Source organism: Paracoccus litorisediminis (assembly GCF_009711205.1).
Taxonomy (GTDB): Bacteria; Pseudomonadota; Alphaproteobacteria; order Rhodobacterales; family Rhodobacteraceae; genus Paracoccus; species Paracoccus litorisediminis.
Genome location: NZ_WMIG01000005.1, coordinates 172,195 through 228,955, shown reverse-complemented (window position 1 = coordinate 228,955; position 56,761 = coordinate 172,195). Strand labels below are relative to the sequence as shown.

Genomic DNA, 56,761 nt, shown 5'->3' with positions numbered 1-56,761 from the left:
ATCAGCGTCACGCAGTCCTTCAACACGACGACGTCGATGGGCCGATTGACACTTAACATATTACTTTCATTTGCGCAATTTGAACGCGAAGTTACCGCCGAGAGAATTCGCGATAAGGTTGCGGCCAGTCGCAAGCGCGGCATTTGGATGGGCGGCTCGGTACCATTTGGCTATCGCGTCGAAAATCGAAAACTCGTGATCGACGATAATCAGGCGGTCGAGATACGCTGGATATTCGAGCGTTTTGCCGAATTGGGTTCGGCGACCGAATTGGCACGTGAAGCCGTGCAGCGAGGACTCCGCACCTCGCGCGGACATGCGATGGATAAAAAATTTATCTATCGCGTTTTGAGTAATCGCGTTTTTATCGGTGAGGCCGTACACAGGGGGCAGGTCTATCCCGGCGAGCATGCCGCGATCATCAGCCGGGAGGCGTGGGACCGGGTCCACGCCATCCTGCAGGTAAGCCCCCGCAAACGGGCGGCGCGGACGCGGGCCCAGACACCGGCTCTGTTGAAAGGTTTGCTCTTCGGCCCGGACGGCGCGGCCTTCTCGCCCAGCCATACCCGCAAGGGGTCGCGGTTATATAACTATTATGTAAGCCAAAGCGTGTTGAAGCATGGGGCAGGGGCCTGCCCGGTCGGCCGGGTCCCGGCGGGTGAGATCGAGGCAGCGGTCGTCGGGCGGCTACGCATGGTGTTCCGTCAGCCCGAGATCGTGGCAGGGACCTTCAAGGCCCTGCGCGATCAGGACGCGGGCATCACCGAGGCCGAGGTCGTCGACGCACTGCAACGTTTTGATCAGCTTTGGGTTGAGCTTTTTCCGACCGAACAGGCCCGGATCATCGCATTGCTCGTCGAGCGGGTCGATATCGGCACCGAGGGCCTGAAGGTTCACCTCCGTGTCGATGGCCTGCCCGGTCTTGCCCGTGAGATGCAGGCCGGCGGGATGGAGCAGGCAGCATGAGACGCGACATGTCCGTTTCCGAGACCCTCGTGCTGCAGGTCCCGTTCCGGCTGGTCAAGCGCGGCGGCAGGAAGGAAATGCATCTGCCGCCCGACGCGCATCTGCGCCGCGACGCCGACGATGCGCTGGTCCGGGCGCTGGCTCGGGCCTTCCGCTGGAAACGGCTGCTGGACCGGGGCGAGTTTGCCACCGTCTCTGATCTTGCAGGTCACGAGAAGATCGCTCTCAGCTATGTCGCCCGCATCCTGCGGCTGACGCAGCTTGCACCCGATATCGTGGAGGCGATCCTCGATGGACGGCACGGCCCGGAGCTCAGCCTCGCTCGCCTCCAAGAGGGGTTCCCGGATGAGTGGGGCGCTCAGCGCGCCTTGCTCGGCTTTGCGACGATGACGGTGCACTGAAGCTGACCATCCGATTGGCTGGGGTCACGACCTGTCCCCGCCACCAATCATTCAAAAAAATCCGATGAGGGACAAACTGATGCCGGATGAGTTAAAAGCCCCGCGCGGCGCGGATCCGCAAGATCAGGTCGCGGAGGCTGTGGCGAAAGCCACCCGCGATCGGGCCGAGGCCGAGCGCGCCCGCCGCATTGCCGATGAGGCGCGAGAGGCCGCAGAGAAAGCCGAGAAGGCCGCGATCGCCGCCGAGGTCGAGGCCCGGGCTGCACGAGAGCGCGCGGGCAAGGCACCGCCGCCGCGCCCCGAGCGGCGTACCGACCAGATCTCGATCCGCACCCGGCCCAGCACGCGCGTGAAGATCGAAAGCCTTGCCAAGGCTGAGGGCATTTCCCTGGCCGAATTGGTCGAGCGGGCAATCAAGGCTTACGCACCCTCCTTTGACGGTGAGGAAGACCAGTAGACGCGTATGTGTCGCCCTTGCTTATCCGCGCGACGTGCCAGGGTACCCCAGACGCCGCGGCTTGAAAGAACCCTCCCGGCGCGAATAGATTGCCGGGAGGGTTATGTTTTGTAAAACATGGAAATTGGGCGGGCCACGGCTTCTTGATAGCCCTCCCGGCTCTGCGGTCGTTCATCCCTTGGCGCTCAGTTGGAAAATTTCGCCGTCAGCGCAGCGGTAATGCAATCCCGCACCCGTTGGACCCTGCGCAGGGCTAGCGCCTGCTCATGCACCAGAAGCCAGAGATCAGGCGCAAACGACGGCAGATCTGTCAGTCCCGGCACGAACCCTGCGGGACCGGCGATGAAATCGGGCAGCACGGCCCAGCCTGCGTTCCCCCTGACCGCCTCGACCTGCGCTGCAAATGAGGTCAGGCGCAATGAGGGTCTTACTCCCGGGCAGTGGCTCGCCAGCCAGCGGGCCATGGTCAGGAAGCCCAAATCCTCTGTCCAGCCGATCATCCGGTGCCCGAGCAACTCATCAGGACTTTGCGGCGTGCCGTGCTTCCGGACGTACTCGGGTGATGCGTAAGGACCGAAGAGGATCGTGCCGACTTTGCGGATGCGATAATTGCCCTGGCTTGGCCGCACCAGGCGGATGACGATATCGGCCTCCTCCGCGGCAAGGCGCACAGGCTGAAAAGCGCCGCGCAACTCGATCCGGATACCGGGACAGGTCGCCATAAAGCCGATCAGGGCAGGTAGCAGGATCTCTTGTCCCAGCAGCTCCGGGGCCTCGATGCGCACAGCGCCGGCCAAGTCATCGCCCGTCTCGCGGGCGTTGCGTTCGAAAACCTGCATCTGCACGCCGGCTCGCTCAGCCTCGGGCACAAGGCCCTGTCCCGCTTCGGTCAGATCATAACCATCCCGATGCGGTCGAAATAGCTGCACCTGCAGTGCCTGTTCCAGCGCCTCGATCCGGCGCGAGACTGTAGACGGACTGACGCCCAGCGTCAGGGCCGCAGCGGAAAGCGATTTCCCCTGTGCGAGCGCCAGAAAGAACTTCAGATCATTCCAATCCATGATGCCTTGCATTTGCGCAAAGCCTATCTCCGAAAACAAGGATCGACTGCGGTGCTGGATGGCGCAATCTGAGGAAAAGCAGAGGAAGCCGCGCCATGACCCAGACCACCACCGCAATCCGATTTTCCGAATTTGGCGGGCCCGAGGTTTTATCCTATGTGGAAATGCCTCTCGCCGCGCCGGGCAAGGACGAGATCCAGATCCGTCAGATCGCCATCGGCTTCAATTACATCGATGTCTATCATCGTAAGGGCGTGTTCGGTCCGAAGCTGCCTCTGCCCGCCACGCCTGGGGTAGAGGGCGTGGGTGAGGTGACGGCCATCGGCGCCGAGATCATGGGCTTTGCCATCGGTGACCGTGTTGCCTATGTCGGCGGCCCTCCGGGCGGCTATGCGCGCCATCGCAACCTGCCCGCCGCCCGGGCGCTGCATGTGCCGGGCGATCTGGATAGCACCATTATTGCGGCAAGCCTGTTCAAGGGGCTGACCGCAGAATACCTGACCCATCGCTGCGTCAGCTTGCAGCCCGGCGATACGGTCCTGTTGCATGCCGCGGCTGGTGGTGTCGGCACATATGCCAGCCAATGGCTGAAGGCACTTGGCGTCACCGTCATCGGAACAGCAAGCACCGAAGAAAAGGCGCAACGTGCCCGTGCCCGGGGCTGCGCCGATGTCATCCTTTATAGCCGCAATGATTTCAGGGACGAGGTCAAGCGCCTGACCGGTGGCAAGGGTGTGAGGGTCGTCTATGACTCGGTCGGGGCCGATACCTTCGAACGTTCGCTCGACTGCCTGCAACCGCGCGGAACCCTCGTCAGCTTCGGGGAAAGTTCGGGGCCGATTGATCCTTTGCAGATCGGCACTCTTGGCGCGAAGGGATCGCTCTACCTCACGCGCCCGTCAATCGCGCATTACACCGCAGATCGCGGTGAGTTCGAAACGGCGGCGGAGCGGTTGTTCGGAGCTATCCGGGATGGTGTTCTGCTTGTCGACGAACCGCGGACGTATCCGCTTGCGGATGCCGCGCGGGCACATTCGGATGTGGAAAGCCGTAGGACAATGGGTGCGGTTGTGTTGTTACCCTAAGTAACGGATCATCCGCTTCGGGCTCAAAACATCGGCCCCGACCTTCCCGGTGATCTATCGATGATCGCATAAGCTGTTCGATGTGGGACGGCCCATTGCCGCAAATCGAGCCCGCTCTATGCTGCGTGGCTGCATCGCCCTAGAGACCAGTCCGGCAGGGCGCAAAAAAGCCGCTGCAGCAGGTTGGGGAGACCCATGGCGGAATGTCGCACCCAAATTCCGGTGCGACGTCGAGATTGGTAAGCGCCGCTCAAAATGCACGGCGAGACCCTGAACGTCATTGGCCCCGCGCCCGACGCAGCGACCATTGATCCATGTCACGCGTCTGTGCTTTGGATCCATGGCAGCTCTATCGGTGTAACCCATGACAGCATCCGCTTCCGCCCAGATCCACACGGCCCCCAAGCGCCCCCACATTCCGGCAACCGTTTGGATGCTCGGCATCGTCAGCCTGCTGATGGATGTTTCCTCCGAGATGATCAACGCCCTTTTGCCGCTGTATCTTGCGGGCGGATTGGGGGCCTCCGCCCTCGCGATCGGCTTCATCGAGGGTCTTTCGGTCGCGATTGCGACAGCGACGAAGTTCCTGTCTGGGATCCTGTCTGACCTCAGCGGGCGGGCAAAACCACTTGCGGTGCTAGGCTATGGTCTGGGAGCGCTGTCACGGCTGGTCTTTCCTTGGGCGGTGAGCTTGGACCAGATCGTGCTGGCCAAAGCGATGGATCGGGTCGGAAAGGGCATCCGGAGCGCACCCCGGGATGCCATCGTGGCCGCTGTAAGCCCGCCCGAGATCCGAGGGGCGAGTTTCGGTCTGCGCAAGTCGCTCGATACTGTCGGTGGGTTCATCGGTCCATTGGTCGCGGTCGCCGCGATGATCCTTCTGGCCGGCGATATCCAGACGGTGTTCTGGATTGCCGCGATCCCTGCCGGCCTCTGCATGATCGTGCTGGTCTTCTTTGTGCGAGAACCTGCTGGTGAATGCTCGATGAAACGCCATGGCTTCCGCCTTGCCGATGCGTTCAGACTCAATCGCGCGATATGGGTGGTGATTGGGGTGGCCTCTCCTATCATGCTCGCGCGTTTCAGCGAGGCATTTGTCTTGCTGAAGGCGCTGGAGGCGGGGTTCACCCCGGCATGGGTTCCGCTGTCTCTGGTCATCATGCACGCCGCCTATGGTCTGACGGCCTTTCCCGTCGGCAAGCTGTCGGACCGGGTGGGCACCTCTGGTTTGCTGCTCTGGAGCCTCGGCTTCCTGATTGCCGCTCATCTCACGCTCGCCTTTGCCGCGACGCCATGGGTTTATGTCCTCGGCACGGTGCTCTGGGGGCTTCACATGGGGTTCTCGCAAGGGCTGCTTGGCGCGATGATCGCCGCCGTGACGCCCGAGCATCTGAGGGGCAGTGCCTTCGGCACCTTCAATCTGGTGACCGGCGTGGTCGTGCTGGCGGGGAACACCCTTGCCGGATGGCTCTGGCACAGCGTGGGGTCCGCGACGCCGTTTCTCACCGGTGCAGGCCTGTCGCTTGTTGCCATGCTATTCATCGCATCAGGACAGTACCGCGCCAAGCAAGGCTGATCGGCTGCAATGGGGTCGGAAATGATGGTGCGGTCCTCTCGGTGATGCGTCGCCGATCTTACGAGTCTATGATCTGGGACGGCCCTTTGCCGCCGTTCGAGCTTCGATAATGCCGCATCGCCGCATGCGTCGAGGCGGTCCATCAGTCATACCGCAGCGAAATCCTCGACTCGCCGGCCGCAGCACGGACGAAGGGGTCGGTCGCTGTCATTCTTCGCCGAACCCCTGATCTCGCATGCGGTTCAGGGCCTCGAGCGCATGGCGTGACTGCAAGTCGGACGGAAGCCGACGTGGCATGGATGCGCACACATCAAGTATCTGCTGATCCTTCGGTGTCAGGCGCTTCCGGTCGCGTCCCCAGGTGAGGGCCTGTTTCCAGAAGTCAGCCCCGAGCATGACAACCTCCGACTGGGCGTTGATGCCATCGGTCATCGCCTTCTTCGCCTTTTCGTCGCGTTTTGTTGTGCGAGCGCTTTCAGCAAGAGTCAGGCAGGTTTCGAAGTCCTCATCGTAGCTCAGCGTGCGCCCCTTAATGCCGTTCCAGCACGCCTGCTGTTTCGCCCATTCCGACATGTTGCGAATGCCGGTCGGAGGATGGGTAATGACGTCGTGGGCTTCAGCAGCAGCAAGAAGAAGTGCGCGCTGGAGTGCATCCGGGACAGACTGACGCCGCCAGATCGTATCCAAATCCAGCACCTGTTTTTCACCATTGGCATCGTGAAAAACCTTCGCCATGGCGTAGGTGACGATGTTGGCCCGATAGCCACCCTCGTACCAAGGCTGCTTCGGAACCTCCGTCTCGATCCAGCGAAACACAATTGCCTTGGAAATGAGGCGTTTGTACCAGAGCTCATCGTACTTCGCGTCGCTCTTCGACCAGGCATCGCCGATGTCTTTTGCGAATTCGGCGAAGTTCTTCTGAGCGCCCCGCGACACGAGGTGCGGCTGACCAGCGGCAGAGAATTCGAATTTCGCAAGATCGGTTTTGCTGAAGAGTTGGGTTTTCGGAAATTCGAAGTCGAAGCTCGCCTGGTCCTTGCCCTTAATCTTCGGCCTTGCGTTGATGAACTGTCCGCGCGAGCGCTCATAATACCACTTGCTGTCATGGCGTTCGCCCTCACGTGCCGTGAAGATGATATTACGTGAAAACTGTTCGATCCGGATGTGGAAAGGATGGTTAGAGAAAAAGTCGGCCGCGTTCACCTTGTTCTGGGTGTTGGCGTACTCCGAAATCTTCGGCACGATGTCCTCAGATCGGTCAGGTGGCACTACCGTCAGTTTCATCTGTACGAAGACCTGTGGCAGCTGTTCCTTTGCCGATTTCAGCGCCGCATGGATTGATCCCGTGGTCTGCGCCCCATTGACGATCTGAAGATTGCTGATCGACGAAATCGCAAGCCCGTCATCGTTTCGCACGCAGGTGACGGCGTCGGCGGTTGCTGAAAGTCCGTTATTGTAAGGGAAGAAAAGGTCCGGTTCGTCCTTGATCGTCTTCTGGATGCCCTTGTTGGTCTTTGCTCTGGCCTGAAGGAATGACCGGACATTGCCCTCGAGCAGTTTTTCACCCCAGCGATCATATACAGCGGCCAACTGGGGGCCCGGAATGATCATCAGATAGCTTTCCAGCGCCGCGCCCGTCTGTGAACCCTTGAGGGCTGGAACTGGGCCTCCGAAATCCTGCACAAGATCGATCTCGAGGTCCTCATTCCCTTTGACTTCGAAACGCGCGAACCTGGCGAGATCCCAGACTGACCAGGTGACTGGCACGTCGTCGAGTTCCTGGAGTTTCACGGCGTCATCACGACTGTTGTACCTCCGGTTCGAAACGAGGATCAGTCTGACCTTGGTGACGTGCGGCCAAGTCGTGATGATCAGGTCGGAGACTTGGAAGGCAGGGTTCGCCTCGTTGAGCGAGTCGCGAAACTCTTCGGTTCTGGCCTTCTTCAGGAAGCGGATCAAAGGGTTGAGAATTGTGGGGACGTCTTTCTTCTCGAAAGCCTGTACTTCTTCGCTGTCGACGAAATCACAGACGATCAAGCCCAGAACGCCTTCGCTGTCGCGCGGATCGCCCGCGTAACCGTCGATCCGTAGCCTTTGCCCGCCCTCACCATTCTGGAAATAGGCACGGTCGGCCACTTCCAGTTCGCCCGCCCCTGTCAGCCGCTCCGTCATCCTGTCGAAAAACGCCTCAACCATGATCACGCCGCTGGCGTCCGCCTCGCGGCGGATGTCGGCCATCAGGTTCTGGTGATACTCGTCAAGTTCGCTCACGGCTGGACCTCTTCGATCAACTGTGCCTGTACGTCACCCCAGTCTGTCCGGAATGGCGTGCAGGCAGACAATGCAAGGGAATAGGAGACCGAAGACAAACCGAGGGGCACCGGAGCGGCGATCCGAGGGAAGCCCTCGGTGACGGCATGAAAATCAGGGGCCGAGACGATCCATCGCCATGCCGAATAATCGTGCAGCACGTCGTAACCCACATCTGCCAGATGCATATCCCAGTCCATGATGGCCGACGGCTCTGTCCGCTCGAGATGCTCGGTCACTTCGGACACATATTCTGTCAGCATCATGCCGTGGGGTGGCTGCACCTGGTCGACGGCAAGGACCGCCAGCCAAAGGCGGCGATCGGGCACATCGGCAAGCTGGTGTTCGTTCGTGATCTTCACGAAAGGCTGCGACGCCCCGCGTCGGGCCTTGACCTCGATGCAGTCGGTCTTGAGTTCGAAATCCTTCGGCGCCCCGGATGGCCCGGTCCACGCGGCAAGGGCCGGCTTCGCGCCGATGGTCGCGATGAGCAGCTTCAGAACCTCGATCTCGCCGACCAGGCCTTTTTGGGCCTCTTCCGACAGTACTTCCAGCTTCCCGCCGCGCAGCAGGTAATGCCACCGGAAGGTCCGCCCGATGGCACGTTCCAATGCCTCGGCCTCAGTTTCGGCTAGCTCGCCGGCCCCCATCACGTCGCGGCAAAGGGTCTCGAACAGTTCGAGCTGCGCGTTGTCCTTCAACCGGATGTAGAGGATCGGCCCACCCGGCAACGTCTGGAATCGGATCTCCAGATTACGGAGTTTGGGCAGGTCGGGCGTCGGTTTCGGCAGATCCCCCAGTTGAAGCACGAGGGCAACGTCGGCGCGCGGCATTACCGCCCAGAACCAGTTCCACCGCGCAGATGCAGAAACTCGCCGCGTGTCGACTTTCCCAGCCTCCAGACCGGACCATGGCGTGTCATTCGGCATCACCAAGCGCCTCCTCTTCGATCTCCTCTTCGCCGAACATTTCACGCATGCGGATCGTGTTGACGATGTATTCGACGGTGCCGCCGCCGATCTGACTTGACGGGAATGATAGTCCCCATGCGAGAACGCCGTGGAGGGCGTCTCCGGTTGATCTAGTTGCTTCGAGCTTCGGTTTGACGAGACGCAGGATCAGCAGCGGACGCCTCCCGGAAACCTGCCTGTAGATCCTCGGATTGACGGTCTTGGGCAGCTTCTGGTCATCCCGCGACAAACGAAATGTTTCTCGCGCATCAGCGATCTGCTTGTCAGTTAGCCCTTCACTCTCGTCCTCGGACGAGCCGATCCTGCGACTGGCACCGCTAAATGCCAGGATGCCGCTCTTGGCTAGGTCTGTATCTACAGACAGTTCGTACGGCACGACATCCAGTCCTGCAAATGTTAGTGATTTCATGTCGCGGCGGGTGGAACTGGCGACAAAGATGTCCCACTTCTCAAGTTCACTTCCTGCACGCGCATCAATGTAGTCGTTGATCAATTTCGGGTCCGTCAGGGGATTGACGGGCCGTGCACCCGGCTCGGTGCGATACTCCCGTAGGAAGTCCATTATCAAATCCACTCCAACGCCCTGAAACAGGTTTCCCCTTGAACGTTCCACCGCGCAAACGCCGGATTTGACGGCGGCTGCCAGCAGACTCTCGCCGGCGCGGATGTTGGCCCTGAGCTGCGGGCCATCCAGCACGATCCTGGTCGTCTCGATCAGGTTCTCGGCGAGTCCAACCTTGACCGGCAGTTCTTTCCCGGTCCCCATCTTGTTTCGGGCGGTCACGATCAGCGATTCCGGATGGCTGCGAACGGCCAATCCGAACTGTTCTGGCGTTGCCTTTGCCAGTTCCATCCGCTTGAGCTGGGTCTGAAGATCGTCCATCGCCTCATGGATATGTGCATACCAGCCCACACCGTCGGCGGGGATCCACACCCGACACAGATCCTCATAACCCGGCCGATATCCGAACCAGCGCCCCATCTGCATGAGCGTGTCGTACATGATGGAATTCCGGAGGAAATAGCTGACGGTCAGCCCTTCCAGCGTCAGCCCGCGTGAAAGGGAGAAACCGCCGATGGCGATGACCGTAACGCCATGCTCGCCACCCTGATCATAATCGAGTGCCTGTGACCGCTTGGACGCGTTGACCTCAACCACGCGGGCGGCGACCAGAACTTCGTGCAGCCGGGCCTGAATTGCGGACCAATCGGCACCTTCGGCATTGGCGTATTGCTCCTCCCAGACCGCATGCAGTGCTGCAATTTCGGGATTATGCAACGCGGCGCGCCCCTTGCCACCCTCCACGGCAACGGCATCGCGGATGCGGCCCACGACATCGGCGATCCTGGATCGGAGCCGCCCCTGAACATCTGTGAAGCGTGACGCGTTGACCAGCATGGACGCATGCGCCGCCTGCTGACCCCGCGCATTGCGGATCGCACGAGCGACGATGAATGCACGCACCGCCTTGAGGAGACTCCCGGGCAGCACATCGACCGGATGGTCGATCTTGTGCTTCATCGGCAGGACATCTTCGTTGTCGTCGATCAGCCTGACATGCTGATCGCGAGCGTCGAGAAAAACCTTCTGCGCTCCAAAGTAGTTCGATGGCGCGTCCAGCCCGATGATGAAATGGCGGGGGAAAAGATCCTGCTTCAACGCCTCGTCATCCGTGTCCGGGTCGATGAAGATATTGGCGAAGGGCGTAGCCGTATAACCGACATAGCAACTGCGGTGGAAGAGCGAGAGCAGTTCGCGGATCTGGCCGTTGATGCGTGTGACCTCGTCGCGGGCATAGGCGGTGTTGATCGAGGCATTGTCGGCCTCATCGTCGATCAGCAGCATCGGCTGGCTGACCATCTGGGTGCCCTGATGGACGGAATGCTCCTTCAGCCATTCCAGCAGGTTCTTCAGCGTGCTGGAGTTTTTCTTGATCACTAGGACGACAGGGACATTGTATTGCCCGATCTGGCTGGTGTTCGTGGTGGCCGTTGCCTTGTTGAAATCGCGCAGGGTATTGGTCAGTGAAACCGGAAACTCGCGCTGGTCGAACTGACCCACGCCAATGATCTTCTGGCGCTGTGCCTTGTTGGCATGGGCCAGCCGTCCGGTGTCACGACCGATGAACCCCTCGTCGATCCGAGCCTGGGTCTGGTTCCGCAGGTTGTTGTGGATGCCTGCGATGACAACGATCAGGCGATAGCCCGCGTCGGCAGCCTTGCAGATCAACCCCGTGTAATTCTGCGTCTTGCCGCTCTGGACGTGACCGACAACCATACCGCGACGGCTCCAACGGCTCAGGTCCCGAGGATTTCCTATACGATCCAATACTTTATCGGTGACGGTATCCGTAGCTTCGATAACTGATTTCGGCAGGCCCTTCTTGAAGAGCAGTTGTCTGTAACGCCCCCAATAGAAGTCGCCCACGTCGCCGTTGATCTTGGCATCGTTCAGCCAAGGTACGAAATCCTTGGCATCCACAATCGCGCCAAGGCCCATGCTGATGCCGTGCTTTTCCTCAAGGAGGCGCGCAACCTGCTCAGCCTCATCTGCACTGACTTTTCCGCTAAATGTTTGATTTTTCAGCTGCTCGGCTATCGCTGCTCGGATCTTTTCAGCTGTCAGTGGTTTGGGCAGCAACCCGATGTCAATTTGCACGATACCTTCTAGCGCGCGGAGAAGTGGGTTCATTCTTTTTCCTTCGTCTCGATCGTCGCCGCGATGATGCGTTGGGTGTCCTCCCAGGCCGACCGGAACGGATCGACATCCTTCATCAGCGACATGATTTCCTTGATGTCCTTGCGGGCGCCCATGAGCACTGACAGCGTCGCCTGCACTGCCTGAGCCAGGGTGTCCTCGTCCACGCGGTCGGGCACGATTTGTTCGGCCGTCCCAGCCATGTCGGCATGAAGGGATTCGATGGGCAGCGATGCCCCGACGAGTGCGATGCAGTTGAAGAAACCGCGCCGCAGGTCCGGAGGCAGGCTTTCGGCAAAATCGGCAAAGGCTGGATGCTCGACATTTGGGCGATATCGGATCTGCCCGTCGGCCTGAATCCGATGCCACAACGGCAGGCGCTCGTGATCGACAAGCTTCTGGCCGCGCTTGCTGTAGGTACGCTTGGACCCGGCAAGGATACGTTCGATCACCTTCTTCAGGCGGTCACGAACCACGGGTGGCAACTGTGCCGAGGATTTCTTGACGTCAATCTTCCAGTCGGCGTCCATGCTGTTCGGGATGTCGATCCTGACCCGGGACAGCTTCGTAATCTCGGACTGACGGCACAGGCCGAACCAGGTGCCGTGCAGGATCAGGCGTTTGCCCCGATAGAGATAGAAACCCTGAGATTTCAGGTGACCTTCTGGTCCGCCGATATCGTCCCATTCCGTTTTGCCCACCTGCTTGTGATGCGGAAGGGTGAAGCTCTGGATTTCCACATCGCCCCTGATCAGGGTCAGTGTCTCTCTAGGATCTGTGATGGTGGCGGGGTTCTTGCGGGCAAAGGGATCGAGCGGTCGCAGCAGTCGTTCGTTCAAGAGGATGCGCAGCGGCTTGGAAACTTCCATGAACCGATGGAACACGAGGCGCAGGTGCCGTTCGGTTTCTGCAATCCTCTGGTTGATGACTTCCGCGCGCTTTGCCGCATTGTGGGAATAGCCGCCGGTCAGACGATCCAGCTTTTGCCAGAGGACCAGCGTGCCCTTTGGACCGAGCTGTTCGACAGCCGGAATTCCGGTGACACCGTCGGGCAACTGTACAGCCCATTCGTTCCGTTGGGCCACGTCATCAAGATCCCAGATCGCTGCGCTGGTCTGACCTGATTTTCTCGAGACAACCGTCAACCGTCGGCATTGCGAAAAGCTGGCGCTCTTGAGGCCCAAACCGAAACGCCCGAGGTCCGGTTCATCTCGTGTGTCCAGCGGATTCCGACTCCCGGGCCGCATCGCGGCAACGAGTTCGTCTTCGGTCATGCCGTCGCCATCGTCGATGATCGCGATATACGGTTCTTCAGAATAGGCTTCGGTGTTGATCTTGATGCGATGCGCGCCCGCGGTAATCGAATTGTCGATGACGTCGGAAATGGCAGTTTCCAGGGAATAACCGATATCCCGCAGGCCCTCGATCAGGGCCGCAGCGTGTGGAGTAGCATCCGCCCGTCTTGAAACAGAAATTTCCTGCATGCAAAACCTTGTAGAACGAATACGATCCACTCTGGCGCTAACGGATCGACGTTACAAGGCGCGCAATGGGGTCAGGATGACACTCAAGCGCCCTGGGTGTCAGCTTTTGTCAGAGACGCTTGAACCAGCGCTGCGATCTGGCGAGCCAGGTAAGGCGGGACGGCATTCCCGACCTGTACGTACTGCTGGGTCCGGTTGCCGAGGAACAGATAGTCGTCGGGGAAGGTCTGCAACCGGGCGGCCTCGCGCACGGTCAGGCTCCGGCATTGCAGCGGATCGGGATGGATGAAGTAGTGTCCGTCCTTGGAGATGTGGCTGGTAACCGTTGTCGAAGCTTCCTTTGCCAACTGAACCCTGAATCGGTCGTTGAACACACCGCTGTGCCAGTTCTTGTGGTCAGGGCTGAGGGCCAGCGGGAAGTCCGCTGCCTTTGGGCTGTAGCCGCGTTCTGCACCAAACGCTGCCGCGAAGAGGTATCGGCCAAGATCCGATGTCATGTGCCCCCTGGTTTCGTGCTGGGCGAGGGCACGAAGCTCCGGTCTTTCCAGCCAGCGCATCAGCGGGTTATCGGACGTCCCATAGCCTGCGGGCAGGAGTGAGGCCGCGCGCTGTGTCGGTCCACCTTCCTTCAGATGCTTTGCCACGGAAAGGAACGCAGTTCGGAGCGTGTCGTCCCCATTGTGCTTGTGAATGTCTGCGAGCAGTTTGGCGGCACCAGCAACCTCCTGCTTCCAGATGGGCGCGCTGTCTGCGCCGCGACTGATGCCGCTGCGCAGGGCTGGCATCGTGCCGATGATCTCGCCGACCGTTCGGGTAGCGCCCGAAATCGTGATGTTGGCCCCGGTCGCGCGTCGTGCCAGATCAGAACGAATGCCGACGATGATCACACGATGACGACGCTGCGGGACGCCGAACGCCTCAGCGCGCACGACGAAGTCGGAAGGCTTTACGGCTTCCTGCAGTGAGGCCTGGCCGTCCGCGATTCGGATCGCTCGAAGTTCATACTGATGGCCTTGCGCAGTCCCGAGGGACGCAAGGTCTTCCATGAGCATTTCGAAGACCAGCCGGCTTTCGACTGTTGACGACAGCATGCCCTTCACGTTCTCCATCACGAAAGCTGCGGGGCGCAATCGGTCAAGCACACCGATGTATTCGCGAAAGAGGTAGTGCCGTAGATCGTCTTCGGGAACATAGCCCACCTTGCCTCTGGCCCGGGCGCGCCCGACCAGGGAGTAGGCCTGACAGGGAGGGCCACCGATCAAGATGGTGTCGTCAAAGGTCTGTTTGAGCCCTGCGATGGCCTCGTCGATCGCTGCCGCCGCTGGCTCTGTGCCCAGCTCGAGGCAGCGCGCCTCGGCTGTGGCGCGCTCCCATGCCACGGCATCGATCGTTGCCCAATCCGGCTCTTCGTGGAGGCCAGCGTGGAAATCGACATAGGCCTCCGGAGAGGCGCCGTGCTGTGCGTGGTAGGCCCGCAGGAAAGCGCGCAAGGTCAGTGTCTTGTGTGCGGAGGCTTCCTTTTCGACAGAAATGCCGATGTGGAAAGGGGAATGGCCATCGATGTCGAACGACGCAAAGCCCTCCCCCAATCCGCCAGGACCGGCAAACAGATCGACGATGCCGAAAGTGGCTGGCAAATCAGGTACCTCTCGAGTTCAGATCGGAGGCTGTATACTAGGTCCTCGAGCCAAGGCCAGGATGCAAATGGCAGATATTGTCGATAGTCAGACCAGATCCCGCATGATGGCCGGAATTCGCGGGAAGGACACGAAGCCCGAGCTGGTCCTTCGGCGATCCCTGCATGCGTTGGGCTTCCGATACAGGTTGCACGTCAAGGGCGTACCCGGAAAGCCGGATATCGTTATGCCGAAGTACAATGCGGTCATCTTCGTCCACGGCTGCTTCTGGCATCGGCATCGGGGCTGCAGATACACGACAACCCCATCGACACGTCGAGACTTCTGGACTGCCAAGTTCGACACGAATGTCGCCCGGGACATCGTCGTTCGATCAGCGCTGTCGCAGGCTGGGTGGCGTGTTGCAACGGTCTGGGAATGCGCGCTGCAAACCGAGGCGGGTGCGAAGGTGGCAAGAGACATCGTGGCGGCTTGGCTCCATGACAGTTGTCCCGAGATTGAAGTCGGTGGAGCCGATGTCAGGACGTCGGGGAGCTAGAGGAGCGTCGGGGGATTTTCAGGACAGTCCTGAAATCGGCCCCACCTTGACATGAGTTGGGCAACGCTGCGGGAGCTGCCGTACATTGATACGGTCATCCAGTCTGACGTCAGCTCGCGACACCCCATGTCTACCATGCGGATCGCTCTGCGCTGCCCGTGAACGACCGCTAGGCTAAAATGTCTGCATTGGTCTCGCCACATCCCTGTCCATCGGTTTCCCGCCTGTCATGGCCAGCCTAGGTCCACTTCACCGCGCGCTGCTTGAGTGACCGGTCCCCCTGTTTTGTTGCGACTGTCATGCTGCCGTGCTGTCGGACCGCTTTCCGCCCAAAATATCGATGCCGGGCCAGCTCAGACATCCACCTGCGGAGTGAGAACTCTGCGGATTTGCTGCCCATCCCGTCCGGGAGGCGATCCGAACAGGCGACGATACTCTCTGCTGAACTGTGACGGGCTCTCATAGCCGATGGCATAGCCGATCCGTGCGACATCGGCATTGTCGGAGAGCAGCAGACGGCGTGCCTCCTGCAATCGAAGCTGCTTCTGGTACTGCACCGGCGTCATCGCCGTTACTGCTTTGAAGTGGCGGTGGAAGGTGGCAGGGCTCATGCCTGCGACATCGGCAAGCTGCCGTACATTCAACTGATCCGCAAAGCTTGTGCGGATGCAGGCGAGGGCTCGGCCGATCCGCGCCATGTGGCTGCCTGCAAGGCCGATCTGGCGCAGCGCCGGCCCCATCGGGCCATTCAGCAGAAGCCAGGTGATTTCCCGCCGGATCAACGGCGCGAGGATCGTGATGTCGCGCGGTCGCTCGCACAGGGCCAACAACCGGCAGAGAGGATCGGCAAGCTCAGGCCCAAAGGCATGTACCGCCAGTGCCGCACCAGCGGGGGCGTCGACAGTCCCATCCAGTTCCAGTTCCAGCAACAGATCAGAGATCGTCGCGGGGTCCAGGGCGAGACTGAAGGCCAGATAGGGTTGGTCGGGCGTAGCGCGCGTGATCTCCGCCCGGATAGGCACCTCCATCGAGGCGATCAGGCATTTCCCTGTGTCATAGCTATAGGCGCGATCGCCAAGCATGCTGGTCTTGGCACCCTGCACCACGACGCAGAGCGACGGGCGGTAAACGGCATGGATCGGCCCGGTCGGCACCGTGACCGAGGTCAAAAACAGCCCATCGATCGGGGTTTCCCGGCCATGCGCCTGCCATAGGCGGGCCAACAGCTCTTTGAGCGGGGCGAGATGATCGTTTTCCATGCCTCGCAATCTAGGATCTGTGCGCGGAGTTCACAGCCCAAAATCGGTGCGAATGAGAGGATCGTGCAATGATTTGCGAGGATCGGCGTGGCGAGCCAGCGCGTGGCAGCTCTATCTTCACCTCAACCCGGCGGCATTCCGCCCTGGCGCTCACCCGGCATAAAGGAACATTCCATGCGTTACCGCACTCTCGGCCCGAGTGGCCTCCTCGTCTCCGAACTTTGCCTCGGTACGATGACCTTCGGCGGTTCGGAAGGCATGTGGAGCCAGATCGGCCGGTTGCGTCAGGAAGAGGCCGACACGCTGGTCAAGACGGCCGTCGACGCCGGCATCAACTTCATCGACACCGCCAATGTCTATGCGGGAGGCGAGAGCGAGCGGATCCTCGGTCACGCCATCCGCAACCTCGGCATCCCACGCGACGACGTAGTGATCGCGACCAAGGTTCTTGGGCCGATGGGCGAGGGCCCGAACGCTCGCGGTGCCTCGCGCGCCCATGTTTTGGCGCAGGCCAAGGCCAGCTTGCAGCGACTGCAAATGGATCACATCGACCTTTACCAGATTCACGGCTTCGATCCGTTGACCCCAATCACCGAGACGCTGGAAGCGCTCGATACGCTCGTGCGGCAGGGATACGTGCGCTACATCGGCCTGTCGAACTGGGCGGCCTGGCAGATCGTCAAGGCGGTCGGTATCACTGACGCAAGAAAGCTCGCGCCGATCCTTTCCCTGCAGGCCTATTACACCTTGGTTGGCCGCGATCTTGAACGCGAGATCGTGCCGATGCTGCAAGCCGAAGGTATCGGTCTGATGGTCTGGAGCCCCCTGGCGGGTGGCTTCCTCTCGGGCAAGTATAGCGATGGCAACACCGCGGAAGACAGCCGCCGGGTGAGTTTCAACTTCCCGCCGGTGGATCTGACGCGCGGCGATACCGCCATTGCCGTGATGCGCGAGATCGCATCGGCCAAAGGTTGCACCGTGGCGCAGGTGGCGCTCGCCTGGCTTCTGCATCAGCCGGTGGTGACCAGCGTGATCGTCGGCGCCAAGCGGATCGATCAGCTGCAGGACAACATCCGCTCGACAGAGGTGGCCTTGTCGACCGAGGAACTGCTGGCGCTCGACACGGTGACGAAGCTGCCCGCCGAATATCCGGGCTGGATGCTGGAACGTCAGTCGCAATATCGCGCGCCGTTCGCCTCATAGAGGGGCAGACATCCCTGCGTCGCCCTGCCCAAATTTATGGGCGGGGCGATAATGCCAGTGCTAAGCACCGACCTTGGCTTTGCTGCGCGCAGGGGTGGTGATGCCTCGGGAAGCTGGTGCGCGTATTGGGGGGCTGGCGCAGGGTGGCATTGCTACGGTGGGGCAGCTGCAAGTGTAGCGGCTCGTCATCGGTCTGACGGTTGCAGCGACGCTGCTGCACCAGCTTATCCGCCCGCAGATGCTGCTGGTGACCCTTGCCGTGATCGGCTGCGTACTCGGTGTGCGGCGCTTCGCGCGTTAGCGTTCGTCAATAACTTTCGCGATCCCGCCATCCACGACCGACAACGAGCTCCCGGAATGCCCAACTCCGGGTTGGCGGCCTTCTGGCCATCGGATGGGGCAATTGCCACTATCGCCGAATAGCGACGCGGTCGCGGCTCATCGGGTTCGACCCTCACCGGACAGCGAATGTTCGATTTCGGTACCTTTGCACTGACCGCGCCTGAAATCGGACCGGGTAAATGCCGCAAGATTTTTAATAATAATAACAATTAAATAACGTCGCTTCACCGAAATCAGCACAGTCAACAGCTTCGGAGAAAATGGCGCCTAGAGAACGATTTTGGGGTTCGTGACGGCAAAGCAGGTGTAGCGCCGCACGCGCATAACCCTCGAAAACAACGATAAAATATCGCCGTCTCTAGCCGTGGAGAATTGTTTTTCTAAGCCAAGTGGCGGAGCGATTGGCGCTGAGATCGAACATTCTCCACCCCCGATCGGCAGGAATACTTTACCAGCGAATAACGCCATCGCCATGGCTTTCCGATAGTCAGCTGGCTCGCCGATCACGTGCACAACCTTCCCCATCTTGATCCGCATTTTCACGTCCCTCACCGATAAACCTCAGCGTGCCATGCTAAAGGGAGATCTCTTTTGCGCCTGAGCCGACCCTTCTTAGCCAAATGGCATGAAACCGGGAGGTGACAACTACCGCACCAGGAAGGCGGGCGATACTCACCTTCCCAAGCGACGCATTTGACTGCGGATCCATTCGAGGCGTGAAAAACGTCTGTGGAATATGCTGAAGTGCTCCTTCGGATAGTTGCTTGTTTTCTATCTTAACTGGATGATCGGTGATTAAGGCACTCGCGCGTGAGCGCTTGCCCGGCACGAAGCGCAAGCGCTGCGATAGTCAGAGCCGGGTTCACGGCGGCCGAGGTTGGCAGCACCGACGCATCTGTGATCCACAAGTTGGACACGTCGTGACTAAGGCAATCGGGGTTAACGACCGAGGTGGTGGAATCGACGCCAAGCCGCGCCGTGCCGCATTGATGCGAGGTGGTGCGATTGCCGAAGATGCGCACCAGCGTCACCGGGAAGCCCGCTCGCCGCATCACTTGCCGCGTGCGCCGGATCAGCATGTGATGCGCGTCCATGTTGGATCGCTGCCAGTCGACGACGATATCCTCGCCCCGGACGAGGACGCGGCTGTCGGGATTGGGCAGGTCTTCGCTGGTCAGGAACCAGCCAAAGGCGCGGTCGGCGATGATCCGTGCGAGCGGTCGCGGCAGACCCGGGATCTGGGCCTTCAGGATATTGCCTGTGATGCGGCCCAGCAGTTGGACATTGCCGAGCGGGGCGTGGGTCTCGGGGTCATCATTATAGAAATCGTTGAAGCACAGCGTCTTCTGGTAGACGGAGTCATTCCGGATCAGCGGGTTCAGCGTGATCATCGCACTGGTGTTGTGATTCATGAAGTTTCGCCCCAACTGGTCTGAGCGGTTGCCCAGACCTGTCGGATGCGCGGAGTTGGCTGATCGCAGCAGCAGCGCGGCAGATTGAACGGCACCTGCTGCGACCGCGAAATGGCGAGCGGTCAGCCGCTCCTCGCGCCCGTTCCGCCTGATTATGGCGGCGGTGACACGGCTGCCGGCTTCGTCGGTTTCAAGGCGGACCACCTGCGCTCCGGTCATCAGGGAGACGTTCGGATATTTTAACGCCTCGGCTAGTGGACCGACCTCCGCATCAATCTTTCCCGTGCCGCCGGTGTTCGGAAAAGCGTCCCAGCCCGTCCTGCCCCGAGCAAGCCACGCGTCAATGTCGATGGCAAGGGGCAGGCTGGCGGGATGGACACCGGCACGCTTGAGCCTCTCGCGCACCAACCGCAGGGCGGGTTCGTCAGGCACTGCGGGGAAGGGGTAAGAACCTGATCGCGGAGGCTCGGTTGGGTCCTCTTCCGCTGTCCCTCGGACGCGGAACAGCGCCTCGGCCTTGGCATACCAGGGCTCCATATCGGCATATGACAAGTCCCAGCCGGGCGAGGTGCCGCGAAGATGTCGCCTTGGTTGGAAATCCTCGGCGCGGTAGCGATACATGACCGCGCCGTAGAATTTCGAGTTGCCCCCGACATAGTAGTAGTTCCCGGGCAGGAACTTCTGCCCGTCGGAACCCGTCCATTCCTCGGAGGAGCGGTAGACTCCCTTCTCGAAAATCGCGACATCGTCGCGTGCATCCGGGCTGTCCGGCAGGTATTCTCCCCTTTCGAGGATAAGCACCCGCACCCCCGAGGGCGCGATGGCTGAGGCCAACGTGCTGCCGCCAATGCCTGAGCCGATGATGATGACGTCGCTGTCAGTGGTCATTCTGGGATGCCTCAATCGATGCGCAGTTCGGTCTTGGGGTCGAACAGGACCACCTTGGCGGTCTCGACCGCAAGCTTTGCCGTCTGCCCTGCACGGACAGCGAGGGGCGCCAGTCGGGCGATGACATCGGTGCCGCCGAGTGTAAAGTTGGCAAGCGTATCGGGGCCTGTCGGCTCGACCACTTCGATCATAGCCTCGACGCAATCCGGGCCGCCTGCCGAGACCGAGAAGCCCTCGGGCCGGATGCCGACCAGGACTGGCTGGCCCGCATAGCGCTGGCGGGCGTCATCGCTGACCACCACGCCCGAGATGCGCGACTCGCCCCCGTTCGGCTGGTCCATCACCAGCGCCGGCCCGCTTGGTCCATCCTCGAGCCTGCCGGGGATGATGTTCATTGCGGGCGAGCCGACAAAGCGCGCCACATAGACATTGGCCGGGCGGTCATAGACGGCCTGCGGTTCGTCCAGATGCTGGACGATCCCGTCCTTCATCACTGCGACGCGGGTGGCCAGCGTCATCGCCTCGATCTGGTCATGGGTGACATAGACGATGGTCGTGCCCAACCGCTGGTGCAGGCGCTTGATTTCGGTCCGCATGTCGACCCGTAGCTTGGCGTCGAGGTTCGACAGCGGCTCGTCAAACAGAAACAGCTTGGGGTGGCGAACCAATGCGCGGCCCATTGCGACCCGCTGGCGCTGGCCCCCCGAAAGTTGCGAAGGCTTGCGGTCCAAGAGATGCGACATCTGTAGCAGTTCGGCCGCGTCGCGGGTCGCCCGCTCGCGCTCGGCGGTGGGGACGCCCCGGATCTTCATGCCGAATTCGATATTCTGGCGCACGGTCATTGTGGGGTAAAGCGCGTAGGACTGGAACACCATCGCGATGTCGCGGTCCTTGGGCGACAGGTCGTTGACGGTGTCGCCATCGATGCGGATCTCACCCCCGGTGATGGTTTCGAGGCCCGCGATCATGTTGAGTAACGTGGATTTCCCGCAGCCCGAGGGGCCGAGCAGGACAAGGAAGTCTCCGCTGCCGATCGAGATGCTGACCTCTTTCAGCACCTCCATCGTGCCATAGGCCTTGCGGACGCGATCGATTTCAAGAGTAGCCATCGGTCAGCCTTTCACTGCGCCGGCAGTCAGTCCACGGACGAAATATCGGCCCGCGACGACATAGACGAAAAGGGTGGGAAGGGCGGCGATCATGGCGGCAGCCATGTCGACATTGTATTGCTTGCGGCCCATGGTCACGTTGACCACGTTGTTCAGCGCGACCGTGACGGGCGACGACTCGCCTGCGGTGAACGAGACGCCGAACAGGAAGTCGTTCCATATCTGGGTGAACTGCCAGATGCAGGACACAACCATGATCGGCAGCGCCGCCGGTAGCATGATCGAGAAGAAGATGCGGAAGAAGCCTGCACCGTCGATCTGCGCCGCCTTGGTCAGCTCGTCCGGGATGGTCACGAAGTAGTTGCGGAAGAAAAGCGTCGTGAAGCAGATGCCATAGACCGTGTGGACCAACACGAGGCCTGGAATGGTCCCCGACAGACCCAGCCTGCCCAGAACCTGCGCCATCGGCAGGATCACCGCCTGAAATGGCAGGAAGCAGCCGAATAGCAGCAATCCGAAGATCAGGTTCGATCCCTTGAAGCGCCATTTCGTCAGGACATAGCCGTTGAGCGCCCCGATCCCCGTCGACAGCAGGACCGCCGGGACCACCATCATCAGCGAGTTGATGAAATAGGGTTTCAAGCCGGTGCAGGCGGTGCCGATGCAGGCCTGGCTCCACGCTTTGGCCCAGGCCTCGAAGGTCAGGACCTTGGGAAGGCCGATGAAGGAGCCGCCATAGATCTCGTCCAGCGGCTTCAGTGAGGTCACGACCATGACCCAGAGCGGCATGAGGTAGAAGGCCGCAAGGCCAATCAGGCCGCTATAGATCATCGTGCGCCCGATCATGCGCGAGCGCGCTGCAGATCCGTATTCAATGGCCATCGCGACCCTCCTTCAGCTCGGAGTAAAGGTAAGGGATGATGATCGCGGCGACGGTCATCAGCATCATGATCGCGCTTGCGGCACCAACGCCCATCTGGTTCCGCCGGAAGACCGAGGAGAACATGAAGGTCGACGGCACTTCGGTCGCGCTGCCCGGCCCGCCATTGGTCATTGCCAGCACCAGATCGAAGTTCTTGATCGAGATGTAGCTGAGCAGAACAATCACCGACAGGAAGGCCGGTCGCAGCATCGGCACGATGATGCTGGCATAGATGCGGGGCAGGGAGGCCCCCTCGATCTGGGCGGCCTTGATCACCGAGTTGTCGATGCCCCGCAGCCCGGCCAGAAAGATCGCCATGGCGAAGCCCGAGCTTTGCCAGACCGCCGCGATGACGATCGTATAGATCGCGAAATCGGGCTGGGTGATCCAGTTGAAGACGAAGCTTTCCCAGCCAAGCCCGTTCACCACCTTCTGGATGCCAAGATTGGGATTCAGGATCCATTTCCAGGCGGTACCCGTCACGATGAAGGACAAGGCCATCGGATAGAGGTAGACCGCGCGCAGCGCGCCCTCGGCCCGGATGTTTTGATCCAGCAGGATCGCCATGATCAACCCGACCGCGATGGTCACGGCCAGAAACAGAGCCGAGAAGATGAAAAGGTTCGCGACGGCGGTGTGCCAGCGCGGCGTGGCCCAGAGCCGGTAGTACTGCTCCAGCCCGACGAAATCGTATTGCGGCACCATCTTCGAGGACGAGACCGAGATCCAGCCTGTCCAGGCGATGAACAGATAGACCCCGACAATGACCGCGAGCAGGCTCGGCGCCAAGACCAGACGCGGCAACCAGTCAGCGAACCGGTCCGCAATGCTTTTCTTTCGGGCCATGACGGTCCTCCGCGCGGGTTGGGGGGACCCGCCGATCCTGAGATCGGCGGGCTGCGGATCAGCGGGCGTTATCGATGCCATCGACCAACAACTGCATTGCGTCCTCGGAGGACATTTCGTTGACGAAGAACTGGGCGGCGACGTCGCTGAACACTGCCGAGAATTGCGGCTGAGCCGCAAAGCCATGTGTCGCCCCGCCCAGCATCGCGTTGTTTTCGATCGCGGTTGCGCGTTCCTCGAAGCCCTTCTTGGCGCAATCGTCGAAATCATCGACGCCAAGATCGGTGCGAGCCGGGATCGAGCCCTTGATCAGGTTGAAATCATGCTGGACCTTGGGGTCCATGACTACCTCGGCCAGCGCCACCTGAGCCTTAGACACCTCGGGGTCCGAGACTTTGAACACGCCGAAGCTGTCGATGACGAACTGGAAGGACGGCGTTTCCGACGGCGTCGCAAAGCACAGGAAGTCGCTGCCAGGCTTCAGGCCCTTGGCCAGAAACTCGCCCTTGGCCCAGTCGCCCATGACCTGCATTGCGGCCTGCCCGTCGATCACCATGCCAGTTGCCACCGCCCAGTCACGGCCGTTGAAGCCGTCGTCGACAAGGCCACGCACCTGACGCAGCGTGTCGAAGACCTGTTTCATCGTGTCCGAGTTGAGCGCCTCGGGGTCCAGATCGACCAGCGCCTTGCGGTAAAAGTCAGGTCCTCCGATGTCCGAGACCAGCGCATCGAAAACGACCTGGATCTGCCAGGGCTCGTCACCGATCGCGAGGGGGATGATGCCCGCGGCCCTCAGCTTGTCGCCATCGGCGATCAGATCGGCCCAGGTCTTGGGTTGTTCGATCCCTGCCTTGTCGAAGGCGGCCTTGTTGGCCCAGACCCAGTTCTGGCGGTGCATGTTGATCGGCACGGCGATCAGGTCGTCGCCATTCTTAACGAAGGGCAGCACCTGCGGCGCGATCGTGGCCTGCCAGCCATTCGCCTTGTCGAGGTCGTTGAGGTCGCGCATCACCCCTTCCTTGGACCAGTCGATGCCTTCCCAGCCGATGAACTGCATGGCACCGGGCGGATTGCCCGCAGCAAGGCGCGACCGCAGCGCCTGCTGCATGTTGCCGCCGGACATGCCGCCGACCGCGCTGTCCTGCCAGCCATAACCCTTGGTGGCCAGCGCCTCGCGGATGGTGTTCAGCGCCGCAACCTCGGATTCCGAGACCCAGTGGTGCAGCACCTCGATCTTGGTTTCGGCGTGCACCGGTAGGGCGGCGGCCAGTGCCAGCGTGCTGGCGATCAGGGCAGAGGACAGTTTTCTCATGGTGGATTCCCCGTGTTGGATGAGATGAGAAAGCCCGGCGGCGTTCCGCGCGTCTCGGGATGGAATGGGATCAGGCATCGACGGCGGCCCCGTATCCGACATTGCGCTTGCCGTAGCGGCGGACGCGGATATTGGCCTGCTCGGCATGGCCGACGAAGCCTTCCATGTGGCACAGGCGCGAGGCATAGGCGCCGATCATGGCCGAGGCCTCGTCGGTCAGGACCTTCTGGTAGGTGCAGGTTTTCAGGAACTTCCCTACCCACAGCCCGCCGGTATAGCGCGCGGCTCTGAGCGTCGGCAGCGTGTGGTTGGTGCCGATCACCTTGTCACCAAAGGCAACATTGGTGCGCGCACCAAGGAACAGCGCGCCGTAATTCGTCATGTTGTTCAGAAAGTAGTCGGGGTCCGCCGTCATCACCTGGACATGCTCAGAGGCGACCCGGTCGCCCTCGGCGACCATCTCGTCCAGCGTGTCGCAAAGGATGATCTCGCCATAATCCTCCCATGCCTTCCGCGCGATCTCGGCTGTGGGCAGGATCGCGAGCAGGCGGTCGATCTGTGCCAGCGTATCGCGGGCGAGCTTTTCGGAATTGGTGATCATCACGGCGGGAGAGTTCGCGCCATGCTCGGCTTGACCCAGCAGGTCGGTGGCGCAGATCTCGCCGTCTACCGTGTCATCGGCGATAACCAGAGTCTCGGTCGGTCCTGCAAATAGGTCGATGCCGACCCGACCGAACAGCATGCGCTTGGCCTCAGCCACATAGGCATTGCCGGGGCCGGCGAGCATATCTACCGGCTCGATGCTCTCGGTGCCAAGGCCCATGGCCGCGATGGCCTGCACGCCGCCAAGGCAATATATCTCGTCCGCTCCGGCCAGTGCCTGCGCCGCAACGATCTTCTCGGCGATCTTGCCTTTGAATGGCGGGGCGCAGGTGATAACGCGCCCGCAACCCGCGACCTTGGCGGTCAGCACCGTCATATGGGCCGAGGCGAGCAGCGGATACTTGCCCCCCGGAACATAGCAGCCGACATTTTGGACCGGCACGTTCCGGTGACCAAGCACCACGCCCGGCAGTGTTTCCACCTCGAGGTCGAGCATGGTATCGCGCTGGGCCTGGGCGAAGTTGCGGATCTGCTCCTGCGCAAAGTCGAGATCGTGACGTTCCTGCCGGGTCAGCCCGTCGATGCAGGCGGCAATCTCGGCCTCGGTCAGTCGGTAGCTGTCGCGGTCGAGCCCGTCGAACCTGATGCTAAGCTCGCGGACGGCCTTGTCGCCACCGTCGGCAACCTGTGCCAGCAGCTCTTCGACGGCCTCAGTCACGGCCGGGTCGGTCTGGTCGCCTTGGCTAAGGCGCGCGGTTTTCACATGCCGGATCATGGCAAATCTACCTCACGGGGTGCGCCACCACGGCCACCCGATCTGAATTCTGGAAGGGGGAGGGAAGGAAGGCTGGGGGCGGGCGGGCCGCCCCCGCTCGGGTCAGAGCATCTGCTCTTTCGCGCGCATTTCGGCGTAGGCTTCCTGTTCCTTTTCGTAATAGGCGGGCGAGGGGAAATCCCACCAGCCAGTGGCGAAGGGCCCGGCCGCATCGCGCGATACGATCACCTCGACCAGCGTCGGCCCGTCGGTCTCCAGTGCAGCTTGTAGGGCGACTTCAAGATCCTCGTCCTTCTCGACCTTCCACGCCTCAAGGCCAAAGGCCCGTGCCGAGGCAGCGATGTCGGCGGAGTAGGGCTCGCCGTTGCCGGCATGGTGGTTGAACTCGGATGCGACATGGCGGCCCATGAACTTGCGCTGCCCGCCCCGGATCGACATGTAGCCTTGGTTGTTCAGCACCAGGAACACCACGTTGATCCCGTTCATGACCGCCGTGCCCATTTCCGGCAGCGACATCATGAAATCGCCGTCGCCGACGATCGCCACGACCTTCTTGTCGGGGCAGGCGAGTTTCGCGCCCATCGCTGCCGGAACCGCCCAGCCCATCGGCGAGTAGGAGCCCGAAGTCAGGTGGGTGCGCGGCAGATAGACCGGGAAGCTCTGCTTGACCGAACCCTGCGTGTTACCCGACCCGACGACGACGATCCCGTCGCGCGGCAGCACCTTGCGCAGCGCGACCAGCGGCCGCTGCGAGGTGAAGGGCGTCTCGCGGCTTGTCTCGCGCGGCTCGACCAGCGCGCGCCAGTCGGCCTTGGCCTGCGCTACCTCGGCATGGAAATCGGCGTTCCGCGCCCGCAACTTCTGGCCATCCTCGGCCGGGATAGCGGCAAGGATTTGCTCCAGCGCAATCTTGGCGTCCGAGACAATGCCGACTTCGGTCGGATAGGTCTTGCCGATCTCGCGCGGGTCAAGGTCGATATGGATGAGCTTGCCGGGCGGGAAGCTGAATGAGACGCCCTTGGCATAGGACGAGGCCGACCAGTCGGTGAAGCGGCAGCCGACCGAAATCACGACATCGGCCGAGGCGGTGATCTTGTTGCCGCAGGTCGTGCCGGTCTGCCCAACCGCGCCAATGAACAGGTTGTTGTCCTCGGCAATCGCGCCCTTGCCGTTCCAGGTGATCGAAACGGCGGCCCCGATCCGTTCAGCCAGCGCGGTCAACTCGGCCGAGGCATTTGCGGTGATCGCGCCGCCACCGGCGACGATGACCGGACGTCGCGCACCCAGCAGCAGGTCGACCGCTGCCTGAATTGCGCGGGGATCGGGGTGGGCAACGCCCAGCGGCATCCGTTTCTCAAGCGGGTGGATCGCCACATCGGCGGCATCGACCTGCACATCCATCGGCACCTCGACATGGACCGGGCCGGGACGGCCGGTCAGCATCTCGTTGAAGGCGCGGTGCATGATCGTCGGCAGCGCGGTGGTCGATTGTGCCTGCCATGCGCGCTTGGTCACCTGCTCGGTGATTCGGGGGAAGGCATTGTCCTGTTGGCGCTCCAACTCCTGCATGGTGCCGTGGCCCTGCATGTAGGTCTGGGGCGAGCCCGAGACGTAGAACACCGCCGTCGAGTCGCAATAGGCCGTGGCAAGCCCGATGATCGTATTGGCCGCACCCGGCCCGACCGAGGTCGAGCACGCCATCGGCTTACCCGAGGCGCGGAAGTAGCCATCCGCCATGTGAACCGCGCTTTGTTCGTGCATCACCTGAATGAAGGGGATTTCCGATCCTTCCTGCAGAAAGGCGTCGAATAGCGCCCAGATGCCGTGGCCCGGAACGCCTGCCACATATTCCACGCCATATTCCTTCAGCGCCTTTGCCACGACTTGGCCACCGGTAAGTTTCATCGCATTCCCCGTCTGGTTGGCTGCACCGATTTCGATCAGGTGCAAATCTGATTTCGATTTCCCTGATGCTGCGGGCTTGACGATTTTGTCGCAATTTCGCATCGCTATGAATCATGACGCATACTGACGCACCGAGTGCGAAGGCATTGGACGATGACTGGAATTCCCGGCACTGACGACAAGATGACGAATTTCGCCGCCAACCTGCGGCTGCTCTGCGATCGGCAGGGGTCGATCTCGCTGATTTGCCGCAAGCTCGGCATCAATCGTCAGCAGTTCAACAAGTATCTGTCCGGGCGGCACATGCCCTCGTCCGGGAATATCCGCATCGTCGCGAATTATTTCGGTTTGGGGCCAGAGGTACTTTTTGCCGAGCACGAGCATTTCCGCGCGCTGGTCGACGGCAATTTCTTTGACGTGCTGGACCATCTGCGCCGTGCGCCCCAGGTGGTGCGATTCCTCGACACAGTCGCCGTCTCGACCAAGATCGACATGGGGGAATATGTCGGCTGCTACGACCGCTACCAGTATTCCTCAATCTACTCGCGCAAGATCCTGCGCTCTGCCTTCTGCATCTTCCAGAACGGCGATTTCCTGAATCACTACTATATCGAGCGCTTCCCGAGTTACGACAATCCGGCCCGGACCGAATACATTTTCAAGTATCACGGCTTCACCTTCCCGGTGGAGGACAGGGTGTTTACCATCGACTTCGAGACCGTGCAGCGCAACGAATTCACCTTCGGCATCTTCTCAAACGTGCAGCGTAGCTCCAAGCGCTTCATGTTCGGCATTGTCAGCGGGGTGGCGGCAACCATGTTCCGCCAGCCTTTCTCAACACGGGCAGTGCTGCACTATCGCAAGGCCGGTTTGCTTAGTCGGGCTGAATTGCAGTCGACGACCACGCTTGACATGAACGATCCCTCGATCCCGCGCGAGGCGCGCGAATATCTGGGAGAAAGCCCCGACATGATCAAACCGGCCTGACGCGCTGGGCGGTTTTTTCCGCGTCAGTCTGCGTCAGTTTTAGGCCTGTCGCGCAATGGTTTGCGCCATGGTTCCGTGCTGTCTTGGGTGCAACAGAACCCGAAAGGCCGAGCATATGCACAACCAGACTAGAGACCTTGCCTTTGCCGATGACTTCATTCTGGCAAAGCTTGTTGAAAACGCCCGCGATTTCGCAGTCGAGGACGCCGTCGTCGTCAACCTGAGCCCCGAGCCGATGGTAACGGGCAACGACCATCCGGCGATCGTTCCTGCATGGAAATCGACCTGGCTCAAGGGCGGGACGATCAAGTCGGCGGATCGCGCGGTGATCATCAAGGTGCGCCAGCCCACCAATCTTGGCGGCTGCATGTTCCGCGGCTGGGACTGGCTCGGCAACCGGATCAAGAGCTTTCCCCGCGACACGCCGCTTTTCATCTCGGCCCAGGACAGCATCGGCAGGGTGACGACCGACGCCCGGGTCTTCACCAACGAACGCAAGTCGCCCGAGGCACCGCAGGAATTTGAGCTGAAGCTGAACCTGTGGTGGTCGCCGGGCGATACCGACTGCTTCATCCATAACGAGCACCCTTTCCTTGAGGTGCATACCCAGATCCACGGCCTTGGCCGGATGCAGAAGTTCCGCGAGCGCGACGCCGAAACCCTCTATGAGGACGTGGTAATGCCGATCGGCTATTCGCATGACCCGTTCTGCCGCGTGACCGGTCCGAACCAATGGACCTATCCTTGGCACCGCTACTATGCCGACACCGATTCGGTGTGGCTCGCGGTCGAACTGCACCCGCAGGGCTGACAGGTCATTGCGATGATCTCTGGCGGATCATGGACCCGAACCGAGACGGACGAGCTGGGCAGCCGCAAGCTGCCTGGCGATGCGCTTTACGGTATCAACACGCTACGCGCCGCCGAGAACTTCCCGGTCTCGGGCATGCAGATAGAGGCACTTCAACCGCTAATCCATGCCATGGCTCTGACGAAGAAGGCCGCGGCGATGGCCAACCATCGTCTGGGAAAGCTCTCGGCGCGCAAGGCCGAGGTGATCGGCCGGGTCTGTGATGAGCTGATGGCGGGCCAGCATGCTACTCAGTTCATCGTCGATGTCTTTCAGGGCGGCGGCGGCACGTCGAGCCATATGAACATGAACGAGGTCATCGCCAATCGCGGGCTGGAACTGATGGGCCACGTCTGCGGGCAATACGAGCATCTGCACCCGGTCCGCGATGTAAACCGGTCGCAATCGACGACGGATGTGCATGCCACCGCGCTGCGCATCGCCTTGATGCAGGCCGCGCCGCATCTGGAAGCGGCCGTCCGGGATCTGGCCGACGCCTTTGCCGCCAAGGGGCAAGAGTTTGCGGGCATCCTGAAGCTTGCCCGCACCCATCTGCAGGACGCCGTGCCGATGACGCTGGGCGAGGAGTTCACCGCATTCGCCAGCGCGCTCAGGCAGGAAGGCGCGCGGATCTGGCCTGCCTCACAGGCGCTGGCCGGGCTGAACCTTGGCGGGACGATGGTCGGCAGCGGCCTGACCGCGCAACCCGAATTCGCCGATGCCGTGATCGCCGAGTTGCAGCGCCTGACCGAGTTGCCGTTGAGCCGGGCCGAGGATCTGGTCTCGGCTGCCTGGAGCACGGCGGATCTGGTACAATTCTCGGGCATGTTGCGCGGCGTCGCGCTGACCATGTCCAAGATCGCCAGCGATCTGCGCCTGCTGTCCTGCGGTCCGCGCGGGGGATTGGGTGAAATATTGCTGCCTGCGGTGCAGCATGGCTCGCCGGTAGTCGAGGGCAAGATGAACCCGGTTATCCCCGAGATGATCAATCAGGTCGCGATCCATGTCGCGGGGGCTGATGCCTCGGTCGGCATGGCGGCACAGGCGGGGCAGTTGCAACGCAATCCCTTCGAGCCGCTGATCGCGCATTGTCTACTGACCGGTATCGGCATGATCACCAATGCCGCCCGCATCCTTGCCCGGCGCTGCGTTGACGGCATCCGCCCCGACCCCAGCGCATGCGCCGCGCATCTCTCTGACCCCCATACGCTGATCGCAGGGCTGACGACCATGGTCGGCCCCGAGATTGCGGCTGCCATTGCCTCATCTGTCGCCGCAGGAATGGCGCTGGACGAGGCGATGCGTCACTACGGGCTTGGCCCGTTCACCTCAGTTACGGATAACACATGACGAACTCCAAGTCGGACGCCTATGCCGTCCTCTTGCCCGCGATCGACGATCTTGACCTGACCGACCCTCTGGCACGGTTCCTGGATGAGGGTGGGCGGGCCTTCCTGATCGGCGAGACCCGCGACGAATATGTCGGCCGCGCGATGTCCAAGGCGCGCCGTGCAACTGAGACCGCCGAAGACATTCGCAACCTGACGCAGCAGATTCGCCATCGCGCCGGACCTGCGCTGGTCGCATTGGATCAGGAGCCTGCGGGCATTTGCCGGCTGCACGGGCTGGTCGCGGCCCTGCCGGATGACCTGAGCGCGGCCTCCTCGGGCGAGATCGAGCGGATATCCTTCGACATTGCCACCGCCGCGCGCGGGATGGGAGTGACGCTGTTCCTGTCCCCTGTGCTGGACGTGGTGACCGGCCGCAATCCTTGGCTTTCGGGCCGCACGTTGGGCACCGATCCGGACGAGGTCGCGCGCGTCGCTGCGGCCTTTATCCGGGGGGTCGAGTCGGCGGGCATCATTTCCTGCGCCAAGCATTTCCCCGGCCATCACGATATCGACGGCGATCCGGCGATCGAGGTGGCGACGGTCAGCGGCGGGGCAGGGGATCTGGCACCGGGGATGATCCCGATGCGCGCGGCAATCAATGCGGAGGCGCGCGCGATAATGACCGGCCCGGCTCTGGTGCCGGGAATGGACCCGGTCATGCCGTCCTCCCTTTCCGCTCCGACCATTGGCCGGCTTCGTGAGATGGGCTTTACCGGGCTGGTGGTCAGTGACGATCTGGACGCCATCGGCACCTTGCGGGGCGAACGTAACGTGGCGGGCGCGGCTATCGCGGCGCTTGCGGCAGGATCGGACCTGCTGCTCCTCTCGGCCGCGAACGACCTCGAAGAAATCCGAACACGCATCCTTGCGGCAGTATCCGACGGAACGCTTCCCGAGGCGCGGCTGGCCGATGCCGCCGCCCGCGTCCGCGCCCTTGCCGACAGCACGGAGGTCTGAGGGATGCGGATTGAGCATGTCGCACTTTGGTCCCGCGATCTGTCGGGTGCAGTCGAGTTCTGGTGCCGAAATTTCGGCGCCACGGCCTCTGCCGAATATGCCAGCCGCAACCGGCCGGGATTCCGCTCGGTCTTCCTGAGCCTGCCGGAGGGGCCGCGGATCGAACTGATGACTGGTCCCTGGATCGCGGCAGCCCCGCCCGAGGCCGAGGGCTGGGCGCATGTCGCCCTTGCCCTTGGCAGCGAGCAGGCGGTTCGCGACAAGGCGGGGGCCTTTGCCGCGATGGGGCTTTTGCTGTCCGGCCCACGCTGGACCGGGGACGGCTATTTCGAGGCGACAGTCGCCGCCCCCGACGGCACTCTGATCGAGATCACTGTTTGATTTTGACGCGGGCCCGGTCGGGCCCGCATCCCGTCACAGGTTGTCGCGGAACCATCCGACAGTCCGTGGCGCAAGCTCGGCCCGGACCAACGCGTCCGACGTCCCGGCCCCAAAATCGTGGTCGGATTCCAGCAGAACAAGGTCCTCGGCCCCGGCGTGGTAGCGTAGCAATTGTTGGGCGGCGTAAGGTTGCGGGGCCACGATCGTCTCGTTCCGGCCGGCGATGACCCTGAGCGGTCCGGGATAGGACGCAAGCGCAGCCGCCGCGGAAGTCTCGGGCAATTCGTGGAAAAAGGCCCCGTTCAGCGTAGTCTGGCCGCCCCATGACAGATCGGCGGTCACCGCATGGTCGCTGGTGGCGGCAAGGCCCTCTGCCACCTTGTCTGCGCCCATGATTGTCGCATAGGTCGCCATCGGATTGGCGACGGGCGCCCAGAGCACCGCTGCACGTGTTTCGGGGCGGGCGGCGGCTAGATGCGCGCCGACCAGCCCGCCCTGACTGTAGCCCAGGATGCCAATGCGATGTCCATCGACGCCCGGCAATGCCTGAAGATAGTCGAAGGCATCCACTGCATCGGCGATCTGGCCCGAGAAGGTCGTGTTCGCCCACTTACCGGAGCTTTCGCCCGACCCGGCAAAGTCGATCCTGAGCGAGGCGATCCCGGCCTTGGCAAGTTCCTCTGCCATCAGGGTGAAAAGGCCGGTCTGAGTTCCGGCGACGGTGAATTCGTTCTTGGAGCCGGTAAAGCCGTGCAGCATCAAAACGACCGGGGGATTTTCCGCGCCCTCGGGAAGGGTCAGGATACCCGCGATCCGCTTGTCGGCGCGCTCCACGGTCACGGTTTTCTCACCCGCCACGGCCATCGTGGCCGACAGTGCCGCAAGGCCAAGGGCCGCAAGTCTCAGGGTCATATGCTCTCTCCTTGTTGGGTGTCAGGCGCGGCGCATCATGTCGGCGAGCTTCTCGCCGATCATGATGCAGACCGCATTGGGATTGCCCGAGATCAGCGTGGGCATGATCGAGGCGTCGGCGACGCGCAGCCCGTCGATCCCGTGGACGCGCAGTTCCGGATCGACCACGGCCATCTCGTCGCGGCCCGCGCGGCACGTGCCTGCCGGATGCAGGGCAGCATGGGCAGCGGTCTGGCAGAACCGGCGCACCTGATCGCGGGAGATTGGTCCCGCCTCGGGCAGTTGGCGGCGCGCGACATAGCGGCTGATAGCCGATTGCTCCATCACCTCCAGCGCGAAAAGCGTGCCGTCGGTGATCGTCTCAAGGTCATGGGGATCGCCGAAATAGTTCGGGATCACCCGTGGATGGGCGGCGGGGTCGGCGCTGTTCAGCCGCACTTCCCCGCGCGAGCGTGGTCGGATCTGGCCAAGGTTGACGGTGCAGCCATTGCCACCCGGCACCGCCTCGACCCCTTCCTCGATCCCGGCGCCCACGACCATGAAATATTGCATGTCGGGATGCTTCTCGGCGCGATCAGCCCACCAGAAGGCACCGCCCTCGATCAGGTTCGACGCCGCCGGACCATCCCGGAACATCAGATAGTTGAGGCCCGCAAGCGCCTTCCAGTGAGGCTTCTTGTACTTGTCGTAGCTGTGGGGACCGTTCAGCTGATAGATCAGCGAGATCTCAATATGGTCCTGAAGGTTCTGGCCGACGCCGGGCAGGTCATGCACGACCTCGATCCCGTGGCGCGTAAGCTCGCCTGCGGGGCCGATCCCCGACAGCATCAGAAGCTTTGGCGTATTGATCGCGCCGGCCGACAGGATCACCTCGCGCCGGGCGCGGATGGTCCGGACCTTGCCAGCCATGACATATTCGACGCCCACCGCGCGACCTTTCTCGGTCAGGACGCGCAGCACCTTTGCCCCGGTCGTGATCGTCAAGTTTCGCCGCTTCTTCGCGGGCTTCAGATAGGCGACCGCCGCGCTGCTGCGCCGCCCGTCCCGCGCCGTGATCTGGTAAAGCCCGCAGCCCGCCTGATCGCCAGAGTTGAAATCCGGGTTCAGCGGCAACCCCTTTTGCTGGCATGCCTGCAGCCAAGCGCGGGTTAGCGGGTGGATGCGTTCGATATCCGAGACGCCAAGCGGCCCGTCCATGCCATGCGCCTCGTTGCAGAAACGGTTGTTCGCCTCGGCCTTGCGGAAATAGGGCAGGACATCGCCATAGTTCCAGCCGGTTGCTCCAAGGCTTTCCCACATGGCGTAATCATCGGGATTGCCGCGTATGTAGATCATCGCATTGACCGAGGAGCCGCCGCCCAGCACGCTGGCCTGCACCATCGTCGGCTGTTCCGCGCGGTTCTGGGCATCCGTCGGCTCCCACGGCATGCGTTTCAGCAGGGGGCCTTGCGCGGTCTTGTAATAGGCGCCGGGGATATGGATCCACGGACTGCGATCGCGCGGCCCTTCCTCAAGCAGGACGACTTCGCTGCCCTGATCCTCGCTAAGGCGCGAGGCCATGACGCAACCGGTCGATCCGCCGCCCACGATGATGTAATCCGCCTCTGTCATCCCGCGCATCCTTTCGCTCTGGTTCCAGAGTTAAGCGGATGCGGGGGGCATGCCGCAATTTCGCAAGCCCCATTGTCCTGACGCAGCCAGATGCGTGAATTGCGTCAGAGTGCGTCAGTATTCGGGGTGCTGCGAAATTGCCGGCAGCGCGCGTGGGCGCGAGATTTGGCCGACACATTGCAACCGGAGGACGGCATGACCGCATCAGACCAACAGATTATCCTGCATTCCCTGATCGCGCGGGATGCGACCATGACCATGGACCTGAAGCTTGCGCGCGATCTGGGCTATGACGGGATCGAGCTTTCGGCGGCCAAGATGCGCGCTTTCCTTGCCGGAGGCTGGTCAGAAGCCGAGCTTGCAGAGCGCCTGCGCCCGTTCAACATCCCGGGCATCGGCTTCCTATTGGACATTGAACGGCACGGGGCGGATCATGCGGCATTGATGCAGGATGCCGCGGCCCTTTTCCATCTGGCCAAACTCACCGGGGCTAAGGGCGTACAGGCGATCACCGGGCCGGTTTCGCTGGCGGCGGTCCGAGCTCATGCGGAGGGGCAGCCGGTCGATGGCTATCGCGGCACTCTTGGGCTGACGCGAGACGAGCAGATGCGCATCACCACAGCCAACCTTGTCCGTCTGTCCGACATGGCGGCCGAGAACGGGTTGATCCTTTACTTCGAGGCGCTCGCATGGTGTCCGCTGAACAGGATCGTGGACCAACTGGAGTTGCTCGACCGCGCTGGGCGTCCAAACCTGAAAATGGTGGTCGATTTCTGGCATTGCTATGCCTCGGGCGACACGCCGGAAGATGTCGCGCGGATCGACAAGGACCTGATCTACGGTATTCATCTCTGCGACTCTCATCCCCATCCCGGCGGCCTTCCGGACGAGGGCGTGTTGCGCGACGTGCCGACCGGCAAGGGGGCGCTGAATCTTCGCGAATGGGTGGATGCGGTCAAATCAACCGGCTATGTCGGGTGGTGGAGTGGCGAGCTATTCTGCCGCAGGCAGCATCAGGACGACAGTTTCCGGGTCGCTGCAGAGATGAAGACATTGTTCGAAGATCTGGTCCTGTGAGGCACTGAATTTGACTGGCTATCCGACGGCGCGCCTGACCCTTGGCGCATGCTTCCTTGCCGGGGGCTTCGGCATCGGCACATGGGGGGCGAACCTTCCCGCACTCGGTCGCCGCGCGGCGCTGGACGAAAGCGGCATCGGAATGGTGCTCTTATGCTTTGCGGCGGGCGCTATCCTTGCGATGAACCGCACGCCGCAGATGATCTCGCGCATCGGGGCCGAGCGGCTCGCCGTGCTTGCGGTCGGCCTCTTCGGATTGGGGGTCGCCTTGGTCGCTGCCGCGGCTCAGTTCGGAGTGGCGGTGCTGATCGCGGGCTTCTGCGGTGCGGCCTTCGGCGCGCTCGACGTCTCGATGAACAGCCATGCCGCCGATCTCGAGGCGCGGGCTAAGCGGCCGATCATGTCGGCCTTGCATGCAATGTTCAGCGGCGGCACGCTGGCTGGGGCCATGGTCTATGCAGCGCTGGCAAGGGCAGGGATCGGAGGCGCTGCGATCCTGCTTGCCGCAGGATGTACCATCGTCGTGATCGCCCTGGTGGCGTTCCAGCGCATGTCGCCCACAAGTGAGCGTAAGGCAGCCCATGATCACGGGACAGCGGCCGCGCGACCAGGCCCGCGGGCGCTGCGGCTTGGGCTTTTGGCCTTCGTGATCTTTCTTGCCGAGGGTGCGATCATGGACTGGTCGGCCATCTATCTGGTTCGGGTGCTCGGGACGACGGAAAGCACGGGAGCAGCGGGATACGGGGTCTTTGCGGCGGCCATGCTGATTGGGAGGCTGGTCGGTGACCGCGCCAATCAGATGCTGGGGCCGATGCGGCTTTTCGCGCTGGGAACTGCGCTTGTGACGGTCTCTCTCGCGGGCCTACTACTGTCAGGCAGCATCGTTGCGGCCTTCGTGGCGCTGGCGATGTGCGGGCTTGGCATGTCGAACATCATCCCGCTGATCTTCTCGTCCGCGGGCAGACTAGGCGCAACGGATGGCGGGCGATCGCTCTCTCGCGTTCTGACAATGGGCTATGCAGGCATTCTGCTTGGTCCCGCGCTGATCGGCTTTGTTGCCGAGGCGTCGTCATTGGAGATCAGCCTGACGATGGTCCTGTTAGGAGTCGCCGCAATGATGTTTTACGGCAAAGCGGCACTCAGTTGATTTATCGATCGTTGGCAATGCTCTTGTGTTCTGTCGCTCGGATCTTTTTCGCCGCTCGGCGAATGTCTCTCACGAAACGATTGGCCGCGCATTTCTGATCAACGGATTTCTTGCTCATCTTCCTTCCTTGGAAGCTACGATGAGCCAGAAATCCTCCCGCCATCAATCAACCAAATCTGTCCCATAGGCCCTGATGCCGGACAACGAGGCCCATATCGCGGCAAAGCCACAGCATCGCGTCGGGATCCTGCAAGCGGTGGAGGAGCAAGGCGCAGATGCGGCCGCACTGAACGAGATGGGGCTGCGAACCCGTACCGGCAAACTCTGGACCCGCGACAACCTGCGCAAGTTCCTGAAGGACAGCTGAGTCGTTTGGCATGGCCCATGGCCTGCTTTACCTCAGGAAGATGGCTGCGGCGCGCTACGACGGGTCGGTCTGGATGAAATTGCGGATGAGTACGGAGTCTCGCATCGCCGCGCCCAGCGGATGACCGATACGCTCGAAACCCTGTTTCAATGCGAGATAAGAGACGATGACCAGCGCAGGCGGCGTTGGAAGATCCGCGATGCGCGCCTGCTTCATCTCCCCCGGCACGCGGACTCTGCGCTGGAGGGGCTGGAGCTTGTGATCCGGGCGGTGAGGGACAGCCAGTGGTTGCGCCACGCTGCGGCGCTGTCGAATTCTCAACGCTGAAGTTCGAACGGTCGGCCAGCAAAGTCTCCCCAGCCCGGAATGGAGCGCGTGCTGACCTCTTCGAGCACATTGAGCGCTTTTATAACTTGCGGCGGCGCCACTCAAAACTGGGCTACATCGGCCCCATGGAGTTCGAAGCCCGCGCTATGCTAGCTTAACTTGCTATCCACAAAACCGGCAACAGCTCAGGTGCGTCTACACCATTAAAGCCTTGAAGGTTTGTATCTTCGCCTCGCGGTAGGCTCGCGGTGTCTGGTTTGTCCAGCGACGGAAGGCGTTCGTGAAGCTGCTCTGCTCGGAATAACCAAGGAGATAGGCCACCTGTCTGATCGAGAACGAGCGGTCGGCCAAGTAGCTTTTTGCTGCATCCCGTCGGACGTCGTTGACCAGTCCCTGATAGGATGTGCCCTCGGCCTGCAGCTTTCGCGCGAGTGTTCGTTCGCTCATTGCGACCGCTATGGCAATCTGGGCGATGTCTGGCGGCCCACCTTTTGGTAGCGCACCCAGAACCAGACGTTCAATGTCGAGCCGAAGCGCGGTCTTCTCTGAGCATTGGGCAGAGAGCAAGGCGTCACCAATACGCTGAAGTAGCGCAAGCAGGTGTGGGTCCGCACGCCGCATTGGCAGTGCAAGGGATGCCGGTTGGATCAACATTTCGGTCGCCTCGGCGTTGAAGGCGACGGGACAACCAAAGAATCGTGTGAACGCTTCACGAGACGACGCCCTTGGATGAGCAAAACGGACTTCGACCGCCTGGAACCGCTCGGAAACCATTTGGCGGGCAGCCATAAACCAGGACGCCATCCTGAACTCCGGTCCTTGCCGATGCATGCGGAAGTAAGGGTTCTTGCTGTCGAGCCGGATCGTGGCAACGTTGCCCAGCTCCTTCAACTCGATGTCGGCACTGGTGTCGCCCAACCTCACATAGCGAAGCCCATGCAGCACGCCTTCCCGGAAGGTCTTCGCCGAGATCGAGACATAGGTCGCCAAACCCGACCGCCGAACGTCGTAACTTTTCCCCAAATTCAACCCAAGTGTATCGTCCCCGGTCAGACTTGCCGCGCATTCCAGGAAGTCGATGCATTTCCGATCGCTCACGCGCTCATGGTCATCTGACAGGAATTGCGGATGCAACCGAGCCGACTGCAGGGCCCCCCGGATCGCGGCCGAATTCGCTCCGAGTTGCTCGGCGGCGTGCATGATCCAGGCAGACGGAAGCTCGTACATCAGGTGACCGCCCCGACGCTCTCTTCCGTCAGTCTAGGCACTTTGGCTTGATCAAGCAAGTTTTTGGCACTGTCCACAAACTATTTCAGTCGCTTGCGGACCATATTGGTGGCGCGGGGAACAGCCCTGTCACTGTGTCACCATCCAAAGGAGGCCTGAATGTCGAACTATCTGAATTCCGTCTTCTCGACCTCTCTGTCGCGCGGTCGTCTTTCCTATTTCCTCCATATCCTCGCTATCACGGCAATCATGATTGTCGGCCTTCTTGGGGGCGCCACGATCGCGACGGTTGAGGGACCGTCTACGTGGGCTTTCGGGCTGATCTTTGCTGGTCTTCTGTTTTTGTTCGGTACCGTGGCCGGAGGTTTTGTCTTTGCGCAGCGGATACGGGATCTGGGCCTGCCAGTGGCCTTCGTTGTCGTCAGTTACTACACGGTCTCAATTGTCGGCAGCGTGCTTACCGCGATCAACGTGACGGCGAACATCATCTTCAGTCTGATCGCTGTCGTCTTCAGCCTCTACGTCATGCTGGTGCCGGGGAAAGCGACCGCGGGCCGAAGCCGCACGGTTGCCGGAAGCCCGGCGCTGACCTGAGCGCGCCGTCTCGGACCCAATCCAACATCTTGTTGCTTCAATAAACCTCCCTCAACCAAGGAGACTATGATGAATACTCACCTCGCCCGCTCGGTGCGAGCCCTGCAGCTGGCTGCGGTGATCTGTGCCGCATTTGCTGCGATTGGCGTGGCAAGCGGTTTCCACGCCGCTGACCCGGCTTCGGGTTGGTTTGTTCCCCTTGTCGCCGGGGTCGTTGTCGCCGTCGGCTTCAGCATCACCTGGCACGTACTTATCGGTGCCGCCGCCAAGACGCGGCGCCTTCTGGGACTTACCGTCGTGATCGCCGGCGGCATCATTCTGGCGGCCCTTGCCCTTGCCGCCTCGGCACAATCCATCGCGACCGCGCTGACCGGCACGGCAGCAGTCCGCGCCGAGCTGTCAAGGCAGGTTACCGGTTATACTGACGCCCTCGCAGAGGCCCATGAGCAAGCGACATGGGCCCAGCCTCTGGTTCAAATGACCGGCGCCTCTGCCGCGGGCTACCGTGCCCTGGCAGAGCAGGAAGCCGGGGGGCAGTTTGGCACCGGATCCGGTTGTGGGATGCGCTGCGCCGAGTTGCAAACCTTTGGTGATAGCTGGAGCCGATCAGCCAGTGCGCTGCAGGAGCAGGTCAATCAGGCGGATAAGGTGAACCGGACAGGACTCGATGCGGTCGGTCGCCTGCGATCCGCCGCCGCCCTAGGAGACCAGACCCTTTTCCTCGCCGCGACGCAGGAAGTCGGGTCGGCGGTAGCCTCCCTCGACGGCATGGTGACGGCGCCGGACGGCATTCTGGCTTCGACCGGGGTTATCACTGTGAGTTCGACCGACCGCACCGCGAGGCTCGACGCCCAGACGGCCGACCTGACCGCAAAGGCTCGGGAACTGCGTCCCGCCGACGGCAAGACCGAGGTTCCGGTGTTCGTTCCGCAATCCCCGAGCGAAGCCACGCGTGCGCAAATGTTCGGCGCATCGGCACCCGGCTGGATCGCCGGCCTGGCGATAGATGGACTGCCGCTGCTTTTCTTGTTCCTCGCTCTGGCGCTCGGGTTCGAGCCGCTGCTGCGGGACGAGCACAAGCCTCTGGAACGCCCGACGACCCCGGAACGCAACGCCAAGGTCCGCGAGGACGAGGCCGACACGGCCCAGGGTAGCAAAATCCATCTCGTGGCCGGGGAATAGGAGGCCATTGCAGGACTGCTCCCCCCGGGCTCCGGCCGGGGGGAGGAAATATTAGCCCCCCAGGTAGCTCGCCCCGGCGACGGTAAGGCCGTTGACGGTGCCAAGGCGACCTCGCCCAAACAAGGTTCCACATGTTTCGTAGTATTTTTTCCAACCTCGCAACCGCAGTTTGTACGCTAGGCATCGCCGCCGCCGCGATGGGTGCAAATGCCGCCAAAGCTGACGGCGTGATGATGGTGACCCGGATTGAAGGTCCGGCAAAGGTTGTCGACGGCGACACGCTCGACATCCGGTCGAACGGAAAAGTCATCCGGATCCGCATCGAGGGAATCGACGCCCCCGAATCTGGTCAGACATGCCGTGATGGGTCAGGCAAAGAATGGCGATGCGGCCGAAGTGCCACCCGTCGGCTAGCCACCCTGATCGCAGACCGACACATCCGCTGTGCGCCCAGTGCCGTCGACGATTACAGTCGGGTTATCGCAAGCTGTACGACTGGAAAGGGGAACGTGGACCTCGGTGCCACTCTGGTTGAAGAGGGGCTGGCCTGGGCCTTCCGACGATACAGCGGCACATATGTACCTCAGGAGGATGTGGCGCGTGCCCGTGGCGTCGGAATTTGGAGTGGCCAAGCAATACCGGCGTGGGAATACCGGCACACACGCTGGTCGAAGTCGGATGCGCAGGCACCCACCGACTGCCCCATCAAGGGCAATATCAGCAGCAAATCGGGTGAACGCATCTATCACATGCCTTGGTCGCCCTGGTACGCGAAGACCCAAATCGACCCAAGCAGCGGCGAACGATGGTTTTGTAGTGAAGCCGAGGCAATATCCGCCGGGTGGCGGCCCGCTGGCGGTATGTGAAAAACCACGGAGCGTCGCGGTAGCCGCATTAGGACCTGCATTGTTGTATGCCACCCCGGAATTCGATCCGGACCAGCGTGTAAAAGATGACGTCCTCGGAAAAGAGTTCGACGCTCTCCTTCACATTGGTGGCCTGACGGACATTGCGCGCCATGACGGTCAACCCCGTCTGGTGCAATACGGCGCGCAAGAAGCCCGGCTGCATCCCGAGTCGCCTTGCGGCCCGTTCGTGCAGCTTGCGGTTCGGATGCACTTCGCGCAATTGCGCGAATATGGCAGGTAGATCGGCTTCGCGATCGGCCGCATAGTGGAAAGCTTCACGTACGGGGCGGTGTTTGAGCGAGCTCCGGGCGTGGGGGGAGGTTGTAAATTGTCAACGATACTCATGCAGAACTGCCCTCGGAAGCTGTGGGAATGATTCGATCATTACCCGGTAAGGGGGTCACATCCTGTCGCCCGGCTCAGTAGGTGTTGCGGTCGACATTGATGCGGAACCAGATGTTTCCCAGTAGGGCGGAAAGCTCCCAGACGATGGTTTCGTCATTGCTGCGGCGTCGCCTGGTCGGATGCCAGAAGAAATACCCGCCAGTATTCAAGCGCCCGGTCTCCGACGCGTTGGCGCTGGGCGGTACGGGGACTACGCCAGCGGCAAGGTGACGCGGTGGGTCGCCGCGCGGGTCAGCAGTTATCTTCCTGCGCCAATCGCGGCAGGGGAGACAAGTCCGCAGCCATGGCGTAGATGCATATCCGTTTGAACTACAAGGACGGATGCACACATGTCGCCTACCCCCGTTCTCCCGGTGCCACCCGAAGGAGCCCTCGATATTCTGTCTGCGATGCGGGAGTACCTGACCGCCGAATTGCAGAGCGTACAAGCGTGTGAGGCGCAACAGCGTGATCTCGAAAAGCAGTTTCGTGCCCCGCCGGGCGGTCACCGTTGGCCGGAGACAGATCCCAGACGAATAGAGGCAGCCAAGATCGCGCGGGGGAAGGCTTTGCGAGCAGCGCGCGACGCTGTCGCCAACGCTAAGAATGATCACAAGTTAGCCCTCATCGACGGCCTCAGGTCAGGTGCCCTCATCGCCTATGCCGTGACGGGATCACTTGGTGATGGTTATCGCCAGATTCCCCGGTCTCATTGGGACGAGCTACAGATTGCCTCATTGCGCGAAAGCATGGTGTCGGGATCGGCTACAGGGTCGATGAAGATCTTGGTCGGGCGTCAACGTGACGGCAAGCAACGAGCAGTGGGCAGACCGCGTTCCGAAGCCCACGCCTTTATAATTGATGCGTATAGGAAGCGGCTGCAGGCCGGCCAAGCACTCTATGCCGTGCGCGGAGAGGACGGCGCTCACAAGGAAGCAGCCGAACTGATCCGAATTCTGCGAGCAACCCACCCCGAAATCAAATCGCCGGCAAACGATCTGGTCGCGGCCTGGATCCGCAAGGAGTTGGACAGCTCCGATCCGCAGTGAGCAGCGGCCCGAGGCGGCAGTTCAAGCAGCATCGTGAATATTCTAAACTCAGGGCAATTTAGACGATCTATTTTGACGATCCGGAACCTGACACCTCGAAGGGAGGGCGGCACCGATTGCCGTCGTGAACAGAGAGGAAACCCATGGAGTATTGGGACAGCGGGCACGACCGGAAGGGCACCGGTTTTGGTGGCGAACGAAAAGAGATTGTGCAGATCCCCAAAATCGGTCGGCCGAAGAAGAAGGATCCGCTGAACTTCGAGGCCACGAAATGGGCGCATTCGGTCCCGGTCTTTCGCCCGATCCAGAAGTCGGTTCTGCTGGTCCTGACCCGTCACGCCGATCGGTTTGGCACCAGCTGGTGCGCCCAGAAGACGCTTGCCGCGCAAGCCGGCTGTCGTGATCGCAGTGTGCGTACGGTGCTCAAGGAGTTCGAAGCGATTGGCCTGATCCGCCGCATCGGTCGGATGGGTCCGAATGGCGGTCAGCTGACGGACGTGGTCGTGCTTACCGGGTGGCCTGGCCGTATTCTCATTCCTCAGGCGGGTCATCCGGAGCTCGGCCGCTACGTCAAGGAAACGCCCGACACTAAGCTCCAGTGGATGCAGCTCCGTGCCCAGGTACGGACTGAGATTCCGCCCGAGGTGGCAGGCGCGTCCGACCAGAACAAAAGCATTCTAAAACCTACTATTACCATTCAACAGGACAGGATGCTCGAGCAGTGCTTCGAAGCGCTTGGCGATTGGGCCACTGCGGAGAACATGCAGCTTCTGATCGACGATTTTGCCTTGCTGCTGAAATGGCTGGAGCAGGGCCTCGAGCTTGAGCACCATATCCTCCCCGTCTTGGCAGAGAAGGCAAAGAGCGAGGGAAAGGTCCCCCTCATACGGACGTGGAAATACTTCGAGAAGGCCATCCATAATGTGGCGGCCAAGCGCCGCTCGCGCATGCGCAAGGCGCTGGAGGTCAACGTGCCGAAGTTGCAGGTGGATGGCATCGATCATGCGCTCCAGCGCCTGCAGGCCGCTCAGGAGAAAACCCTATGAGCGCGAAATCTGATGGTGGACCGTCGGCCTCGAAGCAGCGGGAAAAGGCCAGTTCTGGCCGGCGAGCGATTGCCGATCACATTCGACTTCTGCTTTGGAAAATTGTCCTCGGAAAGCGCATCGGAGGGCTGGTCACGAACCCCATGCCCATTGTATGGTTCCTCATCATTCTCGCTCAGATCGTCGTCGCGAATTTCGACGTTCCGGGCGCGCCTCTTGGGTCCTTCCGGCGTATCTTTGTATGCGGTGGGCATAGTTCCGCTAAAACTCCAGTCACACGCGCACTTTCCGGGCTCGCACCCCGGGTGCGCACCCGCGTTTTCGCCGATGGTGTTCAGGATACTGAACACGTGCCGTTAGGCTTGCTTGCTGCGGGGCAGGGAGGAGGCGGCCATCACGGCCGCCTCATTCAGCTTCATTTTAAAATCTCTCGTGACCCGACCCTGATGATTTGCGGGGCGGTAGCATGACCCGTGGCGCAAACGCCTATTCCGTCGTCCGGATGTCGCCGAAGGAACGCCGCCTCGAGCTTTGCCGCCTGCTCGGCGCAGGGCTGATCCGTCTGCGCGCCCGCGAAAGCCGCAATACGGAGACAGTTCTTGAGGCTTGCGACTTTCCGACTACACATCCGGTTCGAACAGAGCGGTAGTGGCTGGGGTAAAGGGAGATATTTCAATGATTTCCAATGATCATGTCCTTGCGCGCCTGACCGCGCTGAAGACCGCACCGATGGCCGAACTGAAGGCCCAGTGGGTGGAACTCTTCGACTGCGTCCCGCCGCCCTTCAGTCGTCGCCATCTCGAGGCGCGGCTGGCCTTCAGAATTCAGGAGTTGACCTACGGAGGCCTGCCGCCCGCGACGCTGCGTCGCCTCGAGGCGTTAAGTGATGCCTTTGATCGCGGCGAGAATGGCAAGGCCAATGCCCGTGCCGGCTTGAAGCCGATCACAGGGACGCGGCTGATCCGCGAATGGCAGGGCGTCGAGCATGTCGTGACCGTGACGCAAGAGGGCTATGAATGGCAGGGCAGACCCTATCGTTCGCTCTCGGCCATCGCCCGTGCCGTCTCCGGCACGCGGTGGAACGGCTGGGTCTTCTTCGGCCTGAAGAACCATCGCGCGAGGTCGGCATGAGCAAGCCTATCCCGCGCAAGCTGCGTTGCGCCATCTACGTGAGAAAATCGAGCGAAGAAGGTTTGGAGCAGGAATTCAACTCGCTTGATGCCCAGCGTGAGGCCTGCGAGGCCTATATCGCCAGCCAGCGCAGCGAAGGCTGGGTGGCTTTGCGCGAGCGTTACGACGATGGCGGCATCTCGGGCGGCACCCTCGAGCGCCCGGCGCTGACCCGGCTGCTGGCCGATGTCGAGGACGGGCTGATCGATGTGATCGTGGTCTACAAGATCGACCGGCTGAGCCGCTCGCTGACGGACTTTTCGAAACTGGTCGAGGTTTTCGACCGCAACAATGTCACCTTCATCTCGGTGACGCAGAGCTTCAACACGACGACCTCGATGGGCCGTTTGACGCTGAATATATTGCTTTCATTTGCACAATTTGAACGCGAAGTCACCGCCGAAAGGATCCGCGACAAGGTCAAGGCCTCGCGGATGAAGGGGATCTGGATGGGCGGCGTGCCGCCCTATGGCTACACCGTCAAGGACCGCAAGCTGGTCGTGGTCGACGATAAGGCCGCCGAGGTGCGCTGGCTGTTCGACCGCTTTGCCGAGTTGGGATCGGCGACGGAGCTGGCACGGGAGGTCGCGAAGCGTGGCCTCCGGACCTCGCGCGGCAATGCCTTCGACAAGAAGTTTGTCTACAGATTGCTGTCCAACCGGGCCTATCTCGGCGAGGCCCTACACAAGGGCGACAGCTACCCGGGCGAGCATGCCGCCATCGTCAGCCGGGAGGCGTGGGACCGAGTCCACGCCATCCTGCAGGAAAGCCCGCGCCAGCGCGCGGCGCGGACCCGCGCCCAGACCCCGGCTTTGTTGAAAGGTCTAATCTTCGGCCCGGACGGTGCGGCCTTCTCACCCAGCCATACCCGCAAGGGGGCACGGCTCTATCGCTACTACACCAGCCAAACGGTCCTGAAGCACGGGGCAGGGGCCTGCCCGGTCGGCCGGGTCCCGGCGGGTGAGATCGAGGCGGCTGTCATCGCGCGGCTGCGCGCGGTGTTTAGGCAGCCCGAGATCGTGGCAGGGACCTTCAAGGCCCTGCGCGATCAGGACGCGGGCATCACCGAGGCCGAGGTCATCGCGGCGTTGCAGCGCATCGATCCGCTTTGGGACGCGCTTTTCCCGGTCGAACAGGCCCGGATCATCGCTCTGCTCGTTGAACGGGTCGATATCGGGACCGACGGTCTGAAGGTTCACCTCCGCGTCGATGGCCTGCCCGGTTTCGCCCGTGAGGTGCAGGCTGGCGGGATGGAGCAGGCAGCATGAGGCGCAACATGTCCGTTCCCGAGACACTTGTGCTGCAGGTCCCGTTCAGGCTGGTCAAGCGCGGCGGCAAGAAGGAAATGCATCTGCCGCCCGACGCGCATCTGCGCCGCGAGGCCGATGATGCGCTGGTCCGGGCACTGGGCAGGGCCTTTCGCTGGAAGCGGCTCTTGGATCGGGGCGAGTTTGCCACTGTCTCTGATCTTGCAGGTCACGAGAAGATCGCTCTCAGCTATGTCGCCCGGATCCTGCGGCTGACGCAGCTTGCACCCGATATCGTCGAGGCCATCCTCGATGGCCGGCACGGTCCAGAGATCAGCCTTGCCAAGCTGCAGGAGGGTTTCCCGGATGAGTGGGGCGCTCAGCGGATCTTGCTGGGATTTGCGACGGTGACGGTGCACTGAAGCTGCACCATCCGATTGGCTGGGGTCACGACCTGTTCCGGCCACTGATCTTTCAAACCAATAATCTGACGAGGGACGAAGTGATGCCGGATGAGTTTAAAGCCCCGCGCGGCGTGGATCCGCAAGATCTGGTCACTGAAGCTGTGGCGAAAGCCACCCGCGATCGGGCAGAGGCGGAGCGCATCCGTCGCATTGCCGATGAGGCGCGAGAGGCCGCAGAGAAAGCCGAGAAGGCCGCGATCGCCGCCGAGGTCGAGGCCCGGGCTGCACGAGAGCGCGCAGGCAAGGCACCGCCGCCGCGCCCCGAGCGGCGTACGGACCAGATCTCGATCCGCACCCGACCCAGCACGCGGATCAAGATCGAAAGCCTCGCCAAGGCCGAGGGCATCTCCTTGGCCGAACTGGTCGAGCGGGCAATCAAGGCTTACGCACCCTCCTTTGACGGTGAGGAAGACCAGTAGGCGGGTATGTGTCGCCCTTGCTTATCTGCGCGACGTGCTAGGGTACCCCAGACGCCGCGGCTTGAAAGAACCCTCCCGGCACGAATAGGGTGCCGGGAGGGTTTTTTCTTTTGCCACGGACCGCAGGAGGCCAGTGGCGTATGTGGGAATTTTGATTTGTCTGCATTGGGTTGGGTGTCGTTTGGAAAGGCCGAGGCGGAAGCGGTCCAGACGCTGATCGGGGCATTGAGCGACAGCGAGGCGCGAGATGAACTCGGCCTCGGCGCGATCCGGGATGGCTTCTCGGATCTGCTGTTTCCCGGCACCAGCACGGTGCAGACCAGGCTGCGCTATTTCCTGTTCCTGCCGCAGATCTTCCGCGAGCTTGATCTGAAGCGCGGCGACCGCAAGGCGCGGCTGCGTGAAGGCGAGGCGGCGCTGATCGCCCGTCTGCAGGCGCTGCCCGAGGCCGATACACGGCTTCTAATTGGCTCGGAAGCGGGCGAGAAACTGAAGCGAATGCCGAGCGCGGTCTATTGGGGTGGCCTCGGGCTCTGGGGCATCCGCAGCCCAGCACTTGCCCGGGCCGGGATCGGTGAGGTGCTCGATCGCATGGCTGAAGGCGAGACCTGCTGGGAAGAGACTCCGAGGATCGACGAGGACGACACGCGAGGTTTTACCTTGACCCGTGACGAGGCGGACTGGATCACCGATCGCTGCTCGGCGATCCGGCAGGGCGAGACGCTGCTGGGTTACCTCATGGCCCGGGCTCGCAATTTGAACGGATATCGTGATCTGGCATCGGTGGCGGCGATCGATTTGCCGTCCGCGATGCAGCGCCTGCTCGATCATGCCTTGGCTTTCGCGGAAACGATGCATGGCGCGGCGCTGACCTACAACCTGATGCTGGCCGAGCATTTCGACCACGAATCCCGCGAGAACCATGCGCAGGCGCTTGCTGAGTGGAGCCGGCGTGAACGGTCCAGCCTCGCCACTTCCGCCCGAGAACTGATCGCGCCGCTGTTCGAACAGGGCGCGCTGGTGGGCTTCAACCCGAGACTGCCGACCCTGCGCTTCATCGATGACTGGATCGCTGTCATGCGCGAGGCCGATGGCCCCGGGGCCCGCGCGCTGATCGCGCGACGCGAGATAGAGACCAAGGGCAGCCGCGCCCGGCTGCGCTTCGAGCCGGACTATATCTGGAGCGGCAATTCAGGTTCCGGGCGGATCCGCTATCGCTGGGATCTCGTGCGTCGCTATCTCGACGACATGGCGGCAGCGGCATGAAGGCTGACACGGCATTTGCCCCCGCCCAAAGGGTCGATTTCGGCGAGGCGCTCCTACCGCCCGAGGGCTACCGCCTCGAGGCCGCGCTCGGCACGACGTTCTCGATGGATTTTCTCACCGCGTTGACAGTGCCGGTCTCGCTGGCCCTCCGCGGCGGGGTGCAGCGCGAAGAGCTGCTGGCCAGCCCCCTGGCCGCGCTCGCCGCCATGCGCCGCCTCGAGGATCGGGTGACGATCTTTGTCGAGGCCGGGAATATCCATCCTCCCGCAGGCAAACGAACGGCGCTGGTCAGCCTGCTCGAGGGGCTCGTCACCGAGGTCAGCCCGCCGAAGGGTGCCAGTTTCCATCCCAAGCTCTGGCTCCTGCGCTTTGCTCCCGAGGACGGCGGCCCGATGCGGCAGCGCCTGATCATGATGTCGCGCAACTTGACGCGGGATCGCTCCTGGGATGTGGCGCTGCGGCTCGAGGGCGAGGAGAAGCTCGAGCCGCAGCGCGCCAACGCGCCGCTGGTCGGTTTGATCGACTGGCTGCCGATCCGGAAGAACGCCCATCTCCTTGGCCTGCGCGACGGCTTGGCGCATGTCAGATGGGACCGCGTTCCCGGCTTCTCGCTGCCGCTCTTCCATGCCCATCACCCGCAGGCGCAGGCCAAGGATCTCTGGCGGCCGGGCCGAGGGCATCTGGCCGTGATCTCGCCCTTCTGCGACGATGCAGGCCTCGGGGTTCTGGGCCGCGATCGCATTCAGGCACTGGTCGCCTGCGACGACTGGCTGGCCGGGCTGCGTGGCACGCTGCCGCGCTGCCTGACGTTGGCCGATCATGGCCAGCCGGAACCCGATCCCGACGCCACCGTCTCCGCCGAGGAGCGCGCCGGGCTGCATGCCAAGCTCTATGTCCTCGAACAGGGCGAGGATACCGTGATCACGCTCGGCTCGGGCAATGCCACATCGGCGGGGCTCGGGGTGAATGGTCCGCGCAATATCGAGGTCTTCGCCAGCCTGCGCGGGCGGACGGCCAGTATTGGCGGCATCGGCCTCGACGGCACGGGGATCCTTGGGGCAGGGGGGATCGGCCCCTTGCTGCAGGACTGGACGCCGCGCGAGCTGCGCGAGGATGAGGTTGCGGCGAAGCGCTTCGATGACGCCGTACGTGCCGCACGCCATGCGATCTTTGCCGCAGCCCCGAAGTTGAGTTTCGCCCCGTTGGAAGAGCGCCTTTCGGTTTTGCTGGCGCTGGCGCTGCCCGATCTGCCGGGCATTACGGAGGTCCGGGCCCAGCTAGTGACGCGCGATACCGGGGTCTTGCTGCAGGCCGCAGGCCCTTGGGATCTCGGCTCGGTGCGCCTCGCGGACGCGACCACATTCGTGCAATTTGAGCTGCGCGGCCTTGAGGACGAACGGGCGGCTTTCGTGACCAAGCTCGAGGCCGAGGGCCTGCCCGAGGGCGATGCACGACTGCAGGCGCTGCTTTCGGACATCGTCCGGACCCCCGAGCAGTTCCTGAGCTTCGTCGCGGCCATGCTCGAACAGCGCCCCGATATCGAGGGCATGATGCGGGCTGCCAGCGAAGGCGGAGGCGGGGCGGGTAGCGCCCGACCGGCACCTCCGGTGCTGGAGACCCTGCTCGCCGCCTATCTCGCCGAGGATGGCCCGGCACGGCTGCGCGATCTCGACCGCGTCGTCGGCCTGATGCGCCGCGATCTTGGCGGCGACATGATGCAGGATTTCCTGACCCTCTGGGGCGAATTCAAGACGGCATTGGGGAAGGCGGCATGAGCTTCGATCCGCAACCGCTGCTTTCGGGGCTGAAGCCCTTCCAGCGCGCCACCGTGGACTATGTGATGCGCCGTTTCGATGCTGGCGCGCCGCGCTTTCTGGTGGCGGACGAGGTCGGGCTGGGCAAGACCCGGGTCGCGCAAGGTGTGGTCGCACATATCCTGTCGCGCCTGCCCGAGGGCGAGCGCGCCGATATCATCTATGTTTGCTCGAACAGCGCCATTGCCCGGCAGAACCTGCGACTACTCAATGTCCTGGGCGAGGCCGAGGTCCGGGCCACCCGCCTGACCCTGCTTTGCGATGCGACAACCCGCTTGCGCGAGAAGGCGGCCAATTTTATCGCACTCACTCCGGCGACGAGTTTCGACAAATCCGGTGGGCTCGGTCTGGCTCGCGAGCGGGCGCTGATCCGCAAGCTGCTCCAGCACCGCATCGACGGCGAGTTGCTCGACGATCTGCTGCGATATCCGGTGCGGTCTGATGGGGGATGGGCCTACCAACTCGAACGGGTCCAACCCTCCGGCGCGGTAGATAGCGCCGCCATTGCCGATCTGCTGCTCGCCAACGGTATCGAGGAGCGTATCCGAAACACAAACCTGGACGACCCCGACGCGCGCCGCCCGATCGTTCAGGACCTGCTGCAGCGGCTGGCGCGACAGGCGCTGAGCTCGCTGCGCCCGAAGTTGGTGATCTTCGACGAGTTCCAGCGCTTCCGCAGCCTCTTCACCGAGGGCGACAGCGAGGCGCAGGCCCTGATGCGGACCTTCCTGCAGGCGGAATCCGCTGGCGCCCGCGTGCTGTTTCTCTCGGCGACGCCCTACCGGATGCTGACGCTCAATGGCGATGACCCGACGGCAGGCGATCACCATGCCGATTTCCTCGAGACCATCTCGGTGCTCTATGGCGAAGAAGGACCAGCCGCCGCCGAGGCCCTGCGCCAGGAGATGCGGTGCTTCCGCGACCACCTGCGGGACTTCGCTCAGGGCCATACCCCGCAAGCGGCTGAGGCGCGGTCAGCCGTCGAGACCCGGCTACGCAAGGTGATGAGTCGCAATGAGCGCGTGGCCGGCGACAGCGGCGATGCCGGCATTCGACGCCGGATCCTGCCGGTTCCCGTCGAGGCCGAGGACCTGCGCCAGGCCAAGGCGGTGCATCAGGTCGCGAAGGCGATCCGGGGGCACGGCGCCGTCGAATACTGGAAATCGGCCCCCTATCTCTTCAGCTTCATGGGCGATTACGACCTCGCGAAGAAAATCCGCGAATATCCGAAACGCGCCGCGCTGGCCTCGACCGGCAAGCCCGCCATGGTGTCTGAGCACAAGCGTCAGCGTTTCGAGCGCATACCGCCCGGGAACGGTCGTATGCGGGCGCTGATCGAGGAGACGCTTGATCAGACCGACCTGCATCGCAGGCTCTGGTTGCCGCCCTCGCTGCCCTATCTGCAAGGCGCGAGGCGGCTCACCAAGACGTTAATATTTTCGGATTGGCAGATGGTTCCCGAGGCGGTGGCGGCGCTCGTCTCCTACGAGGCCGAGCGCAAGTTGCGCCACGAGCGCGGGCTGAAAGGCCCGCCGAAGAAGCGCGAGGCGCCGCTCTTGCGCTTGCGTACCAATCCCGAGCAGCTCGGGGCCAGCATGCATGTCATGACGCTGCTCTACCCCTCGGCCTTTCTCGCCCGTATAGTGGACCCGCTGCGGATTTGGCGGGAACATGGGGAAATCTCACCGGCGGCGATGCAGGCAGAAGCCGAGAAGCTGGTCGCCGGCGCACTTGCCGACACCCCGCTTCCCGAGGCGAAAGGACAAGCTGCCTGGGAGGCTCTGGCCCGTCTCGACGTTTCCGAGCCCGGCTGGGTGTCGGCGATCCGGGATGGCCTCAGGGAAGGCTCGGCCCGCGAGGAAACCGGTGCGGCCGCGGTCTGCCTCGACGCCTTTATTGCGAGCGATCCTGAGTTGTCCGAGGCAGCCGCAAGCACGACAACCATCCGCTTCCTCGCGCGCGTCGCCTTGGGTAGCCCGGCAACCTGCCTGCTGCGCGCTCTCGATCGCCATGCCGACCTGCCAGCGCCTCAGCGGGCCTTCATGGCGGCGCAGGTGGCGATGGGCTTCCTCACGCTCTTCAACCACCGCGAAGTGCGGCCGTTGCTGCTCTCAGAGGGCAGCGATGGGGCATGGTCCCGCGTGCTCGACTATTGCGCCGAACATGACCTTCAGGCCGTGCTCGATGAATATGTATTCCAGATCACCGGCGGAAAGCTTGTCGAAGCCAGGGAGGAAGGCGAGCCTGCGCATCATGGCGTTGCCCGCCGCATGCGCGAGGCTATCGGGCTGCGCACCGCGCCGATCACCCTGCACGATCCTTTCCGCGACGAGGGGCGCTCGCGGCGCAGCATGCCCTCGCATCTCGCCGCCCGCTTTGCCGCCAATGCGACCCGCGATCAGGACGGCGGCGGCGTGCGCATCGACACCCTGCGCGACGCATTCAACTCGCCGTTCCGACCCTTTGTCCTGGCCTCGACCTCGGTCGGGCAGGAGGGGCTAGACTTCCATCTCTATTGCCACCGGCTCTGGCACTGGAACCTGCCCGGCAACCCGGTCGACATGGAGCAACGCGAGGGGCGGGTGCAGCGCTTCCTGAACCACGCCGTGCGCCTGAACATCGCCACCAATCACGCCATGGCCGCCCGCGATGCTGAGGGTCCTGCCTGGCCGGCGATGATCGCCGCGGCCGAGGCCGAGATGAATACCCGCGGCGAAGCCCGGCTTGGGCTGCGCCCGCACTGGCTCTACGCCGGCGATGCTCCGGATCCGGTCGAGATCGAGACCGTGCTGCCGCTGCCCCCGCTCTCGCGCGAGGCGCAGCGTGCCACCTGGCTTCTTCGGACCACGGCGCTCTATCGCCTCGCCTTCGGCCAGCCCCGACAGTCGGACCTTCTGGCCATGCTGGAGACCGCGGAGTTCGACGAGGTCGCGAGGGAGCAATTGCTCATCCGCCTCGCGCCGCCGGTGGCGGCCTGAATTGGGGAGCGGTGCGATGACCATGATATGCAGCGGTAGCCCGACAACGGTTCGCGAACTGCGCGGGCCGCGGTCTGTGCAAAATCTGGGCGTCGAGACAGACAGGTGATGACAAATGGCGTTTCTTGAACGGCAGCCGACGGGCGGGGACTACTGGCGCTCGATCATCCTTTTCGGCCGCAATGTCACCTCCTACAAGTTCGCCCTGGCCCGCGCGCTTCTCGAGTTCAAGGGACGCGGCAACGACTTGGTGACCCTCGAGGAGCTTGCGTTGCCCTTCGCGCGGAATGTCTGCGAGCATCTCGCATGTGTTTCGGCGTGCAACTTTGACCCCTTGAGCGGGGGCATCGGCGCCGAATTTTGACCCCCCTTATTTTTCGTCAGACCGTCTGCTGCGGGTCAGCAGACGGAGAAGGGGATGAAGGGGGTGGATACGATCGCGCGGGTCCGACGGGCTTTCTACGTCCAGGGTTGGTCGCTGAAGAGGATCGCGCGTGAATTGCATGTGTCGCGCAACACGGTGCGGAAGATTCTTCGATCTGATGAGACAGAATTCAGCTACGAGCGGACCCGCCAACGCTTCTTCACCCCTCGGCTTCGGGTCAAAAATCTGGACGAGTTGAACGCCTGGCTGATCGACAAATGCGTGGTCTATGCCAAGGCCCACCGTCATCCCGAGCAGTCGAACAAGACCGTGTGGGAGATGTTCGAGGCCGAACGGCCCAAACTCGTTCTCTATGCTGGCCACTTTGACGGCTTCCACAGCGTGCCGGCCGCTCGACCATTGTCCTCGGACCAATGGCGGACATGGTCTCGCTCTCCAAGACCTGCACGGTCCGGTTCGACAAGTGACGAAGATCAGAAAACGATCCGGGGGATCGTTTTCCTGAGGAACAAGTATTCGGTTCTGGCGACGGCTGTCGGGCGACCGGTCGAGGTCCATGCCTATGCCGAGCGCATCGTGATCCGGCAGAATGGCGTGATCGTGGGCGAACATATCCGGGCCTTCGGGCGTGGCGAGGTCGTCTATGATCCTTGGCACTATGTGCCTGTTTTGGCGCGCAAACCGGGTGCCCTACGCAATGGTGCACCGTTCCGGAACTGGCTCTTGCCGCCAGCACTGGCAGCCATCCGGCGCAAGTTGCAGGGCGCTGACGATGGCGATCGACAGATGGTCCAGATCCTCAGTTGCGTCGCCGATGATGGGCTACCCGCCGTGGAGGTTGCCTGTCGGGAGGCTCTCGACAATGGTGTCCATTCCGCCCCGGTCGTCATCAATATCCTCGCCAGGCGACGCGAACCCGCACCACCACCATTCCTGCTCACCCCAGCCGCGTTGCGTCTGACCCACGAGCCCGTGGCCGACTGCGCGCGCTATGACAGCCTCAGGAGGACATCCCAGCATGGAACGCACCCAAGTCCTTGATCTGATGAGCACGCTCAAGCTCTACGGCATGCGCAGCGCCTATGACGAGGTCATGGCGACCGGGATCAAGCGCCAGCATGAACCGCCGCGTATCGTCGGCGATCTGCTGCAATCCGAGATTGCCGAGAAGCAGGCCCGGTCCATCCGCTACCAGCTCACGGTGGCCAAGCTGCCTTTGGCGAAGGACATCGAGGAGTTCGACTTTGCAGGCACCCCGATCAACGAGGGCCTGATCCGGGATTTGGCGACGGGCCACTTTGTCGCGGATCAGCGCAACGTCGTGCTGATCGGGGGCACGGGAACCGGCAAGACCCATCTCGCCATCGCCGTTGCCCGGGCATTGATCTGCAATGGCACCCGAGGTCGCTTCTTCAACGTCGTCGATCTGGTGAACCGGCTGGAAACAGAAACCCGTAGCGGTAAGCAGGGGCGACTGGCCGATTACATGACCCGCCTCGACTTCGTCATTCTCGATGAACTGGGCTATCTGCCCTTCGCGCAATCCGGAGGCCAACTGCTCTTCCACCTGATCAGCCGCCTCTATGAACGGACCTCGATCATCGTCACCACCAACCTCGCCTTTGGAGAGTGGCCGACCGTCTTCGGCGACGCCAAGATGACCACGGCGCTGCTTGATCGCCTCACCCATCACTGCGAGATCATCGAGACCGGAAACGAGTCATGGCGCTTCAAGAACCGCGCATGATCAGGGCCTGACCCGCCTCCATCACTGATCAGTTACGTCGGCTCAGGCCCTGATCCGCTGCCAGCATGGGGGGTCAAAGTTGGGCGCCGATCCGGGGGCAAAATTGCGAGCCGATTGACAAACGGGGTCTGGAACCTGATTCTCTCCTGTCAGGCCTGTAACCGCGGCCATGACGGCAAGTTCGCGCGCGTCCCGACGCTCAATTTGCTGCGCAGGCTTCTCCGGAGAAACGAATTCTTGATCGGCAGCCATCACCCACTGCGCGAGACGCTGATGCACCAAACCGGCGCCACAGCGAGAGCGCGTCGTGATTTCTTGCAGGCGCGGCACGATGAGGCATCTGCTATCCTGATCCACCAATGGGAACCCGAAGCGCGTGGGGAGGCGGTCTTTTGAAAAGCACGGGCTTCTACGACAGCAATGCCGAGAGCTTCATCGCCCGCACCGTCGGTGTCGATATGTCCGAGCATCGGCAGCGTTTCCTTCGGACGCTGCCGCCCGGCGGTGCCATCCTCGATGCGGGATGTGGATCGGGTCGGGACACGCTGGCCTTCCGGCAGCTTGGCTATGACGTCTCGGCTTTCGATGGATCGATCGAGATGGTCCGGGCGACATCCCGGCTTGCCGGGATCCCGGTTCGGCAGATCATATTCGAGGACTTTGATTGGGATAGGAAGTTCGACGGCATCTGGGCCTGCGCCTCCCTCCTGCATATCCCGCGCTCGAGTCTGCCTGCCGTTCTAGACCGGCTCGCCAACACGCTGTTACCGACCGGGGTGATCTACGCCTCCATCAAGCTCGGGGCGGAGGAGCGGGTCGAGGGGGATAGGTTTTTCAATGATCTGGACGAGGCAGGGCTTAACCTGATCCTCGCCGAGACCAAGGAGTTGTCGCTTGTCGAGCTTTGGCAAAGTATGGATCGGCGCTCTGATCGTAGCGAGGTCAAGTGGCTGAACTGCCTGCTCTCATTGGCTAACTGAGCGTCGAGCCAAAGCTTCGTCCGTTTATCGCCAACGCTGCGACGTCCACCTTGGCTTCTCGAAGCAATCTCCGCTTGCCCACCAAACATTTACGAACGGGGCGCGCTCACGGTGGTGAGCCGACGGCCGCCATG

At 62.2% G+C, this 56,761-nt stretch carries 53 protein-coding genes and 3 pseudogenes (1 of these 56 cut by a window edge); 36 read left to right on the top strand and 20 right to left on the bottom strand.

From position 1 onward, the window contains the following. The 3 genes from GL300_RS12535 to GL300_RS12525 all read left to right on the top strand — a co-directional run. Positions 1-966: the 3' portion of a recombinase family protein gene (locus GL300_RS12535; protein WP_155039973.1), read on the top strand. It extends 345 nt beyond the left edge of the window; 966 of the gene's 1,311 nt are visible here — the last part of the coding sequence; the start codon falls outside the window, past its left edge; it ends in the stop codon at positions 964-966. Between the two features lie 8 nt (positions 967-974). Then, positions 975-1,367, top strand: coding sequence for a hypothetical protein (locus GL300_RS12530; RefSeq protein WP_246195163.1), 393 nt, complete (start codon positions 975-977; stop codon positions 1,365-1,367). Positions 1,368-1,446: 79 nt separating this feature from the next. Continuing rightward, positions 1,447-1,824, top strand: coding sequence for a hypothetical protein (locus GL300_RS12525; RefSeq protein WP_155039971.1), 378 nt, complete (start codon positions 1,447-1,449; stop codon positions 1,822-1,824). Positions 1,825-2,009: 185 nt separating this feature from the next. Here GL300_RS12525 and GL300_RS12520 read toward each other — a convergent pair whose 3' ends face one another. After that, complete coding sequence (locus GL300_RS12520; RefSeq protein WP_155039970.1) at positions 2,010-2,885, bottom strand: LysR family transcriptional regulator; 876 nt, start codon at positions 2,883-2,885, stop codon at positions 2,010-2,012. 95 nt (positions 2,886-2,980) lie between these two features. Here GL300_RS12520 and GL300_RS12515 point away from each other — a divergent pair, with 95 nt between their 5' ends. Further along, entirely contained in the window at positions 2,981-3,970 is a 990-nt protein-coding gene (locus tag GL300_RS12515) for a quinone oxidoreductase family protein (RefSeq protein ID WP_155039969.1), read from the top strand. Between the two features lie 364 nt (positions 3,971-4,334). Then, positions 4,335-5,546 (top strand): MFS transporter, encoded by a 1,212-nt coding sequence (locus GL300_RS12510; RefSeq protein ID WP_155039968.1) that lies wholly within the window; start codon positions 4,335-4,337, stop codon positions 5,544-5,546. A 207-nt stretch (positions 5,547-5,753) separates the two neighbouring features. Here the strand turns inward: GL300_RS12510 and GL300_RS12505 are convergent, their stop codons facing one another. From GL300_RS12505 to GL300_RS12485, 5 genes are all read right to left on the bottom strand, one after another. Next, complete coding sequence (locus GL300_RS12505) at positions 5,754-7,817, bottom strand: AIPR family protein (RefSeq protein WP_343043023.1); 2,064 nt, start codon at positions 7,815-7,817, stop codon at positions 5,754-5,756. Then, positions 7,814-8,785: a PD-(D/E)XK motif protein gene (locus tag GL300_RS12500; protein WP_211595050.1), complete on the bottom strand. Its 972-nt coding sequence runs from the start codon at positions 8,783-8,785 to the stop codon at positions 7,814-7,816. The genes GL300_RS12505 and GL300_RS12500 overlap by 4 nt, the downstream gene beginning before the upstream one ends. Further along, positions 8,775-11,519 carry a Z1 domain-containing protein gene (locus GL300_RS12495; protein WP_155039966.1) on the bottom strand — a complete coding sequence of 915 codons (2,745 nt, stop codon included), beginning with the start codon at positions 11,517-11,519 and terminating at the stop codon, positions 8,775-8,777. Before GL300_RS12495 ends, GL300_RS12500 begins: the two co-directional genes overlap by 11 nt. Beyond that, the gene (locus GL300_RS12490) at positions 11,516-13,009 is read right to left on the bottom strand and encodes an ATP-binding protein (RefSeq protein ID WP_155039965.1); all 1,494 of its coding nucleotides are present in this window, start codon (positions 13,007-13,009) and stop codon (positions 11,516-11,518) included. Before GL300_RS12490 ends, GL300_RS12495 begins: the two co-directional genes overlap by 4 nt. An 83-nt stretch (positions 13,010-13,092) precedes the next feature. Then, positions 13,093-14,646 carry a DNA cytosine methyltransferase gene (locus GL300_RS12485; protein WP_155039964.1) on the bottom strand — a complete coding sequence of 518 codons (1,554 nt, stop codon included), beginning with the start codon at positions 14,644-14,646 and terminating at the stop codon, positions 13,093-13,095. Positions 14,647-14,713: 67 nt separating this feature from the next. Here GL300_RS12485 and GL300_RS12480 point away from each other — a divergent pair, with 67 nt between their 5' ends. Next, on the top strand, positions 14,714-15,184 hold the full coding sequence (locus GL300_RS12480; RefSeq protein WP_155039963.1) for a very short patch repair endonuclease: 471 nt from the start codon (positions 14,714-14,716) through the stop codon (positions 15,182-15,184). Between the two features lie 353 nt (positions 15,185-15,537). Here GL300_RS12480 and GL300_RS12475 read toward each other — a convergent pair whose 3' ends face one another. Beyond that, positions 15,538-16,443: an AraC family transcriptional regulator gene (locus GL300_RS12475; protein WP_155039962.1), complete on the bottom strand. Its 906-nt coding sequence runs from the start codon at positions 16,441-16,443 to the stop codon at positions 15,538-15,540. 174 nt (positions 16,444-16,617) lie between these two features. On the opposite strand from GL300_RS12475, the gene GL300_RS12470 reads away from it, so the two are divergent. After that, entirely contained in the window at positions 16,618-17,646 is a 1,029-nt protein-coding gene (locus GL300_RS12470) for an aldo/keto reductase (protein WP_155039961.1), read from the top strand. Between the two features lie 609 nt (positions 17,647-18,255). On the opposite strand, the gene GL300_RS12465 is transcribed toward GL300_RS12470, so the two are convergent. The 8 genes from GL300_RS12465 to GL300_RS12430 form a co-directional block, all read right to left on the bottom strand. After that, complete coding sequence (locus GL300_RS12465) at positions 18,256-18,525, bottom strand: hypothetical protein (RefSeq protein WP_155039960.1); 270 nt, start codon at positions 18,523-18,525, stop codon at positions 18,256-18,258. 239 nt (positions 18,526-18,764) lie between these two features. Beyond that, positions 18,765-20,288: a GMC oxidoreductase gene (locus GL300_RS12460; RefSeq protein ID WP_155039959.1), complete on the bottom strand. Its 1,524-nt coding sequence runs from the start codon at positions 20,286-20,288 to the stop codon at positions 18,765-18,767. 11 nt (positions 20,289-20,299) lie between these two features. Continuing rightward, entirely contained in the window at positions 20,300-21,397 is a 1,098-nt protein-coding gene (locus GL300_RS12455) for an ABC transporter ATP-binding protein (RefSeq protein ID WP_155039958.1), read from the bottom strand. Between the two features lie 3 nt (positions 21,398-21,400). Beyond that, on the bottom strand, positions 21,401-22,279 hold the full coding sequence (locus GL300_RS12450) for a carbohydrate ABC transporter permease (protein WP_155039957.1): 879 nt from the start codon (positions 22,277-22,279) through the stop codon (positions 21,401-21,403). Continuing rightward, positions 22,269-23,165: a carbohydrate ABC transporter permease gene (locus GL300_RS12445; RefSeq protein ID WP_155039956.1), complete on the bottom strand. Its 897-nt coding sequence runs from the start codon at positions 23,163-23,165 to the stop codon at positions 22,269-22,271. The genes GL300_RS12450 and GL300_RS12445 overlap by 11 nt, the downstream gene beginning before the upstream one ends. A 58-nt stretch (positions 23,166-23,223) precedes the next feature. Continuing rightward, positions 23,224-24,477: an ABC transporter substrate-binding protein gene (locus GL300_RS12440; RefSeq protein ID WP_155039955.1), complete on the bottom strand. Its 1,254-nt coding sequence runs from the start codon at positions 24,475-24,477 to the stop codon at positions 23,224-23,226. Positions 24,478-24,547: 70 nt separating this feature from the next. Beyond that, on the bottom strand, positions 24,548-25,855 hold the full coding sequence (gene hisD / locus GL300_RS12435) for a histidinol dehydrogenase (RefSeq protein ID WP_155039954.1): 1,308 nt from the start codon (positions 25,853-25,855) through the stop codon (positions 24,548-24,550). 102 nt (positions 25,856-25,957) lie between these two features. Continuing rightward, a complete protein-coding gene (locus GL300_RS12430) occupies positions 25,958-27,760 on the bottom strand; it encodes a thiamine pyrophosphate-binding protein (protein WP_155039953.1) in 1,803 nt (600 codons plus the stop codon). Between the two features lie 153 nt (positions 27,761-27,913). Here GL300_RS12430 and GL300_RS12425 point away from each other — a divergent pair, with 153 nt between their 5' ends. From GL300_RS12425 to GL300_RS12405, 5 genes are all read left to right on the top strand, one after another. Beyond that, positions 27,914-28,747: a helix-turn-helix domain-containing protein gene (locus tag GL300_RS12425; RefSeq protein ID WP_155039952.1), complete on the top strand. Its 834-nt coding sequence runs from the start codon at positions 27,914-27,916 to the stop codon at positions 28,745-28,747. Between the two features lie 115 nt (positions 28,748-28,862). After that, entirely contained in the window at positions 28,863-29,558 is a 696-nt protein-coding gene (locus GL300_RS12420) for a hypothetical protein (protein ID WP_155039951.1), read from the top strand. 12 nt (positions 29,559-29,570) lie between these two features. Beyond that, the gene (locus tag GL300_RS12415) at positions 29,571-30,947 is read left to right on the top strand and encodes an aspartate ammonia-lyase (RefSeq protein WP_155039950.1); all 1,377 of its coding nucleotides are present in this window, start codon (positions 29,571-29,573) and stop codon (positions 30,945-30,947) included. Next, positions 30,944-31,945 carry a glycoside hydrolase family 3 N-terminal domain-containing protein gene (locus GL300_RS12410; RefSeq protein WP_155039949.1) on the top strand — a complete coding sequence of 334 codons (1,002 nt, stop codon included), beginning with the start codon at positions 30,944-30,946 and terminating at the stop codon, positions 31,943-31,945. Before GL300_RS12415 ends, GL300_RS12410 begins: the two co-directional genes overlap by 4 nt. Positions 31,946-31,948: 3 nt before the next feature. Further along, positions 31,949-32,326: a VOC family protein gene (locus GL300_RS12405; protein ID WP_155039948.1), complete on the top strand. Its 378-nt coding sequence runs from the start codon at positions 31,949-31,951 to the stop codon at positions 32,324-32,326. Positions 32,327-32,359: 33 nt separating this feature from the next. Here the strand turns inward: GL300_RS12405 and GL300_RS12400 are convergent, their stop codons facing one another. Together GL300_RS12400 and GL300_RS12395 are read right to left on the bottom strand one after the other, a co-directional pair. After that, entirely contained in the window at positions 32,360-33,238 is an 879-nt protein-coding gene (locus GL300_RS12400; protein ID WP_155039947.1) for an alpha/beta hydrolase family protein, read from the bottom strand. A 21-nt stretch (positions 33,239-33,259) separates the two neighbouring features. Beyond that, complete coding sequence (locus GL300_RS12395; protein ID WP_155039946.1) at positions 33,260-34,849, bottom strand: GMC family oxidoreductase; 1,590 nt, start codon at positions 34,847-34,849, stop codon at positions 33,260-33,262. A gap of 195 nt (positions 34,850-35,044) precedes the next feature. On the opposite strand from GL300_RS12395, the gene GL300_RS12390 reads away from it, so the two are divergent. The 3 genes from GL300_RS12390 (at position 35,045) to GL300_RS12380 (ending at position 37,440) form a co-directional block, all read left to right on the top strand. Further along, complete coding sequence (locus GL300_RS12390) at positions 35,045-35,926, top strand: sugar phosphate isomerase/epimerase family protein (RefSeq protein ID WP_155039945.1); 882 nt, start codon at positions 35,045-35,047, stop codon at positions 35,924-35,926. A gap of 10 nt (positions 35,927-35,936) precedes the next feature. Continuing rightward, positions 35,937-37,073 carry an MFS transporter gene (locus tag GL300_RS12385; RefSeq protein ID WP_246195162.1) on the top strand — a complete coding sequence of 379 codons (1,137 nt, stop codon included), beginning with the start codon at positions 35,937-35,939 and terminating at the stop codon, positions 37,071-37,073. Between the two features lie 193 nt (positions 37,074-37,266). Continuing rightward, positions 37,267-37,440, top strand: coding sequence for a hypothetical protein (locus GL300_RS12380; RefSeq protein WP_155039943.1), 174 nt, complete (start codon positions 37,267-37,269; stop codon positions 37,438-37,440). 54 nt (positions 37,441-37,494) lie between these two features. Here the strand turns inward: GL300_RS12380 and GL300_RS12375 are convergent, their stop codons facing one another. Further along, positions 37,495-37,656: a hypothetical protein gene (locus GL300_RS12375; protein ID WP_155039942.1), complete on the bottom strand. Its 162-nt coding sequence runs from the start codon at positions 37,654-37,656 to the stop codon at positions 37,495-37,497. A gap of 98 nt (positions 37,657-37,754) precedes the next feature. On the opposite strand from GL300_RS12375, the pseudogene GL300_RS26680 reads away from it, so the two are divergent. Next, positions 37,755-37,925: pseudogene (locus GL300_RS26680) on the top strand (IS3 family transposase); the annotation flags it as partial. Between the two features lie 37 nt (positions 37,926-37,962). Here GL300_RS26680 and GL300_RS12370 read toward each other — a convergent pair. Next, positions 37,963-38,994 carry an AraC family transcriptional regulator gene (locus GL300_RS12370; protein WP_155039941.1) on the bottom strand — a complete coding sequence of 344 codons (1,032 nt, stop codon included), beginning with the start codon at positions 38,992-38,994 and terminating at the stop codon, positions 37,963-37,965. 159 nt (positions 38,995-39,153) lie between these two features. Here GL300_RS12370 and GL300_RS12365 point away from each other — a divergent pair, with 159 nt between their 5' ends. From GL300_RS12365 to GL300_RS12350, 4 genes are all read left to right on the top strand, one after another. Continuing rightward, positions 39,154-39,588 carry a hypothetical protein gene (locus tag GL300_RS12365; RefSeq protein ID WP_155039940.1) on the top strand — a complete coding sequence of 145 codons (435 nt, stop codon included), beginning with the start codon at positions 39,154-39,156 and terminating at the stop codon, positions 39,586-39,588. A gap of 69 nt (positions 39,589-39,657) precedes the next feature. After that, entirely contained in the window at positions 39,658-40,770 is a 1,113-nt protein-coding gene (locus GL300_RS12360; protein ID WP_155039939.1) for a hypothetical protein, read from the top strand. A gap of 131 nt (positions 40,771-40,901) precedes the next feature. Then, positions 40,902-41,636: a thermonuclease family protein gene (locus GL300_RS12355; RefSeq protein ID WP_155039938.1), complete on the top strand. Its 735-nt coding sequence runs from the start codon at positions 40,902-40,904 to the stop codon at positions 41,634-41,636. Positions 41,637-41,676: 40 nt separating this feature from the next. After that, a complete protein-coding gene (locus GL300_RS12350) occupies positions 41,677-41,919 on the top strand; it encodes a hypothetical protein (protein WP_155039937.1) in 243 nt (80 codons plus the stop codon). Positions 41,920-42,097: 178 nt separating this feature from the next. On the opposite strand, the gene GL300_RS27085 is transcribed toward GL300_RS12350, so the two are convergent. Then, complete coding sequence (locus GL300_RS27085) at positions 42,098-42,232, bottom strand: hypothetical protein (RefSeq protein ID WP_281353124.1); 135 nt, start codon at positions 42,230-42,232, stop codon at positions 42,098-42,100. 180 nt (positions 42,233-42,412) lie between these two features. Here GL300_RS27085 and GL300_RS12345 point away from each other — a divergent pair, with 180 nt between their 5' ends. The 16 genes and pseudogenes from GL300_RS12345 to GL300_RS12280 all read left to right on the top strand — a co-directional run bounded on the left by GL300_RS12345 (position 42,413) and on the right by GL300_RS12280 (position 56,627). Continuing rightward, complete coding sequence (locus tag GL300_RS12345) at positions 42,413-43,111, top strand: hypothetical protein (RefSeq protein WP_155039936.1); 699 nt, start codon at positions 42,413-42,415, stop codon at positions 43,109-43,111. Between the two features lie 143 nt (positions 43,112-43,254). Beyond that, the gene (locus tag GL300_RS12340) at positions 43,255-44,157 is read left to right on the top strand and encodes a helix-turn-helix domain-containing protein (protein WP_155039935.1); all 903 of its coding nucleotides are present in this window, start codon (positions 43,255-43,257) and stop codon (positions 44,155-44,157) included. Beyond that, positions 44,154-44,627, top strand: a complete 474-nt coding sequence (locus tag GL300_RS12335) for a hypothetical protein (RefSeq protein WP_155039934.1) — start codon at positions 44,154-44,156, stop codon at positions 44,625-44,627. Before GL300_RS12340 ends, GL300_RS12335 begins: the two co-directional genes overlap by 4 nt. Positions 44,628-44,832: 205 nt before the next feature. Further along, a complete protein-coding gene (locus GL300_RS12330; protein WP_155039933.1) occupies positions 44,833-45,288 on the top strand; it encodes a DUF2924 domain-containing protein in 456 nt (151 codons plus the stop codon). Then, complete coding sequence (locus GL300_RS12325; RefSeq protein ID WP_155039932.1) at positions 45,285-46,595, top strand: recombinase family protein; 1,311 nt, start codon at positions 45,285-45,287, stop codon at positions 46,593-46,595. Before GL300_RS12330 ends, GL300_RS12325 begins: the two co-directional genes overlap by 4 nt. Continuing rightward, positions 46,592-46,996 (top strand): hypothetical protein, encoded by a 405-nt coding sequence (locus GL300_RS12320; RefSeq protein WP_155039931.1) that lies wholly within the window; start codon positions 46,592-46,594, stop codon positions 46,994-46,996. Before GL300_RS12325 ends, GL300_RS12320 begins: the two co-directional genes overlap by 4 nt. An 83-nt stretch (positions 46,997-47,079) precedes the next feature. Then, positions 47,080-47,457 carry a hypothetical protein gene (locus GL300_RS12315; protein ID WP_155039930.1) on the top strand — a complete coding sequence of 126 codons (378 nt, stop codon included), beginning with the start codon at positions 47,080-47,082 and terminating at the stop codon, positions 47,455-47,457. 156 nt (positions 47,458-47,613) lie between these two features. After that, complete coding sequence (locus tag GL300_RS12310; protein ID WP_155039929.1) at positions 47,614-48,723, top strand: DUF6361 family protein; 1,110 nt, start codon at positions 47,614-47,616, stop codon at positions 48,721-48,723. Further along, on the top strand, positions 48,720-50,498 hold the full coding sequence (locus GL300_RS12305) for a phospholipase D-like domain-containing protein (protein WP_155039928.1): 1,779 nt from the start codon (positions 48,720-48,722) through the stop codon (positions 50,496-50,498). Before GL300_RS12310 ends, GL300_RS12305 begins: the two co-directional genes overlap by 4 nt. Further along, on the top strand, positions 50,495-53,515 hold the full coding sequence (locus GL300_RS12300) for a DEAD/DEAH box helicase family protein (RefSeq protein WP_155039927.1): 3,021 nt from the start codon (positions 50,495-50,497) through the stop codon (positions 53,513-53,515). The genes GL300_RS12305 and GL300_RS12300 overlap by 4 nt, the downstream gene beginning before the upstream one ends. A gap of 115 nt (positions 53,516-53,630) precedes the next feature. Beyond that, the gene (locus tag GL300_RS12295) at positions 53,631-53,879 is read left to right on the top strand and encodes a hypothetical protein (RefSeq protein WP_155039926.1); all 249 of its coding nucleotides are present in this window, start codon (positions 53,631-53,633) and stop codon (positions 53,877-53,879) included. Between the two features lie 54 nt (positions 53,880-53,933). Next, positions 53,934-54,041 (top strand): annotated as a pseudogene (locus tag GL300_RS27435) (terminase gpP N-terminus-related DNA-binding protein); the annotation flags it as partial. 45 nt (positions 54,042-54,086) lie between these two features. Further along, positions 54,087-54,941 (top strand): annotated as a pseudogene (locus GL300_RS12290) (Mu transposase domain-containing protein); the annotation flags it as partial. Further along, the gene (istB, locus tag GL300_RS12285; protein ID WP_155039924.1) at positions 54,919-55,647 is read left to right on the top strand and encodes an IS21-like element helper ATPase IstB; all 729 of its coding nucleotides are present in this window, start codon (positions 54,919-54,921) and stop codon (positions 55,645-55,647) included. The pseudogene GL300_RS12290 and the gene istB, both read left to right, overlap by 23 nt. A 114-nt stretch (positions 55,648-55,761) precedes the next feature. Next, positions 55,762-56,043, top strand: a complete 282-nt coding sequence (locus GL300_RS26180) for a hypothetical protein (RefSeq protein ID WP_170297660.1) — start codon at positions 55,762-55,764, stop codon at positions 56,041-56,043. After that, positions 56,040-56,627 carry a class I SAM-dependent methyltransferase gene (locus GL300_RS12280; RefSeq protein WP_211595047.1) on the top strand — a complete coding sequence of 196 codons (588 nt, stop codon included), beginning with the start codon at positions 56,040-56,042 and terminating at the stop codon, positions 56,625-56,627. The genes GL300_RS26180 and GL300_RS12280 overlap by 4 nt, the downstream gene beginning before the upstream one ends. The last annotated feature ends 134 nt before the right edge of the window (positions 56,628-56,761 follow it).

Coding starts and splice junctions, on each gene's coding strand:
- GL300_RS12365 (WP_155039940.1), top strand. CDS start 39,154: ATGTCGAACTATCTGAATTCCGTCTTCTCGACCTCTCTGTCGCGCGGT.
- GL300_RS12415 (WP_155039950.1), top strand. CDS start 29,571: ATGATCTCTGGCGGATCATGGACCCGAACCGAGACGGACGAGCTGGGC.
- GL300_RS12320 (WP_155039931.1), top strand. CDS start 46,592: ATGAGGCGCAACATGTCCGTTCCCGAGACACTTGTGCTGCAGGTCCCG.
- GL300_RS12325 (WP_155039932.1), top strand. CDS start 45,285: ATGAGCAAGCCTATCCCGCGCAAGCTGCGTTGCGCCATCTACGTGAGA.
- GL300_RS12390 (WP_155039945.1), top strand. CDS start 35,045: ATGACCGCATCAGACCAACAGATTATCCTGCATTCCCTGATCGCGCGG.
- GL300_RS12400 (WP_155039947.1), bottom strand. CDS start 33,238: ATGACCCTGAGACTTGCGGCCCTTGGCCTTGCGGCACTGTCGGCCACG.
- GL300_RS12430 (WP_155039953.1), bottom strand. CDS start 27,760: ATGAAACTTACCGGTGGCCAAGTCGTGGCAAAGGCGCTGAAGGAATAT.
- hisD (WP_155039954.1), bottom strand. CDS start 25,855: ATGATCCGGCATGTGAAAACCGCGCGCCTTAGCCAAGGCGACCAGACC.
- GL300_RS12510 (WP_155039968.1), top strand. CDS start 4,335: ATGACAGCATCCGCTTCCGCCCAGATCCACACGGCCCCCAAGCGCCCC.
- GL300_RS12330 (WP_155039933.1), top strand. CDS start 44,833: ATGATTTCCAATGATCATGTCCTTGCGCGCCTGACCGCGCTGAAGACC.
- GL300_RS12340 (WP_155039935.1), top strand. CDS start 43,255: ATGGAGTATTGGGACAGCGGGCACGACCGGAAGGGCACCGGTTTTGGT.
- GL300_RS12305 (WP_155039928.1), top strand. CDS start 48,720: ATGAAGGCTGACACGGCATTTGCCCCCGCCCAAAGGGTCGATTTCGGC.
- GL300_RS12315 (WP_155039930.1), top strand. CDS start 47,080: ATGCCGGATGAGTTTAAAGCCCCGCGCGGCGTGGATCCGCAAGATCTG.
- GL300_RS12355 (WP_155039938.1), top strand. CDS start 40,902: ATGTTTCGTAGTATTTTTTCCAACCTCGCAACCGCAGTTTGTACGCTA.
- GL300_RS12410 (WP_155039949.1), top strand. CDS start 30,944: ATGACGAACTCCAAGTCGGACGCCTATGCCGTCCTCTTGCCCGCGATC.
- GL300_RS12300 (WP_155039927.1), top strand. CDS start 50,495: ATGAGCTTCGATCCGCAACCGCTGCTTTCGGGGCTGAAGCCCTTCCAG.
- GL300_RS12440 (WP_155039955.1), bottom strand. CDS start 24,477: ATGAGAAAACTGTCCTCTGCCCTGATCGCCAGCACGCTGGCACTGGCC.
- GL300_RS12470 (WP_155039961.1), top strand. CDS start 16,618: ATGCGTTACCGCACTCTCGGCCCGAGTGGCCTCCTCGTCTCCGAACTT.
- GL300_RS12450 (WP_155039957.1), bottom strand. CDS start 22,279: ATGGCCATTGAATACGGATCTGCAGCGCGCTCGCGCATGATCGGGCGC.
- GL300_RS12495 (WP_155039966.1), bottom strand. CDS start 11,519: ATGAACCCACTTCTCCGCGCGCTAGAAGGTATCGTGCAAATTGACATC.
- GL300_RS12490 (WP_155039965.1), bottom strand. CDS start 13,009: ATGCAGGAAATTTCTGTTTCAAGACGGGCGGATGCTACTCCACACGCT.
- GL300_RS12425 (WP_155039952.1), top strand. CDS start 27,914: ATGACTGGAATTCCCGGCACTGACGACAAGATGACGAATTTCGCCGCC.
- GL300_RS12530 (WP_246195163.1), top strand. CDS start 975: ATGTCCGTTTCCGAGACCCTCGTGCTGCAGGTCCCGTTCCGGCTGGTC.
- GL300_RS12335 (WP_155039934.1), top strand. CDS start 44,154: ATGAGCGCGAAATCTGATGGTGGACCGTCGGCCTCGAAGCAGCGGGAA.
- GL300_RS12370 (WP_155039941.1), bottom strand. CDS start 38,994: ATGTACGAGCTTCCGTCTGCCTGGATCATGCACGCCGCCGAGCAACTC.
- GL300_RS12375 (WP_155039942.1), bottom strand. CDS start 37,656: ATGAAGCAGGCGCGCATCGCGGATCTTCCAACGCCGCCTGCGCTGGTC.
- GL300_RS12525 (WP_155039971.1), top strand. CDS start 1,447: ATGCCGGATGAGTTAAAAGCCCCGCGCGGCGCGGATCCGCAAGATCAG.
- GL300_RS12420 (WP_155039951.1), top strand. CDS start 28,863: ATGCACAACCAGACTAGAGACCTTGCCTTTGCCGATGACTTCATTCTG.
- GL300_RS12515 (WP_155039969.1), top strand. CDS start 2,981: ATGACCCAGACCACCACCGCAATCCGATTTTCCGAATTTGGCGGGCCC.
- istB (WP_155039924.1), top strand. CDS start 54,919: ATGGAACGCACCCAAGTCCTTGATCTGATGAGCACGCTCAAGCTCTAC.
- GL300_RS12405 (WP_155039948.1), top strand. CDS start 31,949: ATGCGGATTGAGCATGTCGCACTTTGGTCCCGCGATCTGTCGGGTGCA.
- GL300_RS12445 (WP_155039956.1), bottom strand. CDS start 23,165: ATGGCCCGAAAGAAAAGCATTGCGGACCGGTTCGCTGACTGGTTGCCG.
- GL300_RS12360 (WP_155039939.1), top strand. CDS start 39,658: ATGAATACTCACCTCGCCCGCTCGGTGCGAGCCCTGCAGCTGGCTGCG.
- GL300_RS12500 (WP_211595050.1), bottom strand. CDS start 8,785: ATGCCGAATGACACGCCATGGTCCGGTCTGGAGGCTGGGAAAGTCGAC.
- GL300_RS12520 (WP_155039970.1), bottom strand. CDS start 2,885: ATGGATTGGAATGATCTGAAGTTCTTTCTGGCGCTCGCACAGGGGAAA.
- GL300_RS12455 (WP_155039958.1), bottom strand. CDS start 21,397: ATGGCTACTCTTGAAATCGATCGCGTCCGCAAGGCCTATGGCACGATG.
- GL300_RS12465 (WP_155039960.1), bottom strand. CDS start 18,525: ATGCGGATCAAGATGGGGAAGGTTGTGCACGTGATCGGCGAGCCAGCT.
- GL300_RS12460 (WP_155039959.1), bottom strand. CDS start 20,288: ATGACCACTGACAGCGACGTCATCATCATCGGCTCAGGCATTGGCGGC.
- GL300_RS12380 (WP_155039943.1), top strand. CDS start 37,267: ATGCCGGACAACGAGGCCCATATCGCGGCAAAGCCACAGCATCGCGTC.
- GL300_RS12345 (WP_155039936.1), top strand. CDS start 42,413: ATGTCGCCTACCCCCGTTCTCCCGGTGCCACCCGAAGGAGCCCTCGAT.
- GL300_RS12395 (WP_155039946.1), bottom strand. CDS start 34,849: ATGACAGAGGCGGATTACATCATCGTGGGCGGCGGATCGACCGGTTGC.
- GL300_RS12295 (WP_155039926.1), top strand. CDS start 53,631: ATGGCGTTTCTTGAACGGCAGCCGACGGGCGGGGACTACTGGCGCTCG.
- GL300_RS12480 (WP_155039963.1), top strand. CDS start 14,714: ATGGCAGATATTGTCGATAGTCAGACCAGATCCCGCATGATGGCCGGA.
- GL300_RS12475 (WP_155039962.1), bottom strand. CDS start 16,443: ATGGAAAACGATCATCTCGCCCCGCTCAAAGAGCTGTTGGCCCGCCTA.